The following is a 57,201-nucleotide window of genomic DNA, read 5'->3' on the forward strand; positions in this document are numbered from 1 at the left end:
ACGACGACCAGCGAGCTGCGCGCCGACATCCGCCGGCTCGGAGATCTCCTCGGTGAGACCCTTGTCCGGCAGGAGGGCCCCGAGCTCCTCGACCTGGTCGAGAAGGTCCGCCGTCTCACCCGCGAGGACGGGGAGGCCGCCGCCGAACTGCTGCGCGGCACCGAACTGCAGACCGCGGCCAAGCTGGTCCGCGCCTTCTCCACCTACTTCCACCTGGCCAACGTCACCGAGCAGGTGCACCGCGGCATTGAACTGCGCGAGCGTCGCGCGGCCGAGGGCGGGCTGCTCGCCCGCACCGCCGACCGGCTCAAGGACGCCGACCCTGAGCACCTGCGCCAGACGGTCCGGCACCTCAACGTCCGGCCCGTCTTCACGGCGCACCCCACCGAGGCCGCGCGCCGTTCGGTCCTCAACAAGCTCCGGCGCATCGCGGCACTCCTGGAGACCCCGGTCATCGAGGCCGACCGCCGCCGCTACGACACCCGACTGGCCGAGAACATCGACCTCGTCTGGCAGACCGACGAGCTGCGCGTCGTGCGCCCCGAGCCCGCCGACGAGGCCCGCAACGCCATCTACTACCTCGACGAACTGCACGCCGGCGCCGTCGGCGACGTCCTGGAGGACCTGACCGCCGAGCTCGAGCGCGTCGGCGTCAGGCTCCCCGACGACACCCGCCCCCTCACCTTCGGCACCTGGATCGGCGGCGACCGCGACGGCAACCCGAACGTCACCCCCCAGGTCACCTGGGACGTCCTGATCCTCCAGCACGAGCACGGCATCAACGACGCCCTGGACCTGATCGACGAGCTGCGGCACTTCCTGTCGAACTCCATCCGCTACACCGGCGCCACCCAGGAACTCCTGGACTCCCTCCAGGACGACCTCGGGCGGCTGCCCGAGATCAGCCCCCGCTACAAGCGCCTGAACGCCGAGGAGCCCTACCGGCTCAAGGCCACCTGCATCCGGCAGAAGCTGGAGAACACCAAGCAGCGGCTGGCCAAGGGCATCCCGCACGCGGCCGGCCGCGACTACCTCGGCACGAACGAACTGCTGCAGGACCTCACCCTGATCCAGAGCTCCCTCCGGGAGCACCGCGGCGGGCTCTTCGCCGACGGCCGGATGAACCGCACCATCCGCACCCTGGCCGCCTTCGGCCTCCAGCTCGCCACCATGGACGTACGCGAGCACGCGGACGCCCACCACCACGCCCTCGGCCAGCTCTTCGACCGCCTCGGCGAGGAGTCCTGGCGCTACGCCGACATGCCCCGCGAGTACCGGGCCAAGCTCCTCGCCAAGGAGCTGCGCTCCCGCAGGCCGCTCGCGCCCACCCCGCCGCCCGTGGACGCGGCCGGTGAGAAGACCCTCGGCGTCTTCCAGACCGTCAAGCGGGCCCTGGAGGTCTTCGGACCCGAGGTCGTGGAGTCGTACATCATCTCCATGTGCCAGGGCGCCGACGACGTGTTCGCCGCGGCCGTCCTCGCCCGCGAGGCGGGCCTGCTCGACCTGCACGCCGGCTGGGCGAAGATCGGCATCGTGCCGCTGCTGGAGACCACCGACGAACTCAAGGCCGCCGACACGATCCTGGAGGACATGCTCTCCGACCCGTCCTACCGGCGCCTCGTCGCGCTCCGGGGCGACGTGCAGGAGGTCATGCTCGGCTACTCCGACTCCTCCAAGTTCGGCGGCATCACCACCTCCCAGTGGGAGATCCACCGCGCCCAGCGCCGGCTGCGCGACGTCGCGCACCGCTACGGCGTCCGGCTGCGCCTCTTCCACGGCCGCGGCGGCACCGTCGGCCGTGGCGGCGGCCCCTCCCACGACGCGATCCTCGCCCAGCCCTGGGGTACCCTGGAGGGCGAGATCAAGGTCACCGAGCAGGGCGAGGTCATCTCCGACAAGTACCTCGTGCCGTCGCTGGCCCGGGAGAACCTGGAGCTCACGGTCGCGGCCACGCTCCAGGCGTCCGCCCTGCACACCGCCCCCCGCCAGTCGGACGAGGCGCTGGCCCGCTGGGACGCGGCGATGGACGTCGTCTCCGACGCCGCGCACGCCGCGTACCGCGAGCTGGTGGAGGACCCGGACCTGCCGACGTACTTCCTCGCCTCGACGCCGGTGGACCAGCTCGCCGACCTGCACCTGGGCTCGCGGCCCTCCCGCCGCCCCGGCTCGGGTGTCTCGCTCGACGGCCTGCGCGCCATCCCGTGGGTCTTCGGCTGGACCCAGTCCCGGCAGATCGTCCCGGGCTGGTTCGGCGTGGGATCAGGTCTGAAGGCGTTGCGCGAGGCGGGTCTGGACACCGTGCTCGACGAGATGCACGAACAGTGGCACTTCTTCCGCAACTTCATCTCCAACGTCGAGATGACGCTCGCCAAGACCGACCTGCGCATCGCCGCGCACTACGTCGACACCCTCGTCCCCGACGAGCTCAAGCACGTCTTCGAGACCATCAGGGCCGAGCACGAGCTGACCGTGCGCGAGGTGCTGAGGGTGACCGGGGAGGACGAACTCCTCGACGCCGCCCCGGTGCTGAAGCAGACCTTCACCATCCGCGACGCCTACCTGGACCCGATCTCCTACCTCCAGGTGACGCTCCTCAAGCGCCAGCGCGACGCCGCGGCCGCCGGGGAGGAGCCCGACCCGCTGCTCTCCCGCGCCCTGCTCCTGACGGTCAACGGCGTGGCGGCCGGCCTGCGCAACACCGGCTGAGAGCCCACCACATGGGGGTGCCCCCGAGCTCCGTACGAGCTCGGGGGCACCCTTTTCCCGTCAGCTTCAGGCCCGGCGCCGCCGCGCCACCAGGTAGCCGCCGCCCGCCACGAGCGTGGCCGCGAGACCCGAGAGCAGGGCCACCGGCGCGCTGTTGCCGGTCTCGGCGAGATCGCCCGAACCGCTGCCGCCCTGAGCCGACGGCGACGAGGACGCGGCCGGCGCCTCACCGGCCGACTCGCTCGGGGAGGCCGCGGGCGAAGAAGTCTCCGCGGCCGGCGAGGACGACTCGGAGCCGGGCGCCGACGACTCGGGCGCCGACGGCGTGGTCGTCGTACCGCCGCCACCGCCCTGCGAGTCACCGCAGTCCGTCCAGAACACCTTGTGCTTGGCGGCGCCCTTCTCGCCGTCGAAGTTCCAGAACAGCTTGTAGTGGCCGTCGGGCAGCGACAGGTCCTGCGTGCGGCCGTTGCCCTCGGTGTCGAGGGTGATGGCGCCGGTCTTCACCGTCTCGCCCTTGCTGTGGGCGGTCGGGGCCCAGGCCTCGATGTGCCAGTCGACATGCTGGACACCGTCGAAGCCGAAGGCGTCCAGATAGAAGGTGCAGACGTGCGGCTCGTTGCGCCGCAGCTCGTCGCCGGTCTTCGCGTCGTGGATCTTCACCGTCCCGTTGTCACCATGGGCGGTGGCATGAGCGGCGACCGGGGCGCAGAGCAGGGTGGCGGTAGCGACGGCGGACAGTGCGCCGGCGCGGATGAGGGTACGCATGGGGCAGTTCCATCTTCGAGTTACGGACGGGAAGATGTGGAGGGGGCGGCTCAGCATCCAGCCACCACTGACCCAGGGTCAATCACGAACGGGCAACGCTCTGTTCACGCACGGGAGACGTGCGGGACGAAAGCCGTCAGAGGACCGCAAACGCTGCCGTGAGCAGCGCCGCTCCCGAGAGCGCCAGCACCCACGCCGCCCGTGTCCGCCGCAGCCCGCCCGCCACGACCACCGACGCGAGCAGCAGCGCTCCGCCCATCGGCACCCACGCGTACAGGACCCCGGCCGGGCCCGACCGGACCACCTCGTCGCCGCCGGGCTTCATCACCACCGAGTAGGTCTGCCCCTTGCGCACCGCGACCGTCTTCTCGATGACGACCCGGTCCGGGCCGGGTGGGCCCGCAGAGGCCGGCGTGAACGGGCCGGTGCAGGTGTCGTCACCGCACCGCGTCACCTCGATCGTGCCGTGCTCCCGCCCCTTGGTGAGCATCACGTACGGAGCGGTCCGCCACGAGGCCCACACACCAGCGATCAGGATCAGCGCCGCGACCGTACCCATCGCCGCGATCCGCCCGAACCGCAGCGCGGCGACCGAGGCCTGGCGGGAGACCTGTCGGGAGGAGCTGGCTGTGGCGGGCATGGCCGGGATCATTGGCCATGCCCCTGCGAACGGTCAACTCAGCTGGGCGACAAGTCAGGAGTTGTACGTGCTTTGTGCCCGCTCCAGCCCCTCGATGACCAGACACTCCACGGCGTCCGCGGCCCGGTCCACGAGGTAGTCCAGCTCCTTGCGCTCCGCCGCCGAGAAGTCCTTCAGCACGAAGTCCGCCACCTGCATCCGCCCCGGCGGCCGCCCGATGCCGAACCGCACCCGGTGGTAGTCCGCGCTCATCACCTTCGTCATGGACTTCAGGCCGTTGTGCCCGTTGTCCCCGCCGCCGAGCTTCAGCCGCAGGGTGCCGTAGTCGATGTCCAGCTCGTCGTGCACCGCCACGATGTTCGCCACCGGGACCTTGTAGAAGTCCCGCAGCGCGTTCACCGGCCCGCCCGACAGATTCATGTACGACATCGGCTTGGCGAGGATCACCCGCCGGTTCGCCGGCCCGGGTGGCCCGATCCGCCCCTCGACGACCTGCGCCTGCGCCTTGCCCGCCCGCTTGAATTTCCCCCCGATCCGCTCGGCCAGCAGATCGGCCACCATGAACCCGACGTTGTGCCGGTTCGCGGCGTACTCGGGCCCGGGATTGCCCAGACCGACGACCAGCCAGGGGCCGCCCACGGGGGTGCTCACGTCCATGTCTCCTTGCTGTGCCTTTCCGGGGGCAGACCCCGGACCCCCAAGCAGCCAGCCGCCGCCCCGGCCGTGAACGACCGGGAACAGCGGCTGACCAACGATGGAACAGGTGAGGATCAGGCCTCGGCGACAGCCTCGCCGGCCTCTTCGCCTTCCTCGCCCTCCGCGGCCTCCTCGGCCTGCGCGGCCAGGACCTGAAGGACGACGGTGTCGTCCTCGACGGCCAGCTTGGTACCGGACGGCAGCGTGATGTCCTTGGCGAGGATGGAGGCACCGGCCTCCAGGCCCTCGACGGAGACGGAGACCGACTCGGGGATGTGCGTGGCCTCGGCCTCGACCGGCAGCGCGTTCAGGACGTGCTCGAGCAGGTAGCCGCCCGGGGCCAGCTCGCCCTCGGCGTGGACCGGGATCTCGACCGTGACGGTCTCGCCGCGCTTGACCAGCTGCAGGTCGACGTGCTCCAGGAAGCCCTTGATCGGGTCACGCTGCACGGACTTCGGGATCGCCAGCTCGTTGGTCTTGCCGTCGATGTCCAGCGAGATCAGGACGTTCGGCGTGCGCAGCGCCAACAGCAGGTCGTGGCCCGGGAGGGTCAGGTGCAGCGGGTCGGAGCCGTGGCCGTACAGGACCCCGGGGACCTTGCTGTCACGACGGATACGACGGGCGGCACCCTTGCCGAACTCGGTGCGCGTCTCGGCGGTGAGCTTCACCTCGGACATGATCACTCCTCGTAGAAAATTCAGGAACGGACGTGGTCACCCGGCCACGAACGGCCTGCTACGAAGAGCGCGTCGATAACGGACAGCCGTACTTCGCAGAAACGAGTACGGCCTCCCTCGCCGAGCAACTGGGGCAGTCTACTCGGCAGGGGAGGCCGCAGAAAAATCGATCATGCAGAAGCGTTCAACCGCGTGCGGCGGTGGCTCACTGCTCGTCGAACAGGCTCGTCACCGAACCGTCCTCGAACACCTCGCGCACCGCGCTCGCGATCGTCGGCGCGATCGACAGCACCGTGATCTTGTCGAGCTCCAGCTCGCTCGCCGTCGGCAGCGTGTTCGTGAACACGAACTCGCTCACCTTCGAGTTCTTCAGCCGGTCCGCCGCCGGACCCGACAGCACGCCGTGCGTCGCCGTCACGATGACATCCTCCGCGCCGTGCGCGAACAGCGCGTCCGCCGCCGCGCAGATCGTGCCGCCCGTGTCGATCATGTCGTCGACCAGGACACACACCCGGCCCTTCACCTCACCGACCACCTCGTGCACGGTGACCTGGTTGGCGACGTCCTTGTCCCGGCGCTTGTGCACGATCGCCAGCGGCGCGCCCAGACGGTCGCACCAGCGGTCCGCGACCCGCACCCGGCCCGCGTCCGGGGAGACCACCGTCAGCTTGTTCCGGTCGACCTTCGCCCCCACGTAGTCCGCGAGCAGCGGCAGCGCGAAGAGGTGGTCCACCGGGCCGTCGAAGAAGCCCTGGATCTGGTCCGTGTGCAGATCCACCGTCAGGATCCGGTCCGCGCCCGCGCACTTCATCAGGTCCGCGACCAGACGCGCCGAAATCGGTTCACGGCCACGGTGCTTCTTGTCCTGCCGCGCGTAACCGTAGAACGGCACGATGACCGTGATGGAGCGGGCCGACGCGCGCTTCAGCGCGTCGATCATGATCAGCTGCTCCATGATCCACTTGTTGATCGGAGCCGTGTGGCTCTGGATCAGGAAGCAGTCCGCACCACGCGCCGACTCCTGATAACGCACATAGATCTCGCCGTTCGCGAAGTCGAAGGCCTTCGTCGGGACGACCCCGACACCCAGCTGGTGGGCGATGTCCTCGGCAAGCTCGGGGTGGGCGCGGCCGGAGAAGAACATCATCTTCTTCTCGCCGGTCGTCTTGATCCCGGTCACAGCACTGTCTCCTCAGAGGTTTTCAGCTGGGGGGCGGTTCGAGGTGTCTCAGCTGGTGGCGGTACGGGTGTGTGCAGATATCACGGTACGCCGTGTTTGACGCACCCGAATCCGGTCAGTCTTCGCTCTCGTCCTGCCGGGAGGCCGCCTCGGCGGCCTTCGCCGCGGCGCTCCCCGGGCGCTTACGAGCCACCCAGCCCTCGATATTCCGTTGCTGGCCACGGGCCACGGCCAGCGAACCGGGCGGCACGTCCTTCGTGATCACGGACCCGGCGGCGGTGTACGAGCCGTCCCCGACCGTGACGGGAGCCACAAACATGTTGTCCGAACCCGTACGGCAATGCGACCCCACCGTCGTGTGGTGCTTCTCCTGCCCGTCGTAGTTCACGAACACGCTGGCGGCACCGATGTTGGTGTACTCGCCGATCGTCGCGTCACCGACGTAGGACAGGTGCGGCACCTTCGTCCCCTCGCCGATGGCGGCGTTCTTCGTCTCGACGTACGTACCCACCTTGGACTTCGCGCCGAGCCGGGTGCCGGGCCGGAGATAGGCGAACGGACCCACGGTCGCGTCCGGGCCCACATGGGCGCCGTCGGCCACAGTGTTGTCCACGCGGGCGCCCGCCTCGACCCGGGTGTCCTTCAGGCGGCTGTTGGGGCCGACCTCCGCGCCCTCGCCCAGGTGCGTGGCGCCGTGCAGCTGGGTTCCCGGGTGGACGACCGCGTCCTGCTCGAAGGTGACGGTGACGTCGACCCACGTGGTCGCCGGGTCGACGACCGTGACGCCGGCGAGCATGGCGCGGGTGAGCAGCCGGTCGTTCAGGATCCGCCGGGCCTCGCTCAGCTGCACCCGGTTGTTGATCCCGGCGATCTCGCGGTGGTCGACGGCGACGGAGGCCCCGACGCGGTGTCCGGCCTCGCGCAGGATCCCGAGGACGTCGGTGAGGTACTCCTCGCCCTGGCTGTTGTCCGTGCGGACCTTCTTGAGCGCGTCGGCGAGCAGCTGCCCGTCGAAGGCGAAGACACCGGAGTTGATCTCACGGATGGCGCGCTGCGTCGTCGTCGCGTCCTTGTGCTCGACGATCTCGGTGACGGCACCCGTGTTCTCGTCGCGCACGATGCGGCCGTAGCCGGTGGCGTCCGGGACCTCGGCGCTCAGCACGGTGACGGCGTTGCCGTCCGAGGAGTGCGTGGCCGCGAGCTTCTGGAGGGTCTCGCTGGTGAGAAGAGGGGTGTCGCCGCACACGACGACCACGATTCCGTCGACGCCGCCGCCGAGTTCGTCGAGTGCGATGCGTACGGCGTGACCGGTGCCGTTCTGCTCCGCCTGGACGGCGGTGCGTACGGCGGGGTCGATCTCGGCGAGGTGGGCGCCGACCTTCTCGCGCGCGTGCCCGACCACGACGACGAGGTTCTCGGGCTCCAACTCACGTGCGGCGGCGAGCACATGGCCCACCAGGCTGCGTCCGCAGAGCTCGTGCAGGACCTTGGGTGTGGCCGATTTCATACGGGTGCCCTCACCCGCTGCGAGAACGACGACGGCTGCCGGGCGAATGGCGCTCACGGGGTTGCCCTTCGGCTTTGGACGGGTGGGGACATCCGCAGGATACCGGGGCGTTTCGCGGGGGACATGGGAGTGGGCCCTGACAGTGCTGTCAGGGCCCAGTGCTGCTGAGCTCCCGGGGAAGGAATCGAACCCTCATTCAATGGACCAAAACCATTTGTCCTGCCTTTAGACGACCCGGGAAGGTCTGTGCGCTACATCCGATTTGATTGATCGGCTTCACGCACGGACAACACTATGCCGTACCAGGACCCTTCGATGCGACGGTACAAGTCGGCGCCCTTCAGGACTTTGACCACCAGGCAGCCGCGGTAGGAGTCGCCCACGTTCTTGCGGACGGTCCTGGGGTTGTGCCTCTTGAGGGTCGTCTTGTTGAACGCGGACTGGTCGGCGCCGACGAGTTCGGCCCAGTACTTCTCCGCCGCTGCCACGTCCGCGTTCTCGTGGATCATGACGTTGAATCGGAGCCGCTCGGGCTCGATGCCCAGGAGGCCGAGCCATGCGAGGTAGACCTGGATCATGCTCGGGTCGCTGTTGACGAAGACCACGCTCTCGCGCCGGTCGTACGGCTTGTCCTTGCCGCCCTCCGCCCAGTAGAGACCGACGCCCACCAGGAACAGCTCACGGGGTGTCAAGTCGCCGATCGCCTGCTCGGCGGCCTCCTTGGTCTGTCGGCGCTCCTCGTCGCGGATCCGCAGTTTCGCCTCCCAGCCTCGCCTGGCGATCGCCGCCGCCTCCTCGGGGCTGCGCTCGCGCTCCGGCTTCGGCAGATCCCGTACCCACAGTGAGATCGAGCTCTTCGAGCAGCCCAGCTCGACCTGGATCTGGTCGTACGTCCAGCCCTGTAGCCGTAGCTCCCGTGCCCGGTCCCTCAGGTCGTCCTTCGCGTTCGGCCGCTTCGTCCATTCCGGAGGGGGCTCGCCCTCCAGGAGGCGGTTGAGGATGTCGTTGTTGTCGACGTGCAGGCGGTCGCGGATCTGGCGGCGGCTGAGGCCCGCGCGCCGCAGCGCGACCGCCCGCTCCCTCAGTCCCTCGAAGTCGCTGTATTTGTTCGGTGAATGTGCCATGGGCATACCGTCCGGGCGGAATGTGATCTTCCGGGGTCGAACAGTGGGTGAATCAGCAGTTCGAGGGAAAGCGGGTCGTTTCGTGCACGGTCGGTCACGCAGTGTGGTGTAGGCCAGTCGCGGAAACTCGCCGGAAAACGGGGCGCCGCCGCCCGTAGGCTGGAGCCATGACCACGACGGGGGAAGAGCACGCCGCGGGCCGGAAGGGGCCGTGGTGGTGGGCCAGGTGGCGTAGTGCGGCATTGGACGTCGGTCTTGCGCTGGCGTCCGCGGTGGAGTGTGCCTTCGAAGGGGTCCGGTTCGCGCGGGACGCGGGCGTCCCCGTGGCCGCGGGCATCGTCTTCGGGGTGCTCGCCGGCTCGGCGCTGGTCGTCCGGCGGCAGTGGCCGATAGCCGTCGTACTCGTCTCGATCGCCATCACTCCGGCCCAGATGGGCTATCTGATGGGCATCGTCGGCCTGTACACGCTCGCCGCGTCCGAGATGCCGCGCCGGATCATCGCCTCCCTGGCGGGGATGTCGCTCGTCGGCATGCTCATCGTGATGTTCGTGCGGGTGCGGCAGGACATGGCGCGGGGGACCTGGGATCTCGGCGACTGGTTCGTGCCGTTCGCCGCCATCACCACCGCCATCGGGATGACCGCGCCGCCCCTCCTGCTCGGCCTGTACGTGGGCGCGCGGCGCCGGCTGATGGAGAGTCTGCGGGAGCGCGCGGACAGCCTTGAGCGGGAGTTGCAGCTGCTCGCCGAGCGGGCGGAGGAGCGGGCCGAGTGGGCGCGGGGCGAGGAACGGACCCGCATCGCGCGGGAGATGCACGACGTGGTCGCGCACCGGGTGAGCCTGATGGTGGTGCACGCCGCCGCGCTGCAGGCCGTCGCCCGCAAGGATCCGGAGAAGGCCGTGAAGAACGCCGCTCTGGTCGGGGACATGGGGCGGCAGGCGCTGACCGAGCTGCGGGAGATGCTCGGGGTGCTGCGCAGCGGTGACAAGGTGCGCCGGACCGAGCAGGCGGTGCCGCTGGTGGCGGTGGGGGTCGCCGCGGCGGTGGCGGCGGAGCGGGCCGCGGATGAGGGGGACGGGCCGTGCCTGTCAGAGCTGGAGGAGCTGGTCGGGCAGTCGGCGGCCGCGGGGATGGTCGTGGATCTGTCGGTCGAGGGGGACACGCGGCTGTACGCGGCGGAGATCGAGCAGACGGCGTTCCGCGTGGTGCAGGAGGCGCTGACGAACGTCCACAAGCATGCGGCCGGGGCGAAGACGCATGTGCGGCTGGCGCACCGGGTGTCGGAGATCGCGATGCAGGTGGAGAACGAGCCGCCGCCCGAGGTGTCGTCGGCGTCCTCGGCCCGGCTGCCGTCGGGGGGCAACGGCCTGGTGGGGATGAAGGAGCGGGTCGCCGCGCTGGGGGGCGTGTTCGTGTCGGGGCCGACGGACGCGGGGGGTTTCCGGGTGTCCGCGGTGATCCCGGCCGACGCCTAGTTCCCGGCGCCCGCCCCGCGGTGTCTCAGCCCGCGGTGAGCCGTACGGGGTCGACGCCCGAGACGAGGCTCGCGAGGGCCTGGTCGATGTCGGGGCCGAGGTACCAGTCGCCCGTGTGATCGAGGGCGTAGACGCGGCCTTCGGCGTCGACGGCGACGAGGGACTGGTGGTCGGTCTCGGTGCCGAGAGGGCTGACCTCGGTGTCGAGGGCGCGGCCGAGGTCGGCGAGGGTGCGGGCCATGTGCAGGCCGTGCAGGGGATCGAAGTGCAGTGCGGTGGGGGCGACCTGGCGGCCGGGTCCGGTGGGCGCGATGTGGAGGCCGCCGAACTCGGCCCAGGCCTCGACGGCGGCGGGGAAGACGGCGTGCCGGTGGCCCGCCGGTGAGGAGTGCTCGCGCAGGGTGTCGGCCCAGATCTCGGCCTGCTTTATGTCCCAGCGCCCGGGCTGCCAGCCGGCGGCGCGCAGGGCGGCGTCGACGGGTACGGGAAAGCGCGTGGAGGAGGTGCGGTCGGGGTGCATCTGCCCTTCGATCGTCGAGGTGCTGAGGTCGTGCCCGGCCCGGGGGCCGTCCTGACGGTCCGTGTCCGGGGGTCAGTCCTCCGCCGCGGTGGGGTCGACGACGCGGACGCCGAAGTGGGCGCTGAGCGCGGTGCAGGCGCGGCAGGGGGCGGCGAAGCCGCCGTGCAGGGGGTCGCCGTCCTCGCGGATCCGGCGGGTGGTGAGTTTGGCCTGCTTGAGGGCTTTGCGGGCCTCGCCGTTGGTCATGGGCTTGCGGGCGGCGCGCTTGCTGCGGGCGGCGTCGGCGGAGGCTATGTGGCGGGAGATGAGGATCGTCTCGGCGCAGCGGCCGGTGAAGCGGTCGCGCTGGGCGCTGGTGAGCGTGTCCAGGAAGTCCTGGACGAGGGGGTGCAGGGGCGGCGGCCGGTCGCCGCGGGCGGCGGTTCCGGTGAGGGTGGCGCCGCGCACGGAGAGGGCGGCGGCGACCGTGGGGAGTATGCCGTCACGTCTGTGTCGCAGGGCGGGGGCATGCGGGGTTTCGGTGGCGCTCCAGCCGATGCGGGGGTCGCCGGAGGTGCCGGTGTGCGGCGCGGTGTCCGGTCCCGTCTGCGTCACGTTCATGATCGTCATCCCCTCCCGAGCTTCCCCCGGACGTCACAGAGTGCCAAATCCCGTGGCTGGTGCGGAAGCTGGGGCCGCGCGACACGCCAGGGTTTGGGCAGGCTGTCACGGTGGGGTGACGGCAGGTCACGGAAGCGGAGGGCGGCTGACCGGTGCCCGGTGACCGGTGCGGTCGTACCGCATAGGCTGTCGGCACCGCGGTCCATGCGGTCGGTGCGTGGTGACACACGCGGTGGCGCGTGGTGACAGGCGCGGTGACGGTCGAGACGCCAAGTCGAGACGGACGAGACAGTCGATACGGGGCGTGGTGGACGGCGTGGAGCCGGCTGCTGCGCGTCGTACCAGAGTGCCGCAGGGGGCAACCGCCATGACGACAGGTCGGCTCGGGCAGGAAGCCGCGCCGCCGAACGCGGCCTATGCCGGGCAGGTCGTGCATTTCCCGGATCCGGTGCGGGCCGCACGTCACCCGAGAGGGGTACGCGTCGACGAGCGCGGCTACCCCTCCTTCTCGGCCTATGCGCGTGCCGCTGCGGAGATCGCGGAGCCGCCGGAGGGTTTCGGGGTCGACGAACTGCGGCTGACGGACTACGTGTCGGCGAACGCGGCGCTCGCGGCGACCGGCCACGAGTTGTGGGACACGGTGCCCGCGGTGGCGACGCCGCACGGCTGGACGTGGCATCACGTGGCGGGTTCGCGGCGGCTGGAGCTGGTGCCGGTCGAGGTGAAGGCGCTGCTGCGCCACCACGGCGGGATAGCGACGTCGCACGTCGACCAGAACAAGCGGGGCACGCGGCCGTTGCAGGAGACCCGGCCGGCGCACTTCGGGCTGCCGAAGTCCGGGGTGGCGGTGACGGAGGCCCAGGTGCAGCAGGTCGAGGAGGACCTCGGCTACCGGCTGCCCGGCGCCTACCGCTCGTTCCTGAAGGCGGCGGGCGGCAGCGCCCCGGTGGGCGCGGCGCTCGACGCCGAGCTGGGGCTGCTGATCGACCAGCCGTTCTTCACGGTGCGGGAGGAGGCGGCCGTCAACGACCTCGTCTACGTCAACAAGTGCCTGCGCGACCATCTGACCAAGGACTATCTGGGCGTCGGTTTCGTCCAGGGCGGTCTGCTCGCCGTGAAGGTGAAGGGCGAGCGGGTCGGTTCCATGTGGTTCTGCGCCTACGACGACGCCCGCGACGCCGATCCCTCGTGGGCGCCGGCGGACCGTGTGGAGCGGCTGCTGCTGCCGTGCGGTGACGACTTCGACCAGTTCCTGTCGCGGCTCGCGGGCAATCCGCCGGAGCTGGAGACGGTGGCGAATCTGATGGTCGACGGCGGGTTCGCGCGTTCTGTTCCGGTGTCTTCCGACTCTTCGGTGGGGGAGTGAGCGTCCGATGGTGACCTTCGCGCAGGCGCAGGAGCGCGCCGAGGAGTGGATCAACGGAGACCTGCCGTCGTACCAGCACCGTGAGGTGCGGGTGCGGGAGTTCGAGCTCGGGTTCGTGGTGTGGGCCGAGGACCGGGCGGACGGACCGCGGTCGGACGGGGGCGGCCAGCGGCTGGTGATCGCCCGCGACAGCGGCGAGGCGACCCTGTGGCCCTCGCTGCCGGTCGGCGAGGTCGTGCGCCGGTACGAGGAGGAGTACGGCCGCCCGGACGAGGACCCGGAGCCGGCGCAGCCCGCTTCGGCCCGGGTGGATCTGAATCAGACGTCCTTCCTGCTGAGTCCGCCGGAGTGGCTGCAGGAGGCGGCGGACAAGCTGGGTATTCCGGACCGGCGCAGCGGCCAGGGTGCGCCGGCGCAGGGTTCAGCGGCCTCCGCCGCTTCTACGGCTTCTACCGCTTCTGCGGCCTCTGCGGCTTCCTCGGGTGACGGAGGGCTGGCCGAGACGCAGGCCGGACCGCCCGCTCAGCCGGCGGCGCCCGCCGCGCAGAGCGGTGCCGGCGGATGGCCGGAGGCCGGTGCCGGGGCGCCCGGCGGGCCCGCCGGGGGGACCCCCTGGGCCGGGACCGACACCAACGCGGACTCCGGCGAGGACCGCTCCGTACCGCTGCCCGCGACCGTGTTCGCGCCGCAGCTGCGGGAGGGCGACGACGACACGGACACGCCGCCGGACGCCAAGACGGCGCTCATGTCGGGCGGCAGCCAACTGCCTCGGACGACGGTGTCGCCGTCACTGGACGGACCTGCGGCTCCGGGGCGGCCGGGTACGCCCCCTCCGGGTACGCCGCCGGGTGCTCACGCACCCGGTGCCACGCCGCCTCCGCCGCCGCCGACGTACGGCTATCCGCAGGGCGCTCCCGCGCAGGGCGCTCCCGCGCAGGGCGCTCCCGCGCGGGGCGCCACCCCGCCGCCGCCTCCGCCGTCGACGTACGGCTATCCGCAGGGGCCCGCAGGGGCGCCGGGTGCGCCTCGGCCGCCGGCCGCTCCGGGACGTCCGCCGCAGCCGAACGCCGGGGACATCGCCGACGCCGCGACGAGCAAGGCCGGCCCGCCGCCGCGCCGCTCGACCACGCCGCCTCCGCCGAGCGCCCCCGGGGCTCCGGGTGCGCGGCCGGCGAGCACGCCTCCGCCGGCGCCGGCACCCGGCGCGGGCGGCGCGTACGTGCCGACGCAACTGGTCTCGTCGCTCGGTCCCGGCGGGCCTGAGGCCGCGTCCGGTCCGGGAACCCCGCAGGCTCCGCCCGGCGCTCCGCATCCGCCCGGTGCTCCCAACACCCCCGGTGGTCCGCCCCCGGGCGGTGTCCACCACGCCGCCACGATGCTCGCCGACCCGGGCCGGGGTCCCGCCGGTGGTCCTCCGCAGCCTCCGGCCGCCCCGGGTATGCCGCATGCACCCGGAGCGCCTGGCGTTCCCGGCGCCCCCCAGCCTCCCGGCGCCCCCGGCACGCCCCCCGCGCCCGGCGCGCAGGGCGCGTCGGCGGGCGGGCGCGGTGGGGCCGTTCATCATGCGGAGACCGTGCTGGCCGCGCCGCCCGTCGGCGGGCCCGGCGCTCCTCCGATGGGTCCTCCCGGCACGCCTCCGCCGCCGCAGGCCCCCGGGATGCCCGGGGCTCCCGGTGTGCCGCCGGGCGCCCAGCCGCCCATGCCACCCGGCGCGATGCCGCCGCCCGGGCAGCAGCCGTCGTACGGCTACCCGCCGCCGCAGGGGCAGCCGACGGTCGGTCCCGGCTATCAGGCCGTGCTCCGCTACCGCGCGCAGGACGGCTCCGAGCAGCAGCTGATCCGGCGGTCGGCGCCGGGCACGCCGCACCCGGAGTGGCAGATCTTCCACGAGCTGCGCGGCATGAACGTGCCTCCGGACCAGGTGCTGGAGCTGCACACGGAGCTGGAGTCGTGCGAGCTGCCGGGCGCCTACTGCGCGCGGATGATCCGCGAGCAGTGGCCGCAGGCGCGGATCGCGTCCATCGCGCCGTACGGCACGGACCATGCGAGCCGGCAGCAGGGCATGCAGCAACTGATCGCGCACCAGGGCGAGTTGCACCAGGTCGCGGACGGTCCCGCGCGCCCGGCGCCGGTACGTGCGCCGCTGCCGCCGGTGCAGGCGGCGCCGCCGCTGCCGCCGGAGGGCATCGCCCAGGAGCTGGCGGGTGCCTTCGGGCCGGGGATCTTCCGGTTCGAGCAGGCGGCCGTCTCCCGGCAGGGCGTGCCGCCGGTGGTGGCGCACTCGCTGGTGGTGGCCGGGCTGCCGATGGACATGAGCCCGTTCTTCTGGGCGCAGGCCCAGCCGGGGCGGCCGGTGCCGACCCTCGCCGAACTGGCGCAGGAGCGCGGTGTGCAGCCGTCCGCGGACGCGGGCTCGTACCTCGTCATGGGCAGTGACTTCGGCAGGGCGATCTGTGTGCAGTACGGCACCGCGAACATCGTGGCCGTGCCGGTGGAGGCGGGGCCCGGAGGGGCGCCCGTGCCGCCGCAGTTCGTGAACACGGGGCTGCCCGAGCTCCAGCGGTGCCTCGCGCTGCTCGGCCGGATGTGGCGGCTGCGGTTCGGCCTGAACCCGGAGCAGGCGGGCCGCTGGACCGTCGACTTCCAGGCCCAGCTGGCCTCCCTCGACCCGGCGGCGCTCGGCTCGCCGGAGACCTGGTGGTCGGTGCTGCTGGAGCAGATGTGGGACGGACTGCTGTGAGCTGCCGCGGCTGACTCCGTCTGATCCGACCCCGAGGGGCCGGGCCGGTCTTCCTGACCGGCCCGGCCCTTTCGTGTGCGACCACGCGAGACCGCATGCGACCGCGAGTGACCACGAGTGGCGCTCGGAGTGTCGCGTTATGAACACTTCCACCCGATATATCAAGATGTGCGCGAAATCATCATTTCGCTCCCGTTCGGCGGAAAAGTTCGGCGGAGAGGGGTTCCAGGATGAGCAGCACACCGGTCTCGCCCCACGGCTTCGGAGTCGTACGAGGGGGTGGTTACTGTCCCGAACAGGTCGAGGTCTACGTCGACGCGCTCTCCCGGGACCGGGACGCGGCCTGGGAGCGGGCGGCCCGGCTCACCGTGCTCGCCCGGGACATGGAGGTGGAGGCCGAGCTGCTGCAGGAGTCGGTGGCCCAGCTGGCCCCGCAGTCGTACGAGACGCTCGGGGAGGGCGCGCGGCGCCTGTTCCAGTGCGTGCTGGACGAGGCCGAGGCCGTCCGGGAGCGGGCGCGGCAGGAGGCCCGGCGCCACCGGGAGGCGGCCGAGGAGCATGCGAACGGCGTGCGGGACGCCGCGCAGGCGCATGCCGACACCGTGCGCGGCGAGGCCGAGGACCGGGCCCGCCACCGGCTCCTCGCGGCGCAGGCCGAGGCCGACGAGCTCCGCGTCGCCGCCCGGCGCGCGGTGAAGGAGGGCCGCGGCGAGGCGCTGTCCGCGCTGCGGGAGGTGCGGCAGCGCACCTCCGCGATGCTCACCGAGCAGGCCAAGGAGTGCGCCGAGCGGTGGGCCGAGGTGGAGCAGCTGGAGTCCGACCGCATGGCCGGGCGCGATGCCCGGGGCGCGGACCGGACGGCCCGCGCGGAGGCGGAACTGGCCGAGGCGGAGCGGGTGTTCGCCGAGGCGCAGGAGTATGACGGCCGGTGCCAGGAGGAGGCCCGCGAGCGTGCCGCCGAGATCCTCGCGGGGGCCCGGGTGCGCGAGGAGCAGATCGCCCGGGAGACGGAGCAGGTGCTGCACGAGCACGGTGAGCGCTCCGGCGACGTGCAGGCGGAGATGGACGCCGTACGCAACAGCCTGACGGCGCTGACGGGTTCGGCGTCGGGGGAGTGACGGCGCCCGGGGAGTGACCGCGCCCGGGGAGCGGCGGCCGGGGCGCGCGGGCCCCGGCCGTGCGTCACCGGTGCTAGCTGCTCCTGCGCACCGCGCCCGCCAGGATCCACCCCTCCACCGCTTCGTACTGGTGCCGTTGCTCCTCCGACGCCCTGCGGCCCGAGATCACCGTGCCGAGCCAGCCGAAGGCGAAGCCCAGTGGGATCGTCAGGATGCCGGTCGTGGTGAAGGGGAACCAGTTGAAGTCGGCTTCGGGGAAGGCCGCGGCCGGTGAGCCGGAGACCAGGTTGGTGCCCGGCATCACGAGCAGGACCGCGACCGTACCGCCGATCAGCGTCCACAACAGGCCCGTACGGGTGTAGCGGCGCCAGAAGAGGCTGTAGACCAGGGCCGGGGCGATGGCGGAGGCGCCGAGGCAGAAGGACAGCGTCACCAGCGGCTGCAGGCTGCGGTGCTGGACCAGCGTGGCGAGCAGGATCGCGGGGACGCCCACCGCGAGGGCCGAGACCCGGGCCAGCGTCATCTCCCGGCGCTCCGACATCTCGTGCACGCGCGCGGCGAAGACGTCGTGGGCGAGGGAGTTGGCGCAGGCGAGGATCATGCCGGCGACGGAGGCGAGCAGAGTCAGGAAGATCGCCGTCGTCACCGTGGTGAACAGGAACGTCTCCGCGGTGGAGACCTGCGCGCCGAAGGCCGCGCGGGAGCCCAGCAGATAGGCCGTGTTGCCCTGCGGGTCGGCCTGCGCGATCACCGCCCGGCCGATCATCGCGGTCGCGCCGAAGCCGATCACCGTCATGATGAGGACGAACAGCACCACCAGCGACACGGCCCACGACATCGAGCGCCGCACCTGGCGGGCGCTGCGCGCGGTGTACATGCGCATGGTGACGTGGGGCAGGCAGGCGCCGCCGATGACGACCGTGAGCTCCGCGCTGATCATGTCCAGGCGCGGGGCCGAGCTGCCGGCGAACTCCACTCCGGAGTGCAGGAACCGGGAACCGACCCCGCTCTGCGCGGCGGCCGTGCTGAACAGGGCGCCCGGGTCCCAGTCGAACCGCTGCAGTATCAGGACGGCGACCACGGCGCCCGATCCCAGGAGCATCACGATCTTCAGGATCTGGATGAGGGCGGTGCCCTTCATGCCGCCGATGGCCGCGTAGCTGATCATCAGGGCACCCAGGCCGATGATGCAGCCGGTCTGCAGCGAGTCGCCGGAGAAGCCCAGGATGAAGGCCAGCAGCTGTCCGGTGCCCGCCAGCTGGACCAGCATCAGCGGCAGCAGGGCGGCGATCGTGACCACGCACGCGGTGATGCGTACGCCGCGTCCCGGCATGCGCCGCGCCAGTGCGTCGCCCATGGTGAACCGGCCCGCGTTGCGCAGGGGTTCGGCCAGCAGGAACATCAGCAGCATCAGCGACAGGGCGGTGCTCAGGGCCAGTGCGATCCCGTCGTAGCCGCACAGGGCGATGACGCCGCCGGTGCCCAGCACGCTCGCCGCGGAGATGTAGTCGCCGGCGATGGCGAGGCCGTTGCGCATGGGGGAGAGGGAGCCGTAGCCGGTGTAGAACTCGTCGAGGTCGTCGCCGTCCGGGCCCGTCATCACGCACAGCAGCAGCGTGATCGTGGCGATCGCGGAGAAGGCGACCAGGGACATGGCCTGGGCGTTGGAGCTGAATCCGGTCACCGGTTCGCCTCCCGCTTCGCGTCCACCTCGGACTGCTTGCGGATACGGGCCGCGATCGGGTCGACGTAGCGGCGGGCGGTGTGCTCGTAGAGCACGATCGCCAGCCAGGTGACCGGGATCTGCGCCAGCGCGAGGACCAGCCCGGTCGGCAGGCCGTCGGCGATCTCGCTCGTCATGAACGAGGGCGCGAACGCCGACAGGATCAGGAACAGCGTGAAGTAGCCGAGTGCGGTGAGGGTGGCGGTGCGCCGCTGCCAGCGGTAGGCGCCGCGCAGGACCCGCAGATCGCTGTGGTGCCCGAGGGCGGGCTCGGGCTGGCGGCGCCGCGGGGGCGGCTCGGGCTCCGTGAGGGGCGGCTGCCAGGGGTAGGTGGCGTCGTACCCGGGGGAAGGCGGGTACGACGGTGGGTGCGGGGGTTGGCGGTACTGATGGGGCGGGGACGGTTCGTAGGACATCCCGGTGCTCCTTGCATGGCTCGGGCCCTTGGCGGAGGACCGCAGGGAGGTGGGGGGCGTGTGGTCCCCGCACGCTACTCGCCGGTTCGCAGTTGTGGGAGCTTTTCACCAAACTGATCGGTCGGTATGCGCTTGCTTCTCTGACCTCGGGTGTTACCGCGATTAACTCAGGTTTTTGGCGGGCCGGAGGCCTGACAGATCGGGTCCCCGTGTACGCCCGGGATGTCAGTCCTGGAGCACCGGGAACCGCTTCGGTGCCAGGAGGAGCAGCACCAGGAAGGCCGCGGCGGCCGCGCATCCCGCCCCGATGTACACCGCGTGCACCGCGTCCGCGATCGCCCGCCGGGTCGCCTCCGCGACCGCGCCCGAGTCCAGGCCCCGCGTCACCGAGTCCAGGTCGCCCGCGCCGCCGAGGCGGGCGGCGAGCACGCCGTTGGCGACCGCGCCGAAGACCGAGGCGCCGATCGTCTGGCCGGTCTGGCGGCAGAAGAGGACGGACGCCGTCGCGGTGCCACGCTCCGCCCACCCCACCGTCGACTGCACGCCCACGATCAGCGGGAGCTGGAACAGCCCGAGGGCGGCGCCGAGGAACAGCATCAGCAGCGTCGGCTGCCAGGCCGAGCCCGGATACGGCAGGAACGGGAACGCGAACAGGATCAGCGCCGCCGTCCCGATGCCGAGCATCGCCGTGTTGCGGAAGCCGATCCTGCGGTACACGTGCTGGCTCAGGGCCGCCGACACCGGCCAGCTCAACGTCCATACGGACAGCACGAATCCGGCCGCCACCGGTGCCAGGCCGAGCACCGACTGCGCGTACGTCGGCAGGAACACGCTCGGCGCCACCATGAGGAAGCCGAGCGCGCCCAGCGCCAGGTTCACCGCGGCGATCGTGCGCCGGTGCCACACCCAGCCGGGGATGATCGGCTCGGCCGCCCGGCGCTCGACCACCACCACGAGCGCGACCAGGGCAAGTCCCGTACCGAACAGGGCCGTCGACGGCGCGGACAGCCAGGGCCAGGCCACCCCGCCCTGCACCAGCGCCGTCAGCAGCACGCCTCCGCACGCGAACACAGCCAGCGCGCCCGCCCAGTCGATACGGGGGCGCCCGGCCGACTCCCGCGCCGGTTCGTGGAGATGGCGGATCACCAGCCACAACGCCAGAGCGCCGATGGGGAGGTTGACCAGGAAGATCCAGCGCCAGTCGGCATACGCCGCCAGGACGCCGCCGAGGCCGGGGCCGGCCACCGCGGACACCGCCCAGACTGTGGAGAGCCTGGCCTGGATCCTGGGCCGCTCCTTGAGCGGGTAGAGGTCGGCGGCGAGGGTCTGCACCGTTCCCTGCAACGCCCCGCCGCCCAGGCCCTGCACGATGCGGAAGGCGATCAGCGCGCCCATGTTCCAGGCCGCGGCGCACAGCAGCGAGCCGAGCAGGAAGACGGCGGCGCCCGCGACCAGGACCGGCTTGCGGCCGAAGGTGTCGGAGAGCTTGCCGTAGACGGGCAGGGTCACCGTCACCGCGAGCAGATAGCCGGAGAAGAGCCAGGAGAAGACGGAGAAGCCGCCCAGGTCGCCGACGATCTGGGGGACGGCCGTGGAGACGATGGTGGCGTCCAGGGCGGCGAGCGCCATCGCCAGCATCAGCGCGGCGACGACCGCTCCCCGTCTGCGTGTGTCCTTCGGGTGCCCGTCCGCCACCGAGGCCCGTATCTCCGTGTCCCCCTGGTCCACCGGATTCCTTCCCCGTGCATCTATCTGCCGCGACCACTCTGCCACTTGGCCCTCCCGTCGCCCGGCCACCACCCCTCAACGGCGCGCTTCGCGCGACACCCCCTGCTGATTGTCGCGGCAGGGTGGAAGGTGAGTGGGCCGGTGGGTGGACCGAACCCCTAGATCGGCTCCACCCGTCGGTGGAGCTCCCTTAGGGGTTCCTCCGTACTACGGCTCGGGGAGGGTTCGTCCCGCCGGAGGACGAGACGGGCGCAGGGCGTCCTTAACCTGGCTTTATGCCGCTGGGGGGCGGTTGACCGAACCGGCGGGGGTGGGGTTTTCCCCCGTAGAAGAGGGTGCTGGGCACCAGCGCGCGGCACCCCTGTTCGGCGACAGACTCATCGACGTACCGCTTCACCGTTCGACTCATCCGCACAGCTCATCCGCAGGCCGGCAGACCCATCTGCTGCCCGACATAGGAGACTTACCATGACTTCGGCCGTGACCATTCCCAGGCACGGGGGCACTGGAGGGCGTACGGCCGTTGCCGCGCGGGCGCGGCAGGTCGTCAAGGCGTACGGGTCCGGGGAGACGCGCGTCGTCGCCCTCGACCACGTCGACGTGGACATCGCCCGTGGCCAGTTCACCGCGATCATGGGCCCCTCGGGGTCCGGCAAGTCCACGCTGATGCACTGCCTCGCCGGCCTCGACACCGTGACCTCCGGCCAGATCTACCTGGACGAGACGGAGATCACCGGGCTCAAGGACAAGAAGCTCACGCAGCTGCGCCGGGACCGGGTCGGCTTCATCTTCCAGGCGTTCAACCTGCTGCCGACGCTGAACGCGATCGAGAACATCACGCTGCCCATGGACATCGCCGGGCGCAAGCCCGACAAGCAGTGGCTGGCCCGGGTCGTCGACACGGTCGGGCTCTCCGACCGGCTCAGGCACCGGCCCGCCCAGCTCTCCGGCGGTCAGCAGCAGCGCGTCGCCGTCGCCCGTGCGCTGGCCGCCCGGCCCGAGATCATCTTCGGTGACGAGCCCACCGGAAACCTGGACTCCCGTGCGGGCGCCGAGGTGCTGGGCTTCCTGCGCCGCTCCGTCGACGAGCTCGGGCAGACCATCGTGATGGTCACGCACGACCCCGTCGCCGCCTCGTACGCGGACCGGGTGCTGTACCTCGCCGACGGCCGGATCGTCGACGAGATGCACAAGCCGACCGCGGACGCCGTCCTCGACCGCATGAAGGACTTCGACGCCCGGGGGCGTACGTCATGACCGTCCTGAAGACGTCCATGCGCAACTTCTTCGCGCACAAGGGACGCATGGCGCTCTCGGCGATCGCCGTGCTGCTGTCGGTGGCCTTCGTCTGCGGGACGCTGGTCTTCACCGACACCATGAACACCACGTTCGACAAGCTGTTCCAGGCGACCTCCTCGGACGTGACGGTGAGCGCCAAGGGCGCCTCCGACAGCGGTGAGACGACCTCGGACAACGGCCGGCCGCCGGTCATGCCGGCCTCCGTGCTCGGCAAGGTGCGCTCGGCGCAGGGCGTGAAGTCGGCGGAGGGAACGGTCTTCTCGACCTCCGTCACGGTCGTCGACGACAAGAAGGACAACCTGTCGCCCTCCAGCGGCGCCCCGACCATCGTCGGAAGCTGGAACGGCAACGACGCCCGCACCATGAAGATCTCCTCCGGTACGGCGCCCAAGGGCCCGGACCAGGTGATGGTCGACGCCGACACCGCGGACAAGCACCACTTGAAGCTCGGTGACGAGCTCGGTGTGATCAGCGCGGTCGGCACGCACCACGCGAGGATCTCCGGCATCGCCGACTTCCAGGTCACCAACCCCGGTGCGGCGATCTTCTACCTCGACACGAAGACCGCGCAGCAGACGCTCGTCGGCCGGACCGGTGTCTACACCAACGTCAACGTCACGGCCGCCTCCGGCGTGAGCGACCCGCAGCTGAAGAACGACGTGCGCTCGGCCCTCGGTACCGGCTACAAGGTGCAGACCGCCAAGGAGACCGCCGACGCCAACCAGAAGGACGTCGAGGGCTTCATGAACGTCATGAAGTACGCGATGCTCGGCTTCGCCGGGATCGCCTTCCTCGTCGGCATCTTCCTGATCATCAACACCTTCTCGATGCTGGTCGCCCAGCGCACCCGTGAGATCGGCCTGATGCGGGCCATCGGTTCGTCCCGCAAGCAGGTCAACCGCTCCGTGCTGGTCGAGGCGACGCTGCTCGGCGTCTTCGGCTCGGTGCTGGGGGTCGGCGCGGGCGTCGGGCTCGCGGTCGGCCTGATGAAGCTCATGGGCCAGATGGGGATGCACCTGTCCACCAGCGACCTGACGGTCGCCTGGACCACCCCGGTCGTCGGCCTGCTGCTCGGCGTCGTGGTCACGGTCCTCGCCGCCTACCTGCCCGCCCGCCGGGCCGGCAAGGTCTCCCCGATGGCCGCGCTGCGCGACGCCGGAGCCCCCGCCGACGCACGGGCCGGACGGATCCGCGCCCTGGTGGGCCTCGTCCTGACCGGTGCCGGCGGCTACAGCCTCTTCCTGGCCGCGGGCGTGGACAAGGCGAAGGACGGCTCGCTGTGGCTGGGCCTCGGAGTGGTCCTGACCCTCATCGGGTTCGTCGTCATCGGCCCGCTGCTCGCGGGCGCCGTGGTGCGCGTCCTGGGCGCCGTGCTGCTGCGGATGTTCGGCCCGGTCGGTCGGATGGCCGAGCGCAACGCGCTGCGCAACCCGCGCCGTACGGGTGCCACCGGCGCCGCCCTGATGATCGGGCTCGCGCTGGTCGCCTGCCTCTCGGTGGTCGGCTCCTCCATGGTCGCCTCCGCCACCGACCAGCTCGACAAGACCGTCGGCACGGACTTCATCATCCAGTCCGACAGCGGCCAGATGATCACCCCGCAGGCCGCGCAGGCCGTGAAGTCGACGCCGGGGCTGTCCCGGGTCACCGAGTACAAGACGACGACCGCCGACTACACCACGCCCGACGGCAAAACGCTCAAGGACACCGACATCACGGCGGCCGACCCGACGTACGCGACCGACCTGCGCGTCAAGACCGTCGCGGGCAACCTCAAGGACGCCTATCTGCCCGACTCGATGTCCGTGCACGAGAAGTTCGCCAAGGCCCACGGCGTCCACCTCGGCTCGAAGATCAGGATCGCGTTCAAGGACGGCGCCACCGCGAACCTGACGGTCCGCGCCATCACCAGCAACGACGGCCTGATCGACGCGGGCTCGAAGTACACCGCCATCTCCACGCTCGCCAAGTACGTGCCGGCCGCCAAGATGCCGCTGGACCAACTGGTCTTCGCCACCGCCAAGGACGGGCAGCAGGACACCGCGTACAAGTCGCTGAAGTCCGCGCTGCACGACTACCCGCAGTACAAGGTGCGCGACCAGACCGACTACAAGCAGGCGCTGAAGGACCAGATCGGTCAGCTGCTGAACATGATCTACGGCCTGCTGGCGCTCGCGATCATCGTCGCGATCCTCGGTGTGGTGAACACCCTGGCCCTCTCGGTGGTCGAGCGGACCCGTGAGATCGGCCTGATGCGGGCGATCGGTCTCTCCCGCCGCCAGCTGCGCCGCATGATCCGCATGGAGTCGGTGGTCATCGCCCTCTTCGGCGCCCTGCTGGGCCTCGGCCTGGGCATGGGCTGGGGCGCCACGGCCCAGAAGCTCCTCGCCCTGGAGGGCCTGAAGGTCCTGGAGGTGCCCTGGCCGACCCTGATCGCGGTCTTCCTCGGCTCGGCCTTCGTCGGCCTGATCGCAGCCCTCATCCCGGCGTTCCGCGCGGGCCGCATGAACGTCCTGAACGCCATCGCCACCGAATAGGGGGACACGGGGGGAACGGCCACCGCACACGGGGGTTGCGGGGGAGCGCCCGGCGCCGGGGAGTCTTGGGGGACTCCTCGGCGCCGGGTTCTGCTGTGAGCGTCGGCCTCCTGCGGCGGCCGGTATCAGCCGGGCCGCCCGGTGCCGCCACAGTGATCGGCGTTGTCCACAGGCGCCCGCACCGCCGTGCGGCGCGACGTACGCTGGAGGGACCCCCGGCCCGCAGCGCGCGTCGGGCGATTCGCGTTGCCCACCCCCGGACGAAAGCCGCCCCGAATGAGCCTGCACGGTCTGCTCGACGCCGTCGTCAAGGACACCGCCCTCGCGGAAGCCGTCAAGGCCGCAGCGGGCGCGGGCCGCATGCACGTCGACCTGGTCGGCCCCCCGGCGGCCCGCCCCTTCGCGGTGGCCGCGCTGGCCCGCGAGACCGGCCGCACAGTGCTGGCGGTGACGGCGACCGGCCGCGAGGCCGAGGACCTGGCGGCCGCCCTCAGGTCTTTGCTGCCGCCGGACCGCGTCGTGGAGTACCCCTCCTGGGAGACGCTCCCGCACGAGCGGCTGAGCCCGCGCAGCGACACCGTGGGCCGCCGGCTCGCGGTGCTGCGCCGCCTCGCCCACCCGAGCACCGACGACCCCGAGACCGGCCCGGTCTCCGTCGTCGTGGCGCCCGTGCGCTCCGTGCTCCAGCCGCAGGTCAAGGGCCTCGGCGACCTGGAGCCGGTCGCCCTCAGGACCGGCCGTACCGCCGACCTGAACGACATCGTGGAAGCCCTCGCCGCCGCCGCGTACGCACGCGTGGAGCTCGTCGAGAAGCGCGGCGAGTTCGCCGTACGAGGCGGCATCCTCGACGTCTTCCCGCCCACCGAGGAACACCCCCTGCGGGTGGAGTTCTGGGGCGACGACATCGAGGAGATCCGCTACTTCAAGGTCGCCGACCAGCGCTCCCTGGAGGTCGCCGAGCACGGCCTGTGGGCGCCGCCCTGCCGCGAGCTGCTGCTGACGGACGACGTGCGCGCCCGGGCGCGTGCCCTCGCCGAAGAGCACCCCGAGCTGGGCGAGCTGCTGGGCAGGATCGCCGAGGGCATCGCGGTGGAGGGCATGGAGTCCCTGGCCCCCGTCCTCGTGGACGACATGGAGCTGCTGCTCGACGTGCTTCCCAAGGGCGCCATGACCTTCGTCTGCGACCCGGAGCGGGTACGCACGCGTGCCGCCGACCTCGTGGCCACCAGCCAGGAGTTCCTGCAGGCCTCCTGGGCCGCCACCGCGGGCGGCGGCGAGGCCCCCATCGACGTCGGCGCGGCCTCCCTGCGGTCCATCGCGGACGTCCGGGACCGTGCGCGCGAGCTGGACATGATGTGGTGGTCGGTGTCGCCGTTCGCCGCCGACGAGGAGCTCGACGCGGACACCCTCAAGCTCGGCATGCACGCCCCCGAGACCTACCGCGGCGACACCGCCAAGGCCCTCGCCGACACCAAGGGCTGGCTCGCCGACGGCTGGCGCACGGTCTTCGTCACCGAGGCCCACGGTCCCGCGGCCCGTACGGTCGAGGTGCTGGGCGGCGAGGGCATCGCGGCCCGTCTGGACGCGGAGCTCGGTGAGATCTCCCCGTCCGTCGTGCACGTGGCGTGCGGCTCGATCGACTACGGCTTCGTGGACCCGGCCCTGAAGCTCGCGGTCCTGACCGAGACCGACCTGTCGGGGCAGAAGGCGGCCGGCAAGGACGGCGCCAGGATGCCGGCCCGCCGCCGCAAGACGATCGACCCGCTCACCCTGGAGGCGGGCGACTACATCGTCCACGAGCAGCACGGCGTGGGCCGCTACATCGAGATGGTGCAGCGCACGGTCCAGGGCGCCACGCGCGAGTACCTGGTCGTCGAGTACGCCCCCGCCAAGCGCGGCCAGCCCGGCGACCGCCTCTACATCCCCACCGACCAGCTGGAGCAGATCACCAAGTACGTCGGCGGTGAGGCCCCCACCCTGCACCGCCTGGGCGGCGCCGACTGGACCAAGACCAAGGCGCGCGCCAAGAAGGCCGTCAAGGAGATCGCGGCCGACCTGATCAAGCTCTACAGCGCGCGCATGGCGGCCCCCGGGCACGCGTTCGGCACGGACACCCCGTGGCAGCGCGAGCTGGAGGACGCCTTCCCGTACGCGGAGACGCCCGACCAGCTCACCACCATCGCCGAGGTCAAGGACGACATGGAGAAGACGGTCCCGATGGACCGCCTGATCTGCGGCGACGTCGGTTACGGCAAGACGGAGATCGCGGTCCGCGCCGCCTTCAAGGCCGTCCAGGACGGCAAGCAGGTCGCGGTCCTGGTCCCGACGACCCTCCTGGTCCAGCAGCACTTCGGGACGTTCGGCGAGCGCTACTCCCAGTTCCCGGTCAATGTGCGGGCGCTGAGCCGCTTCCAGACCGACACCGAGGCGAAGGCCGTCCTGGAGGGCCTTCGCGAAGGCTCGGTGGACGTCGTCATCGGCACCCACCGCCTGTTCTCCTCGGAGACCAAGTTCAAGGACCTGGGCCTGGTCATCGTCGACGAGGAGCAGCGCTTCGGCGTCGAGCACAAGGAGCAGCTGAAGAAGCTGCGCGCGAACGTCGACGTCCTGACGATGTCCGCCACCCCGATCCCGCGCACCCTGGAGATGGCGGTCACCGGCATCCGCGAGATGTCGACCATCACCACCCCGCCCGAGGAGCGCCACCCGGTCCTGACCTTCGTCGGCCCCTACGAGGAGAAGCAGATCGGCGCGGCCATCCGCCGTGAACTCCTGCGCGAGGGCCAGGTCTTCTACATCCACAACCGGGTCGAGTCCATCGACCGCGCGGCCTCCCGCCTGCGTGAGATCGTCCCCGAGGCACGCATCGCGACGGCGCACGGCCAGATGTCGGAGTCGGCGCTCGAGCAGGTCGTCGTCGACTTCTGGGAGAAGAAGTACGACGTCCTCGTCTCGACCACGATCGTCGAGTCCGGCATCGACATCTCCAACGCCAACACCCTGATCGTGGAGCGCGGCGACAACTTCGGCCTCTCCCAGCTGCACCAGCTGCGAGGCCGCGTCGGGCGTGGCCGCGAGCGCGGCTACGCATACTTCCTCTACCCGCCGGAGAAGCCGCTGACGGAGACGGCGCACGAGCGCCTGGCCACCATCGCCCAGCACACCGAGATGGGCGCGGGCATGTACGTGGCCATGAAGGACCTGGAGATCCGCGGCGCCGGCAACCTGCTCGGCGGTGAGCAGTCCGGACACATCGCGGGCGTCGGCTTCGACCTGTACGTGCGGATGGTCGGCGAGGCCGTCGCGGACTACCGGGCCGCGCTGGACGGCGGTGTCGAGGAGGAGCCGCCGCTCGAGGTCAAGATCGAGCTCCCGGTCGACGCGCACGTCCCGCACGACTACGCCCCGGGCGAGCGCCTGCGCCTGCAGGCGTACCGCGCCATCGCCTCCGCCAACACGGAGGAGGACGTCAAGTCGGTGCGCGAGGAACTCGTCGACCGCTACGGCAAGTTGCCCGAGCCGGTCGAGAACCTGCTGCTGGTCGCCGGGCTGCGCATGCTCGCCCGCGCGTGCGGCGTCGGCGAGATCGTCCTGCAGGGCAACAACATCCGCTTCGCACCGGTGGAGTTGCGGGAGTCCCAGGAGCTGCGGGTCAAGCGGCTCTACCCGGGCGTCGTCGTCAAGCCGGCGGTCCACCAGGTGCTCGTACCGCGCCCGAAGACCGCGAAGGTGGGCGGGAAGCCGCTGGTCGGACGCCAACTGCTGGGCTGGGTCGGCGAGTTCCTGACGTCGATCCTGGGGTCGTAGCCGAATACCCGTACCAGGGCTGGGGGAAGCCGTCCGCGTGAGCATGCGCTCCGCGGACGGCTTCCGATCTCAGGTTGGGGGAAGAACCGGCGAGCCTCCAGGGGCTACGGCTGCTCGGGCCTGTCCCGGTCCATACCCATCTGGCCCTCGATCTTCTGCTGCGCGTCGTCGACCTGGCTCTCGTACTTGTTGCCGGTCCTCTCGTTGACCTTCTTCTCCGCCATGTCGGAGCCTTGCTTGGCCTTGTCCTGCATCTGGCGGTTGCTCTTGAACCTGTCGAAGATGCCCATCCAGAGCTCCTTCCGGAGTTACTCACTCTCGACGGTACGTCTGAATTGCGTCGATCGACCACTTCAGTCCGAATTGGTCTGGACCTCGTGAACGACTCCGTGCGCCCTGCGGCTACGGTGTGCGCGAAGCCGTAGACGGGAAGACGCCCCCTGCAGGGGGGACTTGGGTGGCAAGGGGAGGGCGCACCGTGAGGCGTCTGAGGGGCGGGGCCGCGGCAGCCGTCGTGCTGGTGTTCGCCGTGGCCGGATGCAAGGCGGAGACGAAGACGGGCTCCGGCGGGCCGGAGCAGACCGGGGGCGGCGGCGCCGCCCTCACGGCCGCCGAGTCCCTCACCGTGAAGGGCCGGGCGCCGAAGACGGGCTACAGCCGTGAGAGGTTCGGCACCGCCTGGGCGGACACCGACTCCAACAGCTGCGACACCCGGGACGACATCCTCAAACGGGACCTGGACGACGTGAAGTTCACCGGCGGCACCTGCAAGGTGTCGTACGGCGTGCTGGAGTCGGACCCGTACTCGGGCAAGCAGGTGGCCTACAGGCGCGGCCGCAGCCTGGTCGACATCGACCACATGGTCGCCCTCTCCGACGCCTGGCAGAAGGGCGCGAAGTACTGGGACGCCGGCAAGCGCATAGCCCTGGCCAACGACCCGCTCAACCTCCTCGCCGTCGACGCGAGCACCAACCGCTCCAAGGGTGACGGCGACACCGCGACCTGGGTGCCGCCCAACAAGGCCTTCCGGTGCACGTACGTCGCCGCGCAGGTCGCCGTGAAGAAGAAGTACGGGCTGTGGGTGACCGCCGCGGAGAAGGCCGCGATGGAGAGGGTCCTCAGGACGTGCCCGGGGCAGAAGCTGCCCAGCGGCGGCAACCCGACGAAGGCGCCGAGCCGCTTCCACGCGGGCTGAGCCGCGGCGCCGCGTGCCGGGGCGGCGCGTGCCGGGGCGGCGCGAAAAAGCGGTGTCCGGCCGTGCGGTGCCCGCCTACGGTGAGCGCATGGAGCTGAAGGTGTCGAGCCTCGCCGAGCGCCCCGAGATGTTCGGGCCGGTCGTGCAGATGGCAAACAGCTGGCCCGAGTTCGTGAAGCACGACCCCGTCGGCGACGCGCACTACGGACGGATCGCCGCCGAACTCCCGGAGTACGTCCTGTTCGCGGTGGACGAGCGGGACCAGGTCCTCGCCCACGCCTACAGCGTGCCCTTCGTCCTCGCCGCCGAGGGCCGCGGCGCACTGCCGGCCCGCGGCTGGGACCAGGTGCTCGTGTGGGCCTTCGAGGATCTGCGCGGCTCGGCCCGCCCCGACACCGTCAGCGCCATCGCGATCGTCGTCGCCCCGGACGCCCAGGGCCGCGGACTGTCCGCCCGGATGCTCTCCGCGCTGCGCGACAACGCCGGCAGCCTCGGCTTCGGCGAGGTCGTGGCCCCGGTCCGCCCCAGCGCCAAGCACCTCGAACCGCGCACCCCGATCGAGGAGTACGCGCACCGGGTGCGGGCGGACGGGCTGCCGCACGACCCGTGGCTGCGCGTGCACGCCCGCGCGGGCGCCCGCATCGAGTGCGTGGCCCCCGCCTCCATGACCGTCTCCGGCTCGCTGACCGAGTGGCGCGGCTGGACCGGGCTGCCCTTCGACGCCCGGGGGGACGTCGAGGTGCCCGGTGCGCTGGTGCCGGTGCGGTGCGAGCCGGAGCGGGGTTATGCCGTGTACGTCGAGCCCAACGTGTGGATGCGGCACGCCCTTTGAGGGCTTCCGTTCTCAGGGGGCGGGGGCGGTTCAGCCGCCCAGGGCGTCCAGGTCCAGGATCTTCCCGGCGGGCTTCTGCGCCGGAACCGGCTTCTCGAAGTCGCTGAAGGTGATGGAGCCCGCGTCCGTCCCGGTGCTGTCCAGGCGCAGCAGATACGGCTTGCCCTCGGTGGCGACGTACATCGTGTAGCGGTCCTTGCCGTCCTTGACCTTCAGGACGGCCGCCGTCGCACCGTCGACCTGAGCCGTGCCGGCCCGGGTCGCCGTCGGGTCGTCCGCGCCGCCCGAGGAGCCGTCCGAACCGACGTCCTCGGCGCCGCCGAGCACCGAGTTCAGGTCGCAGAAGCTCGCGATGTCCTTGGCGTCCGAGCCCTTGGCGGACATCCTGGTCCACTTCCCGGCCAGCATGCCGACGGCCGCGTCGACGTCCGCCTTGGACTCGCCCTTGCTCTGCTCGCGCAGGAACGCCTCGTCGTACTTCATGTAGACGGTGTCGCCGGTCTTGATCAGGTCGGCCTTGCCCCGTGTGCCCATGCCGAGCGTGCCGGCGCACTCGTTCTTCTTGTCCAGGGCCATGTCGATCCGGATGGTGCCGGCGCTCTCGTCGTCCTGGACGGTGCCCTTCATCCGGAGCGAGGAGGCGCCGGTGGTGGCCTTCATGGCCCGGTCGCCGATCTCGTCGGCGCTCAGTCCGGCGAACGGCTCCTTCTGCTTGCTCGACGCGGCCGTGGCGGACGTCCCGCCACCGGCCTTGTCATCGGCCTTGTCCTTGCCGGACTGGCAGCCGACGAGACCTGTGGTGGCCGCGGCGAGAAGGCAGACGGCGGCAAGTGCGGTACGACGCATGGGGATTCCTTGGTGGAGATGGAAGGGAAGGCGAAGTGAGGTGACGCGAAGGAAGGTGAGGCGAGGCGAGGTGGGAGTCAGCCCGTCTTCTGCCAGTCGTGGCAGCCGGTCGTCTTGAAGTAGCCGTCCGAGGCGCTGATCGTGACGACGGCCGTACCGGTCACGTTGTTGTTCGCGATGATCGAACCGAGCGAGTGCGCGGCGTCCTTGGTCCGCTCCCAGTAGCAGGCGTCGTCCGCGTTGCCGGTCGACCGGTACGTGCCGGGCGCGATGTCCGAGCCGACTCTGAACATCCCGCCGTCGCCGGCCATCCGGGCCGCGGGTGTGCCCTTGGCCTTGAGGCCGACGGCCTCCCAGTCCTTGCAGCCGGTGGACTTGAAGAGCTTGTCGGTGGCCTTGACGGTGACGTAACTGGTGCCGCTGACATTGTCGTTGGCCAGGATCGAGTCCGTCTCGCCCTTGGCGTCCTTGGCCCGCTCCCAGTAACACATGCCGTCGCTGTTGCCGGTGGTGCGGTAGGTGCCGGGCCTGATGTCCGAGCCGACCCGGAAGTCGCCGTCGCCGGCGAACGCGGCCTTCTTCCTGGCGGCGGCCTCCTTCTTGCCGCCGGAGCTGTGCTGCGCGGACGCCGAGGAGCCCTTGCCGGAGTCGCCGTCGCCCTTTCCGTCGCCACCGTTCGTCGACGCGACACCGATGATCACGACGCCCACGACGGCGCCCAGCGCGATCTTGCCCTTCATGCCCATGGCTGTGTCCCCCCTCGGACCGCGGCCGCCGCTCGGCGGCCGCTCGTTCGCTGGGTCAATAACAGCAGAGCGTGTGAACCGAGTCAACACGATTCACGGATTAGGGTACGTACACGGTCGTGAACCCGTAGATCTTGCATACGTCGGTATGCTCGCCTCACACACGGTGGGGGGACGAAGAGGGGAGCCGCCGGTGCAGGACAACGCGACAGAGGTGACCGCCGCCGGGATCGCGCGGCTCGCCGGAGTCGGCCGCGCCGCCGTCAGCAACTGGCGCCGCCGACACGCCGACTTCCCCAAGCCGGTCGGCGGCACCGAGACCAGCCCGTCCTTCGCGCTCGCCGAGGTGGAGGCCTGGCTGCGTGAGCAGGGCAAACTCGCCGAGGTCCCGCTGCGGGAGCGGGTCTGGCAGCAGCTTGCCGGACACCCCGAGGGCCCCGTCACGGCTCTGACGCACGCAGGCTGCGTCCTGCTGCTCATCCACGCCCGGCCCACCGTGTGGCTGGAGGTGGGCGAAGGTTCCGACCAGCGGCTCGCCGCGAGGCTGCCGAAGGCGCTTGAGCACGTCCTGGCCCCGCGGTTCGGCGCGACGTCAGGGGCGGAGCCGGCTGTGAACACCGCACACGACGCGACCGCCCGGCCTTCCACGGACGCCCCGCACGGCGTGAACCCCCCGCACGGCGTGAACCCCCCGCACGGCGTGAACCCCCCGCACGGCGTGAACCCCCCGCCCGCCGTCCGGGCTCCCGCCACGATCCAGCTCCTGCCCTCCGTTCCCCTTCTGCGCGGTGCCGCCGAGCTCGCCGCCGAGATGGGGGCCCGGCAGACCTTCGAGTTCCTGCTGGGCCGGCACCTCGACGCCAACCCGCGCCAGTACACGCTGACCCCGGCCGACCTGGCGGCCCTGATGGCCGACCTCGCCGGGCCCGCCCGCACCCTCCTCGACCCGGCCTGCGGCACCGGCGCCCTGCTGCGCGCCGTCGCCCCCCGACCCGGCCAGGAGCTGTACGCGCAGGACAGCGCCCCCGAACTGGCCGCGCTCACCGCGCTCCGGCTCGCCCTGCACAACCCGGCCGCCGTGCGCGGCGCCACGGGCGACACGCTCCGCGCCGACGCCTTCCCCGGCCTGCGCGCCGACGCCGTCCTGTGCCACCCGCCGTTCAACGAACGCAACTGGGGCCACGACGAACTCGCCTACGACCCCCGCTGGGAGTACGGCTTCCCGGCCCGCAACGAGTCCGAGCTGGCCTGGGTGCAGCACGCCCTGGCCCGCCTGAGGGACGGCGGCACGGCCGTGCTCCTCATGCCGCCCGCCGCGGCGTCCCGCCGCTCCGGCCGCCGCATCCGCGCCGACCTGCTGCGCCGCGGCGCGCTCCGCGCCGTCGTCGCCCTGCCCCTCGGCGCGGCGCCGCCGTACAACATCCCGCTGCACCTGTGGGTGCTGCGGCGGCCCGAACGGGCGCCCGCGCAGCCGGAGTTGCTGCTCGTGGACACGGGGCAGCACGCCACCGAGGGGCGCGGCGGGCCCGACTGGCGTGCCGTGCGCGAGAGCGTCCTCGACGCCTGGCGGGCCTACGACCGCACGGGCACCCTCAAGGAGCGCCCGGGTCTCGCCCGCGCCCTCCCCGTCATCGACCTCCTCGACGACGACGTCGACCTCGCCCCGGCCCGGCACCTGCCGCCCCCGGCGGCGGCCGACGGCGCGGGCGCCCTGACCGCCGTACGCGAACGCCTCGGTGAGACGCTGCGGCTGACCGCCGACCTCACGCCGTCGCCCGCCGATTCCGCGTCCGCGCGCTGGCCGCTCACCACGGTCGGCGAACTCGCGCGCGGGGGAGCCCTGGTGATGCGCACCGGCGGAAACGGCGGCCACGCGCGTGTGCCCGTGCTCACCGACCACGACGTCCTGGCCGGCACGGCCCCCTCGGGGGCCCTGCCCGAGAGCGACGACGAGGCCGTGCTGACCGAACCGGGCGACGTGGTCGTGCCGGTGCTCGGCGGCGGCTCGGTGACGCGCGTGATCGACGAGGCGACGGGCGGCGCCGCCCTCGGGCGCAACCTTGTGCTCCTGCGCCCCGATCCCGCCGCGCTCGACCCCTGGTTCCTCGCCGGATTCCTGCGCGGCACCGCCAACAACCGCCAGGCCAGCAGCTATGCGTCCACGGCCACCCGTCTCGACGTGCGCCGCCTCCAGCTGCCCCGCCTCCCCCTGGACGCACAGCGCCGCTACGGCGCCCGCTTCCGCGCCCTCGACGAGTTCGAGCGCGCCCTCAGACACGCGGGCCGGCTGGGGGAGCAGCTCGTACGCGGGATGTACGACGGACTGACGGACGGGACGGTCGCGCCGGACTGAGCCGGACAACGGTTCGGTACAACCCGTGACCGGTTGTCCTTGTCGGCCTATACGCTCGGACACAGCATTTGTGTTCGTCCCATCAGGTCTCCAGGAGCAGCCATGCAGGGCCACGGCTATGCCCCGCCACAGCAGCGTCGACCCTCGACCGGGGTGCTGGTCCTGCTGCGCGTGATCTTCGTGGCGGTGGCGATCCTCAGCATCGGGTTCCTGGCATGGGTGGCGACGCTGCGGGCCGCGATCGTGAGCCGCAGGCGCGCCGACTGGTGGGTCTTCGGCGGCTCGCTGGCGGTCCTCGGCATCAGCTTCGGTCTGCTCGCCACCGACAACACCGATGACTTCAGCACGCCCAAGGGCAACGCGGGCATGATCATCCTGCTGCTCAACGCCGCGGCCTGCGCCGGCTACTACCTGTACGCGGACATACGCCACTTCCGGCCGTATCCCACCGGCTACGCGGCACCCCCGGCCCAGGGCATGGGTTACGGCTACCCGCAGCCCCCGTCGCCGTACGCGGCCACCGTCCCGCAGACGCCGGTGACCCCCACCCCCGTGCCGCCACCCCCGCCGCAGCGCCCCGCCCCCGCCCGCATCGACCAGGTGCGCGCGGAACTCGACGAACTCAGCGACTACTTGCGCAAGCACCCCGGCAACCCCGAGGGCGGAAGGTGACCGTGACGACGGGGCGTGTCGTCGCCGCCCGGTATGCGCTGTCCACGCTCATCGGACAGGGCGGCATGGGCCAGGTGTGGACGGCCTACGACCAGCGGCTCGACCGGCGCGTGGCGGTGAAGCTGCTGCGCCCCGACAAGGTGGCGGGCCTGGAGGCCGACGAGCTTCGCCGCCGCTTCGTGCGCGAGTGCCGGGTGACCGCGCAGGTCGACCACCCCGGGCTGGTCACGGTGCACGACGCGGGCAGCGAGGGCGAGGAGCTGTTCCTCGTCATGCAGTACGTCGACGGCGCCGACCTCTCCGACCACCTCGCCGAGCATGACCCCTACCCCTGGCAGTGGGCCGTCGCGGTCGCTGCGCAACTGTGCGCCGTGCTCAGCGCCGTGCACGCCGTGCCGATCGTCCACCGCGACCTCAAGCCGAGGAACGTCATGGTGAAGCAGGACGGCACGGTCACCGTCCTCGACCTCGGTGTCGCCTCCGTGATGGACGCCGACACCACGCGCCTGACGCACACCGGCTCGCCCATCGGCTCGCCCGCCTACATGGCGCCCGAGCAGGCGATGGGCGGCGCGGTCGGCCCGTACACCGACCTGTACGCGCTCGGTGTGCTGCTGCACGAACTCCTCAGCGGCGACGTCCCGTTCGCGGGCTCGACGGCGCTCGGCGTGCTGCACCGGCACCTGTACGAGCCGCCGGTCCCCGTGCGCCGGCTGCGCTCCGAGGTGCCCGAGGCCCTCGAGGCGCTCGTCCTGCGCCTGCTCGCCAAGGACCCGCTGCACCGCCCGGCCTCCGCGCAGGAGGTCTACGAGCACCTGGAGCTGCTCCTGCCCGCGCGGGGGACGCCCACGGGCGCACCCCTCGACCCCACGCGTCCCTTCCTGCGCCCGCACGCCCCCTGGCCGGACCGCGCCCGCACTCCGGCGCCCCGGCCCGCCCCGGTCGCGCCGGCGGTGGAGAAGGCCGAGCAGCCGGACGTCGCCCGCGCCGTCGACGAGGTCAAGCGCCTGCTCGGCGAGGGCCGCATCACCCAGGCCGTCGACATCCTCGGCGCGATCCTGCCCGCCGCCGCCGAACAGCACGGCGAGCACTCCCCGGTGGTCCGCACGCTGCGCAAGCAGTACGCGGCGACCCTCTTGGACGACGGCCAGTACCGTCGCGCGCTGCCCGAGCTGCGCCGCCTCGCCGACGAGCACGCCGCCGAGGCCGGCCAGGCCGACCCCCAGTCGCTCCGCTTCCGCTACGAGGCCGCCCAGTGCCTGGAGTCCCTCGGCGAACCGGCGGCCGCGCTGGCCGAATACCGGGCGCTGCTGCCGTACTACGAGAACCAGTACGTGGCCGGCGACCCCGAGCTCTCCCACGACGTCCGCCGCCGCATCGGCCACCTTCTGCTCGCCCTCGGCGACCGGGCCGCCGCCCACGACACCCTCGCCCGCCTGCTGATGGACGTGGAGCGCCTGCGCGGCCCCGGCCATCCGCTCGCGGTGGAGGTGCGCCGGACGCTGCAGTGGCTGGGACAGGTGCGCGGGTAGTTTTTGCCGACCACAGGGAGACTTTTGTGAACTCCAGGGGTTTGTGTTTCCCGAACGCATGATCGGCACGGGATAGGTTGCGGTTCGCTTTCGCCACGCAACGCACAACCAGGGGTGGGGTATTCATGGCCGGTCATCGGCAGTCGAAGAAGCGCAGATACATCACATGGGGTGTCGCCGGTGCCGCCGTCGTCGCCGGAGCAGGCCTCGCCGCGCAGTCCTCCATGGCCGCCACCACCTGGCCCGCGCAGAGGACCTACACCGGCCGCGCCTTCGACACCTGCGCCGCGCCCTCCCTCTCCGCGATGAAGGCCTGGCACGGCGGCCTCTACGGCGCCGCCGCCGTGTACGTCGGAGGCAAGAACCGCGGCTGCTCGCAGCCCAACCTCACCGCCTCCTGGGTGAAGTCGGTCAGCAGCGTCGGCTGGAAGCTCGTCCCGATCTACGTCGGCGCCCAGCCGCCCTGCCAGTCCGGCTCCAACCCCGAGAAGCTCACCGCCACCACGGCGTCCTCGCTCGGCAAGGCCGACGCGGACGACGCCGTCGCCAAGGCCTCGGCGCTCGGCATGAAGGCCGGCAGCCCGATCTACCTGGACATGGAGTCGTACGACATCACGAACACGTCGTGCAACAACGCCGTGCTCACCTACGTCCGCGCCTTCGACAAGGAACTCCGCGTCAAGGTGTACCGGGCGGGCTACTACGGCTTCACCAGCTCCAGCGCGAAGGCGATCGCCAACGCGACCGACAAGACCGACCTGCCGGGCAACCTCTGGTACGCGCTGTGGGACAAGCAGAACACCACGACCACGGACTGGCCGTTCGGCAAGACCCAGTTCACCGATCACAGCCGCGGCCACCAGTACCTGGTCAACAGCAAGGAGACGCGCGGCGGCTACACGATCACCGTGGACCGCGACGCTTGGGACGGGCCGGTGGCCATCACCGGCTGACCCCCGGTAGGCCCGCGGCACGCGCGCGTGCATCCGGCGCGGAGCGCGACGGTGCCCGAAGTCGCGGTGAATCGTTGGTCGAATGGGTTGGCCAGAGCTTGGCCGCTGCATACCATCGATCACCGCAAGACTTTGTGCACCGTCGCACAATCTCCTCGGGAGGCTTCCTTGCACCGCCGCCGTCGCTCCGCGCTCGTCCTCACCGCCGCGATCGCCGCCGCGGCTCCCCTGCTCACCGCCTGCGGAAGCGACGCGCATCCCGGCGCGGCCGCCGTGGTCGGCGGGCAGCGGATCACCGTGGCGCAGCTGGAGAACCGGGTGAACGAGGTGCGCACGGCACAGCGCGCGGCCGTCAAGGACGATGCCCAGTTCAAGCAGGCCGTCTCGCAGACCAGCTCCCTCACCCGTGACACCCTGCACAGCCTGGTCCTCGACCGGGTGGTGCACCGGGCCGCCCAGGACGCGGACATCACGGTCACGCCCAAGGAGATCCAGCAGATGCGCACCGGCCTGGAGCAGCAGGTCGGCGGCCCCAAGGCGCTCGAGACGGCCTGGCTGCAGCAGTACGGCGTCGCGCCGCGGCGCGTCGACGACAACCTGCGCCTCCAGCTGGAGGCGCAGAAGCTCGCCCAGAGCCTCGGCACCGACACCAGCAAGCCGCCCTTCTGGAACGCCCTGTCCAAGGCGTCCAAGGAATTGAACGTCGACCTGAACCCGCGCTACGGCGCCTGGGACGTCCAGCAGAGCAGCCGCGTCGACGCGAAGACGCCGTGGGTGCGCGAGGTCACGACGTCGGGCACGCAGCAGTCGGCGTAGCCGGGTTACGTTCGGACCGTGAACGCAACCAGCTCCGAAGAGGCTCCCGGCCGCGTCGTCCTGCTCACCACCAGCCACCGTGTCGCGCCCGGACTGCTGTCCTGGCCCGCCTGGCAGGCACTGCACGCCGCCGACCGCGTGCTGTGCGCGGACGGTGCGCATCCGCAGCTGCCGTATCTGCGGGAGGCCGGAATAGCGGTCGCCGAGGCCTCGCCCACCGCCGAGGAGCTGCTCGGCGCGTGCGCCGGCGGGCACACGGTCGTGGTCGTGGCGACGGGCGAGGGCGAGCCGGCGCTCACCGACGGCCTGGCCCGCCTCGCGGGCTCCGGACGCGTGCGGATGCCGGAGCTGGAGCTGCTCCCCGCCTCGTACGACCTGCCGGGCGCCCGCCTCCTCGACCTCGTCCAGGTCATGGACCAGATCCGCGCCGAGTGCCCGTGGTCCTCCCAGCAGACCCACAAGGGACTGGCGAAGTACGGCATCGAGGAGGCGTACGAACTCGTCGAGGCGATCGAGGACGGCGACCGCGACGAACTGCGCGAGGAACTCGGCGACGTCCTGCTCCAGGTGGTCTTCCACTCCCGTATCGCCGAGGAGGACCCGGACACGCCCTTCTCCATCGACGACGTCGCCGCCGGCATCGTCGCCAAGCTCATCCACCGCCACCCCCATGTCTTCTGGGACGAGACCGCCTCGACGCCCGAGGAGGTCAAGGAGCACTGGCTGCGCACCAAGGCGGTGGAGAAGCAGCGCACCTCGGTGACCGAGGGCGTCCCCCTGGGGCAGCCGGGCCTGGCCCTGGCCGCGAAGCTGGCCTCCCGCACCCGGACGGCGGGCCTCGACGTCCCGCTGCCCCGATCGGAGGGCATCGGCTACGAGTTGCTGGCCCTGGCGGTACGCGCCGAGTCCGACGGCGTGGACCCGGAGGCGGCGCTGCGGGCGGCGGCCCGCGCCTACCGCGACGCGATCAGACGGACGGAGAACAACCCCCGCCAGGAGGGGTGAACCGCACCGGCAGCTCCCGCAGTCCCCGCATGATGAGCCCGCCGCGCCAGCGCAGGTCGGCAGGGTCGGCGGCGAGTTCGAGGTCGGGGAGGCGGCGCAGGAGGGTCTCCAGCGCGGTCCGGGCCTCCAGGCGGGCCAGGGGGGCGCCGAGGCAGTAGTGGATGCCGTGGCCGTAGCCGAGGTGCTGGTTGTCGCGGCGGGCGAGGTCGAGGGTGTCCGGCCCGGTGAAGCGGGCGGGGTCGCGGTCCGCCGCGGCAAGGACGACCAGGACGGGGTCGCCGGTGGCGATGGCCTGCCCGCCGATGGTGAGGGGCTCGGTGGCGAAGCGCCAGGTGGCCAGTTCCACCGGGCCGTCGTAGCGGAGCAGCTCCTCCAAACCGGTGTCGAGCAGCGCCGTCTCGCCGCGCTCGACCGACTCCTGGAGCCGGGCCCGCTGTCCGGGATTGCGCAGCAGCGCGTACATGCCGTTGCCGATGAGGTTGATGGTCGTCTCGAAGCCGGCGAAGAGAAGCACGAAGCACATCGCGGCGGCCTCGTTCTCGGTGAGGTGCTCGCCGTGGTCGGAGGCGCGGATGAGACCCGAGATCAGGTCCTCGCCGAGGTCGCCGCGCTTGCGGTGGATGAGCTCGGCGAGATAGCCGCGGATCTTCTTCACCGAGCGGGCCACCCCGCCGCGCGGCCCGCCGCCGTGCCGGATCATCATCCCCGCCCAGTCCCGGAAGTCGTCCTGGTCCTCGCGCGGGACGCCGAGCAGGTCGCAGATGGCGTAGATGGGGAGGGGGAAGGCGAACTCATGGATCAGGTCGGCCTCGCCCCGCGCCCCGAACCGGTCGATGAGACCGTCCGTCAACTCCTGCACCCGGGGCGTGAATTCCGCCACCCGGCGCGGGGTGAACGCCTTGGAGACGAGACGGCGCAGCCGGGTGTGGTCCGGCGGGTCGATGTTGAGCAGATGCGTCATCAGGTTGGCACTGCGCTCGCCCGGGATGCCGGTCCTGCTCTTGCCCTGCGCGTCCTCGGCGTGATGGTCGGGGTTCTTCGACAGCCGCCCGTCCGCGAGCGCCTGACGTGCGTCGGCGTAGCGGGTGACCAGCCAGGCCTCGACCCCGCTGGGCAGCTTCGTCCGGTGGACGGGGGCGTGCTCGCGCAGCCAGGCGTAGGCCGGATACGGGTCCGAGGCGAATTCCCAGGTGAAGAGTTCGGGGGCGGGGTTCGGGACGTTCACAGCACGACCGTATCGGCACCGGCCGGTGGCCGGACCACCGCGCGGAACCGGTCAAAGATGACACGCTTTCAACTATGTGATCTTCACGTGATCTACGCGGCATTAACTTGTGACAAGTGATCGTCAGCCGATACGTTCACCCACCAGTGCGCTGTGCCGATCACCATGCGCCGCGCCGGTCAATGCTGTCTCCGAAAGGCCCTTGCATGCTCTCCGGGAACGGTCGACACCGTCGCCCCCGCCAGGCTCCCGCCCTCATCGTCGCGGCCGGTGTGACCGGCTCCGCGATCGCCATCCCGCTCCTCGCCGCCTCCGGCGCGAGCGCCGCCGACGGCGGCAGCACGTGGGACAAGGTGGCGCAGTGCGAGACCGGCGGAGCCTGGAGCCAGGACAACGGCAACGGCCGCTACGGCGGCCTTCAGCTGACCCAGGACGACTGGGACAGGTACGGCGGTCTCGACTACGCCACCCGGCCCGACCTGGCCAGCCGCAACCAGCAGATCGCCGTCGCCCAGAAGGTCCTGGCGGACCAGGGCGTGGGCGCGTTCCACACCTGCGGGCTGACCACCGGGCTGAGCAAGGACTCGGACTCGGCGGACATCGACACCGGTGTGCTGGACGGCGGTTCCGATTCGTCCGACTCCTCCGGGACGTCCGGTTCCCTCGGTCTGTCCAACTCCTCGGGCAACTCGTCCGATGAGTCCTCTTCGTCGGATTCGTCTGGCGACTCGTCCGCGGACGAGTCCTCGAGCCCGTCCCCGTCGGCCTCCACCGACAAGACGGACAACTCCACCGAATCCGATGCATCCGCCTCGCCGTCCAAGTCTCCGCCCCATCGCGCCCCGAGCGCCTCGCAGGGGAGTGACAGCTCACCCACAGACCGGGCGAAGAGGGACGAGTCGGACAACTCCGAGCAGTCGGCGGGCTCTTGGAGCCTGGTCGACACCGGTGCGCTCGGCGGCGGCCGTCACCGTGGCGCGAGCGCCGACGAGGTGAAGGCCGACAGCCGGACGGGCGACACCTACACGGTCCACGCCGGCGACACTCTCGCGTCCATCGCCGACTCCCGTGACGTCAGCGGCGGATGGCGTGCGCTGTACGCCGAGAACAAGAAGGCCATCGGCGCCGACCCGAACCAGATCGTGGCCGGTCAGACCCTGCGACTCGGTAGCGAATAGGGCGAAAACCAACGGGAGTTCACGTCACACTTCGCTCGGTAATGTCCGGTTTGGTGAAAGTGTGGGATGAGTCTCAGAAGCCCTGATCGTCTTTGAATTTCCGCGGACCGCGTGTCTACGGTCTTCACCGCTCGTCAACACGAGCCCCGTCTGCCGCAACGCCGAATCCTGCCAGCGGCCGCACGGGAACAGTCGTCGCGTCAAGCGCCGTAGGCAGGAGCGGGGGACCCAAGGTAAGTGCCCCACCGGGAAGTTGCCGGTGGCGGCTTGGGGTGTAGCCGTGCCGAGCGAGAGCGAGGCGCGACCGGGCAACTCAACCGGCCCGAACCCGACAGCTCACCTCGCAGGCGTCGGTGAGGGGATCAACCATGCTGTTTTCCGGTCAGGGCAAGCACCGTCGTCCTTCCAAGGCCACCCGGGTCGCCGCGTTCGCCGGCATCACCGGTGTCGCCATCGCCGCCCCGCTGATGGCGGCCGGCAACGCCTCGGCCGCCACCGCCTCCGAGTGGGACAAGGTCGCCCAGTGCGAGTCCGGCGGCAACTGGTCCATCAACACCGGCAACGGCTACTACGGCGGTCTGCAGTTCTCCGCCTCCACCTGGGCCGCGTACGGCGGCACCGCCTACGCCCCGCAGGCCAACCAGGCCTCCAAGTCGGCGCAGATAGCCGTCGCCGAGAAGGTTCTCGCCGCGCAGGGCAAGGGTGCCTGGCCGGTCTGCGGCACGGGCCTGTCCGGCGCCGCCTACAACGGTGCCGCCGCCTCGAAGCCGAGCACCACCACCCACTCCGACTCGCAGGCCGCCTCCCGCTCCTCCGAGCGTCCGGCCGCGAAGTCGCAGAAGAGCCAGAAGACCGTCACCACCCCGACCGGCAAGAAGGTCAAGAAGGGCGACGGCGAGTACAAGGTCGTCAAGGGTGACACCCTGAGCACCATCGCCACGAAGCACCACGTCGCCGGTGGCTGGTCGAAGCTGTTCAAGCTGAACAAGGACATCGTCCAGAACGCCGACCTCATCTACCCGGGCCAGCAGCTGCACCTCAAGTGACAGCGGGCCGGTAGCCGGACCCCAGCGCCCTGACAGCCGTGTCCTCCAGCATGGAGGACACGTGAGGGTCCGCCCCCGTCCCCACGGTCTCCCCGCCTCGGTGCGTGTTCCCCCGTACGCACCGGGGCGGGGCTTTTTGTGCCCCGCGCGCGTGCTTCCGCGCCGGTTTTTGTTCCGTTCGGAAACAATTTACTCTCGGTTCTGCTCAAGGGGTGGGCGACCGGCTGGCCGATCGGCCTCGGGCGGTTAGGCTCGTCTCGCAGCGCCACCGCGCTACTGCCGTAGTCGCGTCACATCCATGAAGGAGATGCTCGTGCCGTCCATCGACGTCGTCGTAGCCCGGGAAATCCTGGACTCCCGAGGCAACCCCACGGTCGAGGTCGAGGTCGGCCTCGACGACGGCAGCACGGGTCGTGCCGCCGTCCCGTCCGGCGCCTCCACGGGTGCCTTCGAGGCCATCGAGCTCCGCGACGGCGACCCCAACCGCTACCAGGGCAAGGGCGTCGAGAAGGCCGTCCTCGCCGTGATCGAGCAGATCGGCCCGGAGCTGGTCGGCTACGACGCCACCGAGCAGCGCCTGATCGACCAGGCGATGTTCGACCTGGACGCCACCGACAACAAGGGCTCGCTCGGCGCCAACGCCATCCTCGGCGTCTCCCTCGCCGTGGCCCACGCCGCCTCCGAGGCCAGCGACCTGCCGCTCTTCCGCTACCTGGGCGGCCCGAACGCGCACCTGCTGCCGGTGCCGATGATGAACATCCTGAACGGTGGGTCGCACGCCGACTCGAACGTCGACATCCAGGAGTTCATGATCGCCCCGATCGGCGCGGAGTCCTTCTCCGAGGCGCTGCGCTGGGGCACCGAGGTCTACCACACCCTCAAGAAGGTGCTGAAGAGCAAGGGCCTGGCCACCGGCCTCGGCGACGAGGGCGGCTTCGCCCCGAACCTCGGCTCCAACCGCGAGGCCCTCGACCTCATCCTCGAGGCCATCAAGGAAGCCGGTTACGCCCCCGGCGAGCAGATCGCCCTCGCGCTCGACGTCGCCGCCTCCGAGTTCTACAAGGACGGCAAGTACCTCTTCGAGGGCAAGGAGCGCTCCGCCGCCGAGATGACGGAGTACTACGAGGAGCTCGTCGCGGCCTACCCGCTCGTCTCCGTCGAGGACCCGCTGTTCGAGGACGACTGGGCCGGCTGGAAGGTCCTCACGGACAAGCTCGGCGACAAGGTCCAGATCGTCGGCGACGACCTGTTCGTCACCAACCCGGAGCGCCTGGCCCGCGGCATCGACGACGGCGCCGCCAACGCGCTGCTCGTCAAGGTCAACCAGATCGGCTCGCTGACCGAGACCCTGGACGCCGTCGAGCTGGCCCAGCGCAACGGCTTCAAGTGCATGATGTCCCACCGCTCCGGCGAGACCGAGGACGTCACCATCGCCGACCTCGCGGTCGCCACCAACTGCGGCCAGATCAAGACCGGCGCCCCGGCCCGCTCCGAGCGCGTCGCCAAGTACAACCAGCTGCTGCGCATCGAGGAGATCCTGGACGACGCCGCGGTGTACGCCGGCCGCAGCGCCTTCCCCCGCTTCAAGGGCTGACCAACCTCCGGGCCTGACCAACTTCGAGGGCCCTTCGTGGTCAAGCCCGAGCCAGTCGTACGTACGTCCCCGTACCGGTCCCGTACCGTGTGCGGGGACGTACGCACGTGTGACCGGGAGGCGGGGACATGGCCGTGAAGGACCGGGACCGGTTCTCGACCGCGACCAGGATCAAGCTGCTCGGCGAGCAGACGGCGGCCCGTGTCTACCGTTCGCAGACCAAGCGGCAGGCCCGCCGCTCGCGCCTGACCGGTCGCGCGGCCCTGCTCGCCCTGGTCGTGTGCTCCCTGGTCGTGGCCCTCGCGTATCCCATAAGGCAGTACGTCTCCCAGCGCTCGGAGATCTCCGATCTCCAGCGGCAGAAGCAGCAGGCCCGCGAGCGGGTCGAGCAGCTGCGCGACCTCAAGGCGCGCTGGCAGGACGACTCCTACGCCGAGCAGCAGATCCGGCAGCGGCTGCACTACGTGATGCCGGGCGAGACGGGCTACGTCGTCATCGACCCGAACGCGGCCAAGCAGTCGCGGTCCGAGCTCGGGGCGGCGGACCGCCCCTGGTACACCAACGTCTGGGACGACGTCGACAAGTCGGACGCCTCCGGCCGGTGAACCGACGTCTCCGACCGGTGAACCGGTGCCTCCTGCCGGTGAACCGCTGAACAAGTAGAAAGACAGGCATGGAAACGCCCCCGCCGCCCACCCCGCGCACCGAGCCCACCGCCGCGGACGTCGAAGCGTTCAAGCAGCAGCTCGGGCGGCCGCCGCGCGGGCTGCGCGCCATCGCGCACCGCTGCCCCTGCGGACAGCCGGACGTCGTCGAGACCGCCCCGCGGCTGGCCGACGGCACGCCCTTCCCGACGACGTACTACCTGACCTGCCCGCGCGCCGCCTCCGCGATCGGTACGCTGGAGGCCAACGGCGTCATGAAGGAGATGACCGAGCGTCTGCAGACCGACCCGGAACTGGCCGCCGCCTACCGCGCCGCGCACGAGGACTACATCGCCCGCCGCGACGCCATCGAGGTCCTGGAGGGCTTCCCGAGCGCGGGCGGCATGCCGGACCGGGTGAAGTGCCTGCATGTGCTGGTCGGCCACTCCCTGGCCGCGGGCCCGGGCGTCAACCCGCTCGGCGACGAGGCCATCGCGATGCTGCCGGAGTGGTGGCGCAAGGGCCCGTGCGTGCAGCCGCTCGCCGCGCCCGACCCGGCGGACGAGCACCCCGGTGAGCAGGGCGAGGTGCAGGACCCCACCGCGATCCGCAGCGGCTTCTTCGCCGACGCTCCGATGGTGCCCGCCGGGTTCACCCGGGTCGCCGCCGTCGACTGCGGTACGAACTCCATCCGGCTGCTCGTCGCGGACGTGAACCCGGCCACCGGTGAACTGCTGGAGCTGGACCGGCGCATGACGATCGTGCGGCTCGGCCAGGACGTGGACCGCACCGGCCGGCTCGCCCCCGAGGCGCTGGAGCGCACCTTCGCCGCCTGCCGCCGGTACGCGGAGGTGATCCGCGAACTCGGCGCCGCCAAGGTCCGGTTCGTGGCCACCTCGGCCTCCCGGGACGCCTCGAACCGCGACGACTTCGTCCGCGGCGTCGTGGACATCCTCGGCGTCGAGCCGGAGGTCATCTCCGGCGAGCAGGAGGCGGAGTACTCCTTCACCGGCGCGACGAAGGAGCTGACCGGCAGCGACGAGATGGCCAGGCCGTACCTCGTCGTCGACATCGGCGGCGGCTCCACCGAGTTCGTCGTGGGCGACGACCATGTGCGCGGGGCGCGCTCGGTCGACGTCGGCTGCGTCCGGATGACCGAGCGCCACCTCGTCCGGGACGGCGCCGTCACCGACCCGCCCACCGAGGAGCAGATCGCGGCCATGCGGGCCGACATCGAGCGGGCCCTCGACCTCGCCGAGGAGACCGTCCCGCTGCGCGAGGCGCGCACGCTGGTCGGGCTCGCGGGCTCGGTCACCACCGTGTCGGCGATCGCGCAGGAGCTGCCCGAGTACGACTCCGAGCGCATCCACCACTCCCGGGTCCCGCGCGAGAAGGTCCGCGAGATCACCGAGTGGCTGCTGCACTCCACCCACGCCGAGCGTGCGGCCGTCCCCTCCATGCACCCGGGGCGCGTCGACGTCATCGCGGCGGGCGCCCTGGTGCTGCTCTCGATCATGGAGCGGACCGGCGCGGAGGAGGTCGTGGTCAGCGAGCACGACATCCTCGACGGCATCGCCTGGTCGGTGGCGTAGGTCTCCTTCGTTACTGATCAGTAGCTCTCGGACGAGCAGGTCGGATAGCGTATGAGCGTGCCCCGAGGGGCCTTGCGGGGCCTCTCGGCGACGCCCCGCCGACGAAGTTCGTGAAGTTCTTCACAAGGAAATCCGCCTCGTGGAAGCAGGAAAAGCGTTCCGCTTGAGCTTTTCGGGGGTCAACAGGCCCTTGAACGTGTTCAATCGGGGTGGATGAGGGCGCCCCGAGAGGGTCTTCCAAGGGTGTGTTTCGGAGGGCTCACGGCGGTCGCTCAGGGACGGAGAGCCAGCTCACGCGGCATTGACAACGGGACGTACCGCCCCGGCAATACCCGTCGCCCGACGGGTCGCGTCAGACGGGTCGCGGAGAATAACACACCCCCTGTCGATGCTTGTGAAGGGGCGCACGAGCCCACCCCCTGAAGCAGGTGGATACTCGATGGCATGAGCACCACGGAGCGTCCCAGGATCCTCGTAGTAGGCGGTGGGTACGTAGGCCTGTACGCAGCTCGGCGCATCCAGAAGAAGATGCGCTACGGAGAGGCGACCGTCACGGTTGTCGATCCCCGGTCGTACATGACCTACCAGCCCTTCCTTCCCGAAACCGCCGCCGGCAACATCTCCCCGCGCCACGTCGTCGTCCCGCTGCGACGCGTGCTGCCGAAGGCGGAGGTCCTCACCGGCCGGGTCACCACCATCGACCAGGACCGCAAGGTCGCCACGATCTCCCCGCTGGTGGGCGAGGCGTACGAGCTGCCTTTCGACTACCTGGTGATCGCGCTCGGCGCGGTCTCCCGCACCTTCCCGATCCCCGGCCTCGCCGAGCAGGGCATCGGTATGAAGGGCGTCGAGGAGGCCATCGGCCTGCGCAACCACGTCCTCGAGCAGCTCGACAAGGCCGACTCCACCACCGACGAGGAGATCCGTCGCAAGGCGCTCACCTTCGTCTTCATCGGCGGCGGCTTCGCCGGTGCGGAGACCATCGGTGAGGTCGAGGACCTGGCCCGCGACGCGGCCAAGTACTACAAGAACGTGTCCCGCGAGGACATGCGCTTCATCCTCGTCGACGCCGCCGACAAGATCCTTCCCGAGGTCGGCCCGAAGCTGGGCTCCTACGGCAAGGAGCACCTGGAGAGCCGCGGCGTGGAGATCTACCTCTCCACCTCGATGGACTCCTGCGTCGACGGTCACGTGGTGCTGAAGAACGGCCTGGAGGTCGACTCCAACACCATCGTGTGGACGGCCGGCGTCAAGCCGAACCCGGTCCTGTCCCGCTACGGCCTGCCGCTCGGCCCCCGCGGTCACGTCGACTGCGCGCCGACCCTCCAGGTCAAGGGCACCGACTACATCTGGGCCGCCGGCGACAACGCCCAGGTCCCGGACCTCGTCGGCCGCAAGGCGGGCAACGAGAACGCCTGGTGCCCGCCGAACGCCCAGCACGCGCTGCGCCAGGCCAAGGTCCTCGGCGACAACGTGATCTCGGGTATGCGTGGCTTCCCGCAGAAGGACTACTCGCACGCCAACAAGGGCGCGGTGGCCGGTCTCGGGCTCCACAAGGGCGTCGCGATGATCGTCATGGGCAAGATGAAGATCAAGCTCAAGGGCCGGCTGGCCTGGTACATGCACCGCGGCTACCACGGCATGGCGATGCCGACCTGGAACCGCAAGATCCGTGTCTTCGCCGACTGGACGCTCGGCATGTTCCTCAAGCGCGAGGTCGTCTCCCTCGGTGCGATGGAGCACCCGCGCGAGGAGTTCTACGAGGCCGCGAAGCCGGTGCCGGCGGCTCAGCCGGAGAAGGCCAGGACCGAGGCCAAGGCTTCCTGACCGGATCCGGTCGCCGAACGAACCGAAGGACCTCCCGCCATCCGTGGTGCGGGAGGTCCTTCGGCGTTCCCGGGTGCTCCACCGGGCCAAGTAGATGGTTGCTGCATGTATTTTGCCTGACCGTAACGCGCGCGGGGGACTGCGCACGGCCCCCTCAGGTGTTTACGTGGTGATTGGTCATTCCGGGATCGCTGTCACGGAGGTGTGCGCCATGGCTGACGCCGCGCTGCGGCTGAAGAGCCTCGTCGAACAGTTGCTGGGGGTGCCGTTGCCGGTGCGCATCCGCGCCTGGGACGGTTCACAGGCGGGGCCGCCGGGTGCACCCGCGCTGGTCGTGCGGAACCGCCGGGCCGTGCGCCGGCTGCTGTGGAAGCCCGGCGAACTGGGTCTGGCCCGGGCCTGGGTGGCCGGCGACCTGGACATCGAGGGGGATCTCTACGAAACCCTCGACCTGATGTCATCGCTGGTCTGGGAGCGCGGTGAGGACTCCAGGACCCTGCTCCAGGCGCTCAGGGACCCGCAGGCGCGGGCCGCGGCCCGCGGGCTGGTGAAGGTGGCCGGGCTGCCGCTGCCGCCCGCCCCGCCGCGCGAGGAGGTCCGCAGATCCCGCGGGCATCTGCACACCAAGCGCAGCGACAGACGCGCCATCAGCCACCACTACGACGTCGGCAACGACTTCTACGAGATCGTGCTCGGCCCCTCCATGGTGTACTCGTGCGCCTACTGGCGGGAGGGCGGCACCCTGGAGGAGGCCCAGCGCGACAAGCTCGAACTCGTCTGCCGCAAGCTCGACCTGAAGCCCGGTCGGCGGCTGCTCGATGTCGGCTGCGGCTGGGGTTCCATGGCCATCCACGCGGCGCGCGAGCACGGCGTGGGCGTCGTCGGAGTCACGCTCTCCCACGAGCAGGCCGCGTACGCCCGCAAGCGCGTCGCCGACGAGGGGCTGACCGACCGGGTGGAGATCCGGGTGCAGGACTACCGGGACGTCGCCGACGGGCCGTACGACGCCATCTCCTCCATCGGCATGGCCGAACACGTGGGCGCGGAGCGGTACTTGGAGTACGCCCAGGACCTGCACAGCCTGCTGCGCCCTGGTGGGCGGCTGCTCAACCACCAGATCGCCCGCAGGCCCCAGCGCGACGAATCGGCGTACGACGTCGACGAGTTCATCGACGCGTACGTCTTCCCCGACGGCGAGCTCGCCCCGATCGGCACCACCGTCACCCAGCTCGAACGGGCCGGGTTCGAGGTGCGCGACGTCGAGTCGCTCCGCGAGCACTACGCCCTCACCCTGCGTCGTTGGGTCGCCAACCTGGAGACGGCGTGGGCGCGTTCGATGCGGCTGACCAGCCCGGGGCGGGCCCGTGTCTGGCGGCTGTACATGGCCGCGTGCGCGCTCGCCTTCGAGCGCAACCGCATCGGCATCAACCAGGTGCTGGCCGTGAAGGCACCGGAGGGCGGCGCGTCGGGGATGCCGCTGCGGGCGCGTACCTGGGGGGCGCCGGATTCCTAGGAGTACGTACGAAGGGGCCCCGTCCGGTGACCGGACGGGGCCCCGACTGCCGTAGGGCTACTCCGACTTGATGGCCGCCAGCATGTTCAGGCGGGCCGCCCGCCGGGCCGGCCACAGGGCCGCGAGGACGCCGACCGCCGCGGCCAGGAGGAGGAAGGTCCCCATCCTCGTCCAGGGCAGGACCAGTTCGTACGTCGCCATCTTCGTGCCCAGCAGCTCACCGGCCGCCCAGCCGAAGAAGACGCCCAGGCCGATGCCGAGCACGCCGCCGAACAGGGAGATCACGAGGGACTCCAGGCGGACCATGCGCTTGATGCCCTTGCGGTCCAGGCCGATCGCGCGGAGCATGCCGATCTCCTGCGAGCGTTCGAAGACCGACATGGCCAGGGTGTTGATGACACCGAGGACCGCGACGATCACCGCCATGGCCAGCAGGCCGTAGAGCATGTTCAGCATCAGCGTGAACATCTTCGCGATGTCGTCCGACAGGTCCTGCTTGCTCTGGACCTTGATGGCCGGGTTGGTGCCGAGGGCCTTCTCCAGCTTGTCCTTGGTCGTGCCGGAGGCGCCGTCCGCCGTCTTCACCAGGACCTGCATGTCGCCCGGGTCGGTCATGTGCGGGGTGACGGTGCCGCTGTCGACGAGGATGCCGCGGATGAGCTCGTTGCCCTCGTAGACGCCGGAGACCGTCAGCGGGGTCGACTTCCCGTCCTCGTAGTGCGCGGTGAAGCTCGAACCCTCCTTCCAGCCGTGGGACTTGGCCGTGTCCTCGTCCACGACGACCTGACCGCCGCCCACCTTGAAGGCGCCGTTGTCCACCTTCAGGTCGGTCAGCTTCGCGATCGCCGCGCCGTTCACACCGGTCAGGGACTCGCCCGAGCCGTCGATGCGCGAGTAGACGTTGCGCAGCGGGCTGGTGGCGGTGACCTCGTCGGTGGCGGCGAGCTTCTTGTCGACGTCCGTCGACAGCTCGTTGCCGTTGGCCATGGAGACCACGTAGTCGGCCTTGATGGCGGACGACGCCATCTTGTCGATGGACTTCTGCAGGCTGCCCGCCATCACCGTCATGCCGGTGATGAGGGTGAGCCCGATCATCAGCGCGGAGGCGGTGGCCGCCGTACGGCGCGGGTTGCGCACCGAGTTCTGGCGGGCCAGCTTGCCCGAGATGCCGAAGACCCTGAGGACCGGCGCCGCGGCCGCGATCAGCGGGCGGGACAGCAGCGGCGTGAGGATGAAGACGCCGATGATGAGCAGGACCGCGCCGAGCCCCATCGGGGCCTGGCCGTCCGAGCCGTCCATCGTGGTGGCCGCGAGGACCACCGCGATGCCCGCGGCGCTGAACAGCGCGCCCAGCGTGTTGCGCAGGACCAGCGACTTGGTCGTCGCCTTCGCGTGGACGCTGCTCATCGCGGCGACCGGAGGGATCTTCGCGGCGCGGCGGCCGGGCAGCCATGCCGCGAGCATGGTGATGACGACGCCGACCGCGAGGGCGGTCGCGACCGTGCCCGGCGTGATGATGAGCGGGCCGTCCGGGACGCTGCCGCCGAGCGTGCCCATCAGGGCGCGCAGACCGGCACCGATGCCGATGCCCGCGACCAGGCCGGTGACGCCCGCGACCACGCCGACCACGAAGGCCTCGATGAGCACGGACCGGGTCACCTGGCGGCGCGAGGCGCCGACGGCGCGCAGCAGCGCGAGCTCCTTGGTGCGCTGGGCGACCAGCATGGTGAAGGTGTTGGCGATGATGAACGTGCCGACGAAGAGCGCGATGCCCGCGAAGACCAGCAGGCCCTGCTTCAGCCCGCTCATCGACGAGGAGATCTGCTCGGCCTGGTCGTCGGCGAGCTTCTTGCCGGTGGTGGTCTCCACCAGCTTCGTGCCGAGCGCCTTGTCCAGGCCGGCCTTCAGCGCGGTCTGGGAGGTGCCGGCGGCGGCCTTCACGTCGATCTCGTCGTACGTGCCGGGCTTGCCGAACAGCTTCTGGGCGGTGGCCGTGTCGTAGAGGGCGAGGCTGCCGCCCGCGGCGACGTTGCCGTCGTCGGTGGTGAAGATGCCGCTGACGGTCGGGGTGAGGACCGGGCCGTCGACGGAGAGGCGGACCTTGTCGCCGACCTTGTACCCGGCGCGCTCGGCCGTCTTCGCGTCGATGGCGACCTGGTTCGCGCCGTGCGGCGCGCTGCCGGACTTCAGCGGGTACCGGGCGTCCTTGCCGCCCCAGTAGTTGCCGCCCTGCGACTGGAAGCCGCCGCCGATGAGCTTGCCGTCCTTGTCGGCGATGGCGGTGAAGCCGCTGACGACGCCGACGGTGTTCGCCGCGCCCGGCACCTTCGCGCTCCTGTCGAGCATGGCCTGGGTCAGCTCGGGCGCCTTGCTGATCGTATTGCCCTTGTCCTCCTGGTACTTGGCCGAGACGGCCACGTCGACCTGGTCGAAGCCCTTGGCCGAACTGTTCTGGTAGGCGTCGGAGATGGTGTTGGTGAAGACCAGCGTCCCGGACACGAACGCCACGCCGAGCATCACGGCGAGCACGGTCATCAGGAGCCGGGCCTTGTGCGCAAGGACGTTGCGCAGGGCGGTGCGGAACATCAGCTCGTACGGCCCTTCGCGTCGAACTGCTTCATGAAGTCCAGGACGCTGTCCGCGGTGGGCTGGTACATCTCGTCGACGATCCGGCCGTCCGCGAGGAACACCACCCGGTCCGCGTACGCCGCCGCCACCGGGTCGTGGGTCACCATGACCACCGTCTGCCCCAACTCCCTTACGGAGTTGCGCAGGAAGCCCAGCACCTCGGCGCCGGAGCGGGAGTCGAGGTTTCCGGTCGGCTCGTCGCCGAAGATGATGTCCGGGCGGGAGGCGAGCGCGCGGGCCACGGCGACGCGCTGCTGCTGTCCGCCGGAGAGCTGGGCCGGCCGGTGACCGAGGCGGTCCTTGAGCCCGACCATCCGGATCACCGTCTCCAGCCACTGCTTGTCGGGCTTGCGGCCGGCGATGTCCATCGGGAGGGTGATGTTCTCCAGGGCCGTCAGGGTCGGCAGCAGGTTGTACGCCTGGAAGATGAAGCCGATCTTGTCCCGGCGCAACTTGGTGAGCTGCTTGTCCTTGAGAGAGCCGAGCTCGGTGTCGCCGATGCGAACGGAGCCGGAGGAGAAGGTGTCGAGGCCGGCCACGCAGTGCATCAGCGTGGACTTGCCCGACCCCGAGGGGCCCATGATCGCGGTGAACTCGGCCTGGTGGAAGTCGACGGAGACCCGGTCGAGGGCGACCACCTGGGTCTCGCCCTGTCCGTAGATCTTCGACAGGTCCGTGGCTCGTGCGGCCACGGTGGCGGTGGCCCGGCCGGCGGCGACGGGTGTGGTGGTCACGGGAAGGAACTCCTCGCGGGACGACGTCATGAAGGGGACGTGTTCCATGGTGGTCGCCGTGCAAGCCCGTGTAGTCAGCCGCTGTTCCGGTTCCTGGGGGCGACTCGGGTCGGACCCCTCGCCGCGTAGTCATACCTGGGGATGACGGGGACCCCTGACTCCGCCGCCGGGCAGGTTGTACGTCGAGAACCGGTGGAGCACCCTCGTTCGGGCGGTGAAATTCCGTCATTCCGCATGCGCCACGAACCGTCGCACGCAAGGCTATTGGCAAGTGCGGATGGCTCTTACCGCGGGCTGATGCACCCTCAGACGTCAATAAAATAAGACAACATCGGTCCGCCGTTCCGCTGTTCGGGGGATGTATCCCGATAGGCTCGGGGCGCTCGAAGCGGAGCCCATGGCCTGCCCGGATGGTGGAATGCAGACACGGCGAGCTTAAACCTCGCTGCCCCTTCGCGGGCGTGCCGGTTCAAGTCCGGCTCCGGGCACTTCCACTCCTCGTTTCCGTGCATCCTTCATTGAAGACTTCACCATCTGAACGTTGACAGCGGGCCTGCGCCGGCCGGAGACTCACGTCAGAAATTGGTGAAAGAAATTTCACCAGACGAACATCGTGGCCATGGCGCCCACCCGAAGGGAACGACCGATGCGTACCACCGTCGGCATCATCGGAGCCGGTCCGGCCGGACTGCTGCTCGCCCGGCTGCTGCACAACGCCGGCATCGACTCGGTCGTGCTGGAGAGCCGCGACCGGGCCTACGTCGAGCAGCGCCAGCGGGCCGGAATCCTGGAGCAGGGCACGGTGGACGTGCTGCGCGCGGCCGGGGCCGGGGAGCGCATGGACCGGGAGGGCCTGCGGCACGACGGCATCGAGCTGCGGTATGCGAGGAAGCGCCGGCGTATCGACTTCCCCGCCCTCACCGGCGGCCGGTCGGTGATGGTGTACGCCCAGACCGAGGTGTGCAAGGACCTGATCGCGCTCCAGCTGAAGGAGGGCGGCCCGCTGCTGTTCGAGGCGGAGGCGCTCGCGGTCGAGGGCGTGGAGGGCGAGAACCCCCGTGTGCGGTTCCGGCACGAGGGCGCCGAGGACGTCCTGGAGTGCGACTACGTCGTCGGGTGCGACGGCTTCTGGGGCGTCGCCCGCAAGGCGATCCCCGAGGAGCTCACCCGCGTCTTCGAGCGGGCGTACCCCTTCTCCTGGCTCGGCGTCCTCGCCGACGTGCCGCCCTCGCACGACGAGCTCGTCTACGCCCGCCACGACCGCGGCTTCGCCCTGCTGTCCATGCGCTCCCCGTCCGTCTCCCGCCTCTACCTCCAGGTGCCCGAGGGCACCGACGCCGGGGCGTGGAGCGACGAGGAGATCTGGCAGGAGCTCGAGCGCCGCCTCGAGACCGAGGACGGCCGGCGGCTGGAGCGCGGCCCGATCACCCAGAAGTCGGTGACGCCCATGCGCTCCTACGTCCACGAGCCCATGCGGCACGGCCGGCTCTTCCTCGCGGGTGACGCCGCGCACATCGTGCCGCCCACGGGCGCGAAGGGCCTGAACCTCGCCGTCGGGGACGTCGTCACCTTCGCGCGGGCGCTGGCCCGCCGGAAGCAGACCGGCTCCGCGGATCTCCTGGACGCCTACTCGCAGACCTGCCTGCGCCGGGTCTGGCAGGCCGAGCGGTTCTCGTACGACATGACGGCCATGCTGCACGCGGCCCCCGGCGCCACGCCCTTCGAGGAGCGGCTCCAGCTCGCCCGGCTGGAGCGCATCGCCTCCTCGCGGGCCGCCGAGACCGACCTCGCCGAGGGCTACACGGGCTTCCCGCTGGCCTGAGTGATCTCCGACAGGTTCCGGCCATGTCGCAGATTGGTCATGACTGGGCCCCTGCGGTGAGGGGAATCACGGATCCGCGTAGCGTGTTGCGCAGCACGACGAGGGAAAGATCCTCCCCAAGCACTAGGGTCAATCCTTTGCCTACCTATTACCCTTGATGCCAAGGCCGCGTGCGCGGCCATGGAGGAGTGCAATGAGGAGCAGAAACCCGGTCTTCTCGCGACGGGGGTTCAGCCGCGACAACGGCTACGCGGGCTTCAACGCCGCGCCGCAGGCCGGGGGACAGGCTGTCGGCACGCAGGGCAACCCGTACGCCCAGCCGGCCGGCAACCCCTACGCGCAGAACCCGTACGCGCAGAACCCGTACGCCCAGCAGGGCCTGCAGGGCGGCGCCCCGCCCCAGGCCCCGGCCACCACCGGCCGGATGACGATGGACGACGTCGTGCTGCGCACGGCGACGACGCTCGGCACCCTGATCGTGACGGCCGCGCTCGCCTGGGCGCTGCTGCCGGTCGACGACGCCCACATCAGCCGGTCCTACGGCATCGGCATCGGCGCCGCGCTGGTCGGCATGGTCCTGGCGTTCGTCCAGTCCTTCAAGCGCAAGGCCTCGCCGGCGCTGATCCTGACGTACGCCGCGTTCGAGGGTGTCTTCCTCGGCGTGGTCTCCAGCATCGTCGACCAGCGCATCGCGAGCGGCGCGGCCATGCAGGCCGTGATCGGCACGATGGCGGTCTTCGCCGGTGTGCTGCTCGCCTACAAGGCCGGCTGGATCCGCGTCAACCGCCGCTTCTACGGCTTCGTGATGGCGGCCGCGATCGGCTTCGTGCTGCTGATGATGGTGAACCTGCTGTTCGCCGTCTTCGGCGGCGGTGACGGCCTCGGCTTCCGCAGCGGTCCGCTCGGCGTCTTCTTCGGCGTCGTCGGCATCCTGCTCGGCGCGTGCTTCCTCGCCCTGGACTTCAAGCAGGTCGAGGACGGCATCGCCTACGGCGCGCCGAAGGACGAGGCGTGGCTGGCGGCCTTCGGCCTGACGCTGACGCTGGTGTGGATCTACATGGAGTTCCTGCGGATCATCGCGATCCTCAACAGCAACGACTAGCGGTCGCGCGGCGACCGCCGCGCGTGCAGCAAAGGGCCCCGGGTTCCCCCCGGGGCCCTTGGTCGTCGTCCAGTTGCGCGCCTAGAGCAGTTTGCGCGCGGCCCTCCTCATGTCGTACTCATGAACAATCGCCTTGGCGTGGCCGTACGCGAGGTTGTGTTCGTGGCGGAGCCAGCTGACCTTCTCCTCGAAGTTGAAGAGAGCCGGGCCATCTTCGACGGCGCGAAGCCAGTCGGTGACTTCACGACCGGTGCAGTGGGGGATGCGGGCGAGCAGGTTGCGATGGGTCTCCTCGGAGAAGACTTGGGACATCGGCGCCTCCGGACGAAAAAGGGGATGTAAGCCGGTCCTTCAGGTCACGGTGCCTGAGCGTTCGCCTGTTGGCAACAGTGCGACGGCGCGTACGCTCGGTTCGTGGTTGATACGACGCCTCTGACCCGTGCCGTGGATCATTTCGCCGACCGTCTCCGGGCGGCGCCGCAGAGCCGGCTGCAGCGGGGGGCCGCTGCGGAAGCGCTGGCGCTGGCAAGGGAGTTGAGCTGGCGGGCGCAGGCTCTGGAGGAGCCCGGAACCGAGCCGCGGGAGATGCCCGACGCCGGGATGTTCGCCGCCGCTGATCAAATCACCGTCGCGGTTCATGACTTGGCCCTCGTGCTGGATGACGAGGGCCAGGTCGATGAGGCTGTGCGGTTGGTGGGGGAGGCGCAGGATCGGGCCGGGGT

The 57,201-nt window shown here is 70.9% G+C and carries 45 protein-coding genes, 2 tRNA genes, 1 pseudogene and 1 riboswitch (2 of these 49 running past the window's edge); of the genes and pseudogenes, 28 read left to right on the plus strand and 20 right to left on the minus strand.

Annotated features, from left to right (window positions below; translation table 11 throughout):
• Positions 1-2,706, plus strand: the 3' portion of a protein-coding gene (gene ppc / locus ACGFYN_RS27490) for a phosphoenolpyruvate carboxylase (RefSeq protein ID WP_393868547.1). It extends 24 nt beyond the left edge of the window; only the last 2,706 of its 2,730 coding nucleotides appear in the window; the start codon falls outside the window, past its left edge; it ends in the stop codon at positions 2,704-2,706.
• 66 nt (positions 2,707-2,772) lie between these two features.
• Here the strand turns inward: ppc and ACGFYN_RS27495 are convergent, their stop codons facing one another.
• The 8 genes from ACGFYN_RS27495 to ACGFYN_RS27530 all read right to left on the minus strand — a co-directional run bounded on the left by ACGFYN_RS27495 (position 2,773) and on the right by ACGFYN_RS27530 (position 9,298).
• Positions 2,773-3,474 carry an LPXTG cell wall anchor domain-containing protein gene (locus tag ACGFYN_RS27495; RefSeq protein ID WP_393868548.1) on the minus strand — a complete coding sequence of 234 codons (702 nt, stop codon included), beginning with the start codon at positions 3,472-3,474 and terminating at the stop codon, positions 2,773-2,775.
• 136 nt (positions 3,475-3,610) lie between these two features.
• The gene (locus ACGFYN_RS27500; RefSeq protein ID WP_393868549.1) at positions 3,611-4,126 is read right to left on the minus strand and encodes a hypothetical protein; all 516 of its coding nucleotides are present in this window, start codon (positions 4,124-4,126) and stop codon (positions 3,611-3,613) included.
• 42 nt (positions 4,127-4,168) lie between these two features.
• Positions 4,169-4,771 (minus strand): aminoacyl-tRNA hydrolase, encoded by a 603-nt coding sequence (gene pth, locus ACGFYN_RS27505; protein ID WP_393868550.1) that lies wholly within the window; start codon positions 4,769-4,771, stop codon positions 4,169-4,171.
• 113 nt (positions 4,772-4,884) lie between these two features.
• Positions 4,885-5,487: a 50S ribosomal protein L25/general stress protein Ctc gene (locus tag ACGFYN_RS27510; RefSeq protein WP_393868551.1), complete on the minus strand. Its 603-nt coding sequence runs from the start codon at positions 5,485-5,487 to the stop codon at positions 4,885-4,887.
• 205 nt (positions 5,488-5,692) lie between these two features.
• On the minus strand, positions 5,693-6,667 hold the full coding sequence (locus tag ACGFYN_RS27515) for a ribose-phosphate diphosphokinase (RefSeq protein ID WP_393868552.1): 975 nt from the start codon (positions 6,665-6,667) through the stop codon (positions 5,693-5,695).
• A gap of 115 nt (positions 6,668-6,782) precedes the next feature.
• Positions 6,783-8,231, minus strand: coding sequence for a bifunctional UDP-N-acetylglucosamine diphosphorylase/glucosamine-1-phosphate N-acetyltransferase GlmU (gene glmU / locus ACGFYN_RS27520; RefSeq protein ID WP_393868553.1), 1,449 nt, complete (start codon positions 8,229-8,231; stop codon positions 6,783-6,785).
• Positions 8,232-8,343: 112 nt separating this feature from the next.
• Positions 8,344-8,414: transfer RNA gene (locus ACGFYN_RS27525), tRNA-Gln, on the minus strand.
• A gap of 11 nt (positions 8,415-8,425) precedes the next feature.
• A complete protein-coding gene (locus ACGFYN_RS27530) occupies positions 8,426-9,298 on the minus strand; it encodes a hypothetical protein (RefSeq protein WP_393868554.1) in 873 nt (290 codons plus the stop codon).
• 167 nt (positions 9,299-9,465) lie between these two features.
• Between ACGFYN_RS27530 and ACGFYN_RS27535 the strand changes: the two genes are divergently transcribed.
• A complete protein-coding gene (locus ACGFYN_RS27535; protein ID WP_393868555.1) occupies positions 9,466-10,773 on the plus strand; it encodes a sensor histidine kinase in 1,308 nt (435 codons plus the stop codon).
• A 25-nt stretch (positions 10,774-10,798) separates the two neighbouring features.
• Here the strand turns inward: ACGFYN_RS27535 and ACGFYN_RS27540 are convergent, their stop codons facing one another.
• Both ACGFYN_RS27540 and ACGFYN_RS27545 read right to left on the minus strand, forming a co-directional pair.
• Positions 10,799-11,293: an SUKH-3 domain-containing protein gene (locus ACGFYN_RS27540; RefSeq protein ID WP_393868556.1), complete on the minus strand. Its 495-nt coding sequence runs from the start codon at positions 11,291-11,293 to the stop codon at positions 10,799-10,801.
• Between the two features lie 72 nt (positions 11,294-11,365).
• On the minus strand, positions 11,366-11,902 hold the full coding sequence (locus ACGFYN_RS27545; RefSeq protein WP_393868557.1) for a YwqJ-related putative deaminase: 537 nt from the start codon (positions 11,900-11,902) through the stop codon (positions 11,366-11,368).
• 358 nt (positions 11,903-12,260) lie between these two features.
• Here ACGFYN_RS27545 and ACGFYN_RS27550 point away from each other — a divergent pair, with 358 nt between their 5' ends.
• The 3 genes from ACGFYN_RS27550 to ACGFYN_RS27560 all read left to right on the plus strand — a co-directional run bounded on the left by ACGFYN_RS27550 (position 12,261) and on the right by ACGFYN_RS27560 (position 17,117).
• Positions 12,261-13,259 (plus strand): SMI1/KNR4 family protein, encoded by a 999-nt coding sequence (locus ACGFYN_RS27550; RefSeq protein ID WP_393868558.1) that lies wholly within the window; start codon positions 12,261-12,263, stop codon positions 13,257-13,259.
• A 7-nt stretch (positions 13,260-13,266) separates the two neighbouring features.
• Complete coding sequence (locus ACGFYN_RS27555) at positions 13,267-15,999, plus strand: SUKH-4 family immunity protein (protein WP_393868559.1); 2,733 nt, start codon at positions 13,267-13,269, stop codon at positions 15,997-15,999.
• 230 nt (positions 16,000-16,229) lie between these two features.
• Positions 16,230-17,117, plus strand: a complete 888-nt coding sequence (locus ACGFYN_RS27560; protein ID WP_393868560.1) for a cellulose-binding protein — start codon at positions 16,230-16,232, stop codon at positions 17,115-17,117.
• A gap of 73 nt (positions 17,118-17,190) precedes the next feature.
• Here ACGFYN_RS27560 and ACGFYN_RS27565 read toward each other — a convergent pair whose 3' ends face one another.
• From ACGFYN_RS27565 to ACGFYN_RS27575, 3 genes are all read right to left on the minus strand, one after another.
• Positions 17,191-18,801, minus strand: a complete 1,611-nt coding sequence (locus tag ACGFYN_RS27565; RefSeq protein WP_393868561.1) for a cation acetate symporter — start codon at positions 18,799-18,801, stop codon at positions 17,191-17,193.
• Positions 18,798-19,256, minus strand: a complete 459-nt coding sequence (locus ACGFYN_RS27570) for a DUF485 domain-containing protein (protein WP_393868562.1) — start codon at positions 19,254-19,256, stop codon at positions 18,798-18,800. Before ACGFYN_RS27570 ends, ACGFYN_RS27565 begins: the two co-directional genes overlap by 4 nt.
• 225 nt (positions 19,257-19,481) lie before the next feature.
• Positions 19,482-20,984: an MFS transporter gene (locus ACGFYN_RS27575; RefSeq protein ID WP_393868563.1), complete on the minus strand. Its 1,503-nt coding sequence runs from the start codon at positions 20,982-20,984 to the stop codon at positions 19,482-19,484.
• Between the two features lie 468 nt (positions 20,985-21,452).
• Between ACGFYN_RS27575 and ACGFYN_RS27580 the strand changes: the two genes are divergently transcribed.
• From ACGFYN_RS27580 to mfd, 3 genes are all read left to right on the plus strand, one after another.
• The gene (locus tag ACGFYN_RS27580; RefSeq protein WP_393868564.1) at positions 21,453-22,241 is read left to right on the plus strand and encodes an ABC transporter ATP-binding protein; all 789 of its coding nucleotides are present in this window, start codon (positions 21,453-21,455) and stop codon (positions 22,239-22,241) included.
• A complete protein-coding gene (locus ACGFYN_RS27585) occupies positions 22,238-24,817 on the plus strand; it encodes an ABC transporter permease (protein ID WP_393868565.1) in 2,580 nt (859 codons plus the stop codon). Before ACGFYN_RS27580 ends, ACGFYN_RS27585 begins: the two co-directional genes overlap by 4 nt.
• A gap of 276 nt (positions 24,818-25,093) precedes the next feature.
• A complete protein-coding gene (mfd, locus tag ACGFYN_RS27590; RefSeq protein WP_393868566.1) occupies positions 25,094-28,624 on the plus strand; it encodes a transcription-repair coupling factor in 3,531 nt (1,176 codons plus the stop codon).
• Positions 28,625-28,728: 104 nt separating this feature from the next.
• Here the strand turns inward: mfd and ACGFYN_RS27595 are convergent, their stop codons facing one another.
• Positions 28,729-28,914, minus strand: coding sequence for an antitoxin (locus ACGFYN_RS27595; RefSeq protein ID WP_384263759.1), 186 nt, complete (start codon positions 28,912-28,914; stop codon positions 28,729-28,731).
• Positions 28,915-29,102: 188 nt separating this feature from the next.
• Here ACGFYN_RS27595 and ACGFYN_RS27600 point away from each other — a divergent pair, with 188 nt between their 5' ends.
• Both ACGFYN_RS27600 and ACGFYN_RS27605 read left to right on the plus strand, forming a co-directional pair.
• Positions 29,103-29,819, plus strand: a complete 717-nt coding sequence (locus tag ACGFYN_RS27600) for an HNH endonuclease family protein (protein WP_393868567.1) — start codon at positions 29,103-29,105, stop codon at positions 29,817-29,819.
• An 88-nt stretch (positions 29,820-29,907) separates the two neighbouring features.
• A complete protein-coding gene (locus ACGFYN_RS27605) occupies positions 29,908-30,651 on the plus strand; it encodes an N-acetyltransferase (protein WP_393868568.1) in 744 nt (247 codons plus the stop codon).
• Between the two features lie 30 nt (positions 30,652-30,681).
• On the opposite strand, the gene ACGFYN_RS27610 is transcribed toward ACGFYN_RS27605, so the two are convergent.
• Together ACGFYN_RS27610 and ACGFYN_RS27615 are read right to left on the minus strand one after the other, a co-directional pair.
• Positions 30,682-31,497, minus strand: coding sequence for a hypothetical protein (locus ACGFYN_RS27610; protein WP_393868569.1), 816 nt, complete (start codon positions 31,495-31,497; stop codon positions 30,682-30,684).
• A gap of 77 nt (positions 31,498-31,574) precedes the next feature.
• On the minus strand, positions 31,575-32,243 hold the full coding sequence (locus ACGFYN_RS27615; protein ID WP_393868570.1) for a hypothetical protein: 669 nt from the start codon (positions 32,241-32,243) through the stop codon (positions 31,575-31,577).
• A gap of 193 nt (positions 32,244-32,436) precedes the next feature.
• Between ACGFYN_RS27615 and ACGFYN_RS27620 the strand changes: the two genes are divergently transcribed.
• The 6 genes from ACGFYN_RS27620 to ACGFYN_RS27645 all read left to right on the plus strand — a co-directional run bounded on the left by ACGFYN_RS27620 (position 32,437) and on the right by ACGFYN_RS27645 (position 39,574).
• Entirely contained in the window at positions 32,437-34,596 is a 2,160-nt protein-coding gene (locus ACGFYN_RS27620) for an N-6 DNA methylase (protein WP_393868571.1), read from the plus strand.
• 102 nt (positions 34,597-34,698) lie between these two features.
• Complete coding sequence (locus ACGFYN_RS27625) at positions 34,699-35,268, plus strand: hypothetical protein (RefSeq protein ID WP_393868572.1); 570 nt, start codon at positions 34,699-34,701, stop codon at positions 35,266-35,268.
• A 38-nt stretch (positions 35,269-35,306) separates the two neighbouring features.
• Positions 35,307-36,800, plus strand: coding sequence for a protein kinase (locus tag ACGFYN_RS27630; RefSeq protein WP_393868657.1), 1,494 nt, complete (start codon positions 35,307-35,309; stop codon positions 36,798-36,800).
• Positions 36,801-36,925: 125 nt separating this feature from the next.
• Positions 36,926-37,753, plus strand: a complete 828-nt coding sequence (locus ACGFYN_RS27635) for a glycoside hydrolase domain-containing protein (protein WP_393868573.1) — start codon at positions 36,926-36,928, stop codon at positions 37,751-37,753.
• Between the two features lie 168 nt (positions 37,754-37,921).
• A complete protein-coding gene (locus tag ACGFYN_RS27640; protein ID WP_393868574.1) occupies positions 37,922-38,569 on the plus strand; it encodes a SurA N-terminal domain-containing protein in 648 nt (215 codons plus the stop codon).
• Positions 38,570-38,587: 18 nt separating this feature from the next.
• A complete protein-coding gene (locus ACGFYN_RS27645; RefSeq protein ID WP_393868575.1) occupies positions 38,588-39,574 on the plus strand; it encodes a nucleoside triphosphate pyrophosphohydrolase in 987 nt (328 codons plus the stop codon).
• On the opposite strand, the gene ACGFYN_RS27650 is transcribed toward ACGFYN_RS27645, so the two are convergent.
• Positions 39,537-40,799 (minus strand): cytochrome P450, encoded by a 1,263-nt coding sequence (locus ACGFYN_RS27650; RefSeq protein ID WP_393868576.1) that lies wholly within the window; start codon positions 40,797-40,799, stop codon positions 39,537-39,539. The two genes, ACGFYN_RS27645 and ACGFYN_RS27650, sit on opposite strands and share 38 nt — an antisense overlap.
• A gap of 206 nt (positions 40,800-41,005) precedes the next feature.
• Here ACGFYN_RS27650 and ACGFYN_RS27655 point away from each other — a divergent pair, with 206 nt between their 5' ends.
• From ACGFYN_RS27655 to ACGFYN_RS27690, 8 genes and pseudogenes are all read left to right on the plus strand, one after another.
• Complete coding sequence (locus tag ACGFYN_RS27655) at positions 41,006-41,977, plus strand: transglycosylase family protein (protein WP_393868577.1); 972 nt, start codon at positions 41,006-41,008, stop codon at positions 41,975-41,977.
• 195 nt (positions 41,978-42,172) lie between these two features.
• Positions 42,173-42,342, plus strand: a riboswitch (cyclic di-AMP (ydaO/yuaA leader).
• Positions 42,343-42,345: 3 nt separating this feature from the next.
• Positions 42,346-43,023: a transglycosylase family protein gene (locus ACGFYN_RS27660; protein WP_393868578.1), complete on the plus strand. Its 678-nt coding sequence runs from the start codon at positions 42,346-42,348 to the stop codon at positions 43,021-43,023.
• Between the two features lie 307 nt (positions 43,024-43,330).
• Positions 43,331-44,617 (plus strand): phosphopyruvate hydratase, encoded by a 1,287-nt coding sequence (gene eno, locus ACGFYN_RS27665; RefSeq protein ID WP_384263916.1) that lies wholly within the window; start codon positions 43,331-43,333, stop codon positions 44,615-44,617.
• Positions 44,618-44,745: 128 nt separating this feature from the next.
• The gene (locus ACGFYN_RS27670) at positions 44,746-45,222 is read left to right on the plus strand and encodes a septum formation initiator family protein (protein WP_393868579.1); all 477 of its coding nucleotides are present in this window, start codon (positions 44,746-44,748) and stop codon (positions 45,220-45,222) included.
• Between the two features lie 68 nt (positions 45,223-45,290).
• Positions 45,291-45,692, plus strand: a pseudogene (locus tag ACGFYN_RS27675) (DUF501 domain-containing protein); the annotation flags it as partial.
• A 204-nt stretch (positions 45,693-45,896) separates the two neighbouring features.
• Entirely contained in the window at positions 45,897-46,853 is a 957-nt protein-coding gene (locus ACGFYN_RS27680; protein ID WP_393868658.1) for an exopolyphosphatase, read from the plus strand.
• A gap of 444 nt (positions 46,854-47,297) precedes the next feature.
• Positions 47,298-48,680: an NAD(P)/FAD-dependent oxidoreductase gene (locus ACGFYN_RS27685; protein WP_393868580.1), complete on the plus strand. Its 1,383-nt coding sequence runs from the start codon at positions 47,298-47,300 to the stop codon at positions 48,678-48,680.
• Positions 48,681-48,891: 211 nt separating this feature from the next.
• Positions 48,892-50,193 (plus strand): class I SAM-dependent methyltransferase, encoded by a 1,302-nt coding sequence (locus tag ACGFYN_RS27690; protein WP_393868581.1) that lies wholly within the window; start codon positions 48,892-48,894, stop codon positions 50,191-50,193.
• A gap of 57 nt (positions 50,194-50,250) precedes the next feature.
• Here ACGFYN_RS27690 and ACGFYN_RS27695 read toward each other — a convergent pair whose 3' ends face one another.
• Positions 50,251-52,779, minus strand: coding sequence for an ABC transporter permease (locus tag ACGFYN_RS27695; RefSeq protein ID WP_393868582.1), 2,529 nt, complete (start codon positions 52,777-52,779; stop codon positions 50,251-50,253).
• A complete protein-coding gene (locus tag ACGFYN_RS27700) occupies positions 52,779-53,585 on the minus strand; it encodes an ABC transporter ATP-binding protein (RefSeq protein ID WP_393868659.1) in 807 nt (268 codons plus the stop codon). The genes ACGFYN_RS27695 and ACGFYN_RS27700 overlap by 1 nt, the downstream gene beginning before the upstream one ends.
• 374 nt (positions 53,586-53,959) lie before the next feature.
• Between ACGFYN_RS27700 and ACGFYN_RS27705 the strand changes: the two genes are divergently transcribed.
• The 3 genes from ACGFYN_RS27705 to ACGFYN_RS27715 all read left to right on the plus strand — a co-directional run bounded on the left by ACGFYN_RS27705 (position 53,960) and on the right by ACGFYN_RS27715 (position 56,479).
• A tRNA-Leu gene (locus ACGFYN_RS27705) sits at positions 53,960-54,043 on the plus strand.
• 158 nt (positions 54,044-54,201) lie between these two features.
• The gene (locus ACGFYN_RS27710; RefSeq protein WP_393868583.1) at positions 54,202-55,377 is read left to right on the plus strand and encodes a 4-hydroxybenzoate 3-monooxygenase; all 1,176 of its coding nucleotides are present in this window, start codon (positions 54,202-54,204) and stop codon (positions 55,375-55,377) included.
• A gap of 193 nt (positions 55,378-55,570) precedes the next feature.
• Positions 55,571-56,479 carry a Bax inhibitor-1/YccA family protein gene (locus tag ACGFYN_RS27715; protein WP_393868584.1) on the plus strand — a complete coding sequence of 303 codons (909 nt, stop codon included), beginning with the start codon at positions 55,571-55,573 and terminating at the stop codon, positions 56,477-56,479.
• A gap of 81 nt (positions 56,480-56,560) precedes the next feature.
• Here the strand turns inward: ACGFYN_RS27715 and ACGFYN_RS27720 are convergent, their stop codons facing one another.
• Positions 56,561-56,791: a DUF4287 domain-containing protein gene (locus ACGFYN_RS27720; protein ID WP_393868585.1), complete on the minus strand. Its 231-nt coding sequence runs from the start codon at positions 56,789-56,791 to the stop codon at positions 56,561-56,563.
• 102 nt (positions 56,792-56,893) lie between these two features.
• Here ACGFYN_RS27720 and ACGFYN_RS27725 point away from each other — a divergent pair, with 102 nt between their 5' ends.
• A protein-coding gene (locus ACGFYN_RS27725; protein WP_393868586.1) for a hypothetical protein crosses the window boundary here: on the plus strand, positions 56,894-57,201 show its 5' portion. The gene runs 4 nt beyond the window's last position; only the first 308 of its 312 coding nucleotides appear in the window; it begins with the start codon at positions 56,894-56,896; its stop codon lies beyond the right edge, outside the window.

Source organism: Streptomyces sp. NPDC048419 (assembly GCF_043200415.1).
GTDB lineage: Bacteria > Actinomycetota > Actinomycetes > Streptomycetales > Streptomycetaceae > Streptomyces.

What these genes read in the sequence shown, in the direction of transcription:
- ACGFYN_RS27495 (WP_393868548.1), bottom strand. Translation starts at nt 3,474, where the DNA reads ATGCGTACCCTCATCCGCGCCGGCGCACTGTCCGCCGTCGCTACCGCC.
- ACGFYN_RS27500 (WP_393868549.1), bottom strand. Translation starts at nt 4,126, where the DNA reads ATGATCCCGGCCATGCCCGCCACAGCCAGCTCCTCCCGACAGGTCTCC.
- pth (WP_393868550.1), bottom strand. Translation starts at nt 4,771, where the DNA reads ATGGACGTGAGCACCCCCGTGGGCGGCCCCTGGCTGGTCGTCGGTCTG.
- ACGFYN_RS27510 (WP_393868551.1), bottom strand. Translation starts at nt 5,487, where the DNA reads ATGTCCGAGGTGAAGCTCACCGCCGAGACGCGCACCGAGTTCGGCAAG.
- ACGFYN_RS27530 (WP_393868554.1), bottom strand. Translation starts at nt 9,298, where the DNA reads ATGGCACATTCACCGAACAAATACAGCGACTTCGAGGGACTGAGGGAG.
- ACGFYN_RS27535 (WP_393868555.1), top strand. Translation starts at nt 9,466, where the DNA reads ATGACCACGACGGGGGAAGAGCACGCCGCGGGCCGGAAGGGGCCGTGG.
- ACGFYN_RS27540 (WP_393868556.1), bottom strand. Translation starts at nt 11,293, where the DNA reads ATGCACCCCGACCGCACCTCCTCCACGCGCTTTCCCGTACCCGTCGAC.
- ACGFYN_RS27545 (WP_393868557.1), bottom strand. Translation starts at nt 11,902, where the DNA reads ATGACGATCATGAACGTGACGCAGACGGGACCGGACACCGCGCCGCAC.
- ACGFYN_RS27550 (WP_393868558.1), top strand. Translation starts at nt 12,261, where the DNA reads ATGACGACAGGTCGGCTCGGGCAGGAAGCCGCGCCGCCGAACGCGGCC.
- ACGFYN_RS27555 (WP_393868559.1), top strand. Translation starts at nt 13,267, where the DNA reads ATGGTGACCTTCGCGCAGGCGCAGGAGCGCGCCGAGGAGTGGATCAAC.
- ACGFYN_RS27560 (WP_393868560.1), top strand. Translation starts at nt 16,230, where the DNA reads ATGAGCAGCACACCGGTCTCGCCCCACGGCTTCGGAGTCGTACGAGGG.
- ACGFYN_RS27570 (WP_393868562.1), bottom strand. Translation starts at nt 19,256, where the DNA reads ATGTCCTACGAACCGTCCCCGCCCCATCAGTACCGCCAACCCCCGCAC.
- ACGFYN_RS27580 (WP_393868564.1), top strand. Translation starts at nt 21,453, where the DNA reads ATGACTTCGGCCGTGACCATTCCCAGGCACGGGGGCACTGGAGGGCGT.
- ACGFYN_RS27585 (WP_393868565.1), top strand. Translation starts at nt 22,238, where the DNA reads ATGACCGTCCTGAAGACGTCCATGCGCAACTTCTTCGCGCACAAGGGA.
- mfd (WP_393868566.1), top strand. Translation starts at nt 25,094, where the DNA reads ATGAGCCTGCACGGTCTGCTCGACGCCGTCGTCAAGGACACCGCCCTC.
- ACGFYN_RS27595 (WP_384263759.1), bottom strand. Translation starts at nt 28,914, where the DNA reads ATGGGCATCTTCGACAGGTTCAAGAGCAACCGCCAGATGCAGGACAAG.
- ACGFYN_RS27605 (WP_393868568.1), top strand. Translation starts at nt 29,908, where the DNA reads ATGGAGCTGAAGGTGTCGAGCCTCGCCGAGCGCCCCGAGATGTTCGGG.
- ACGFYN_RS27610 (WP_393868569.1), bottom strand. Translation starts at nt 31,497, where the DNA reads ATGCGTCGTACCGCACTTGCCGCCGTCTGCCTTCTCGCCGCGGCCACC.
- ACGFYN_RS27615 (WP_393868570.1), bottom strand. Translation starts at nt 32,243, where the DNA reads ATGGGCATGAAGGGCAAGATCGCGCTGGGCGCCGTCGTGGGCGTCGTG.
- ACGFYN_RS27625 (WP_393868572.1), top strand. Translation starts at nt 34,699, where the DNA reads ATGCAGGGCCACGGCTATGCCCCGCCACAGCAGCGTCGACCCTCGACC.
- ACGFYN_RS27635 (WP_393868573.1), top strand. Translation starts at nt 36,926, where the DNA reads ATGGCCGGTCATCGGCAGTCGAAGAAGCGCAGATACATCACATGGGGT.
- ACGFYN_RS27655 (WP_393868577.1), top strand. Translation starts at nt 41,006, where the DNA reads ATGCTCTCCGGGAACGGTCGACACCGTCGCCCCCGCCAGGCTCCCGCC.
- ACGFYN_RS27660 (WP_393868578.1), top strand. Translation starts at nt 42,346, where the DNA reads ATGCTGTTTTCCGGTCAGGGCAAGCACCGTCGTCCTTCCAAGGCCACC.
- eno (WP_384263916.1), top strand. Translation starts at nt 43,331, where the DNA reads ATGCTCGTGCCGTCCATCGACGTCGTCGTAGCCCGGGAAATCCTGGAC.
- ACGFYN_RS27670 (WP_393868579.1), top strand. Translation starts at nt 44,746, where the DNA reads ATGGCCGTGAAGGACCGGGACCGGTTCTCGACCGCGACCAGGATCAAG.
- ACGFYN_RS27680 (WP_393868658.1), top strand. Translation starts at nt 45,897, where the DNA reads ATGGTGCCCGCCGGGTTCACCCGGGTCGCCGCCGTCGACTGCGGTACG.
- ACGFYN_RS27685 (WP_393868580.1), top strand. Translation starts at nt 47,298, where the DNA reads ATGAGCACCACGGAGCGTCCCAGGATCCTCGTAGTAGGCGGTGGGTAC.
- ACGFYN_RS27690 (WP_393868581.1), top strand. Translation starts at nt 48,892, where the DNA reads ATGGCTGACGCCGCGCTGCGGCTGAAGAGCCTCGTCGAACAGTTGCTG.
- ACGFYN_RS27695 (WP_393868582.1), bottom strand. Translation starts at nt 52,779, where the DNA reads ATGTTCCGCACCGCCCTGCGCAACGTCCTTGCGCACAAGGCCCGGCTC.
- ACGFYN_RS27700 (WP_393868659.1), bottom strand. Translation starts at nt 53,585, where the DNA reads ATGACGTCGTCCCGCGAGGAGTTCCTTCCCGTGACCACCACACCCGTC.
- ACGFYN_RS27710 (WP_393868583.1), top strand. Translation starts at nt 54,202, where the DNA reads ATGCGTACCACCGTCGGCATCATCGGAGCCGGTCCGGCCGGACTGCTG.
- ACGFYN_RS27715 (WP_393868584.1), top strand. Translation starts at nt 55,571, where the DNA reads ATGAGGAGCAGAAACCCGGTCTTCTCGCGACGGGGGTTCAGCCGCGAC.
- ACGFYN_RS27720 (WP_393868585.1), bottom strand. Translation starts at nt 56,791, where the DNA reads ATGTCCCAAGTCTTCTCCGAGGAGACCCATCGCAACCTGCTCGCCCGC.